Origin of the sequence: Pseudacidovorax intermedius, assembly GCF_003350475.1 — a bacterium.
GTDB lineage: Bacteria > Pseudomonadota > Gammaproteobacteria > Burkholderiales > Burkholderiaceae_C > Xenophilus > Xenophilus intermedius.
The window spans coordinates 1-50939 of record NZ_QQAV01000019.1 but is presented as its reverse complement, the minus strand read 5'-3'; the positions used below and the strand labels follow the sequence as shown (position 1 = coordinate 50939).

Genomic DNA, 50939 nt, shown 5'->3' with positions numbered 1-50939 from the left:
TGGCTCTTTGCCCACTCGCCCTGCTCGGCACTGCCTTCTATCCGGTTCTTGTTCATCGGCTCGCAGCTTCGCTCCACGCTTCCTCCCCACACTCGTCGCCCTCGTGCAGTTGCGCTTCACTTCGTTCGTCGTGATCAACTTACGGCAGGACTTGCAACCGCAAGAGGGCGCCCATGCTGGGCGCACAAAGAAAAGGGCGCCAGAGGCGCCCACCGAAGGTTCGAGGTACAGCCGGCGTCAGCCGCCCGATGCCGGAGGTGTCGCGGGCGCGTCGGCGCAGCCGCCCTGGCCCGCGCGCAGCCCGCGCGTGTCGTTGCAGATGGTGCCCGAGGTGGTCCAGACCATGTTTGCGGCGCCGTCGGTCTGGCTCGGCGTCAGCGTGACCGTGAGCGCGGTGCCCGTCTTGCTGGTGGCGCCGGTCGTGGCGGCGATGATGCCATTGGTGATACCGAAGCCGCCGGTGACATTCTTGGTGGCGGTGAAGGTGGACGGAATTCCGTTGGTTCCGGTATTGCACCCGGTGAATGTGCCCAGGTCGGTGGCGCAGGCGACCACCGAACTTTTCAGCGCTGCCAATTCCGACATCGCCGCGGCGGCGCGGGCGCGCGAGGAATAGTCGGTGTATTGCGGAATGGCGACCGACGCGAGAATGCCCAGGACGGCAATGACGATCATCAACTCGATCAGGGTGAAGCCCCGCGAGCCGTGGCGCGAATGACGATTTTCCATGACAGATCAACTCCCTTTGAAATTCCGCTTCTGATTCTTGGAGCGGCGCTCAATAGGATATCAGCGGGCTATTCGGCGTCCATCTGTGCGAATGGATGGGAGCTTATTTTTCTGCCAGAAATTTGGTTAAATTCCGCGAGCAGTTAATTTGTATTTATTTACGAATATTGATTGATCACGAATTGGCGGCAGGCGCGCGGCGGCGGGGCGCCGCGCGCCTGCGGGGATCACGCATTCATGTCGAGCACGATGCGGCCCTGGATCTGGCCCTTGTGCATGCGGGCGAACACGTCGTTGATGTTCTCCAGCTTTTCGGTGGCCACAGTGGCATGCACCTGGCCGCGGGCGGCGAAGTCCAGCGCCTCCTGCAGGTCCAGCCGGGTGCCGACGATGGAGCCGCGCACCGTCACGCCGCGCAGCACCATGTCGAAGATGGGCAGCGGAAAGTCGCCCGGCGGCAGGCCGTTGAGCGAGACGGTGCCGCCACGCCGCACCATGCCCAGGGCCTGCTCGAAGGCCTTGGGGGAGACGGCCGTTACCAGCGCACCATGCGCGCCGCCGATCTCCTTCTGCAGGTAGGCCGCGGGGTCGGTGTTCAGCGCGTTGACGGTGACGGTCGCGCCCAGGGTGCGGGCCAGCGCGAGCTTGTCGTCGTCCACGTCCACGGCGGCCACGTTCAGGCCCATGGCCTTGGCGTACTGAACCGCCATGTGGCCGAGGCCGCCGATGCCGGAGATCACCACCCAGTCCCCCGGCCGGGTGTCGGTCACCTTCAGGCCCTTGTAGACCGTGACACCAGCGCACAGCACGGGCGCGATCTCCACGAAGCCGACCTCCTTGGGCAGGTGGCCCACGTAGTTGGGGTCGGCCAGTGCGTAGTCGGCAAAGCCACCATTGACCGAGTAACCGGTGTTGCTCTGCGACTCGCACAGCGTCTCCCAGCCGCCCAGGCAGTGCGTGCAGCAGCCGCAGGCCGAATGCAGCCAGGGCACGCCCACGCGGTCGCCTTCCTTCACATGCTTGACGTTGCGGCCGATGGCGGCCACGAAGCCCACGCCTTCATGGCCGGGAATGAACGGCGGATTGGGCTTGACCGGCCAGTCGCCCTCGGCGGCATGCAGGTCGGTGTGGCAGACGCCGGAGGCCTCGATCTTGACCAGGATCTGGTCGTCGGCGGGCGTGGGGACGGGGACTTCCTCGATGGTCAGCGGCTGGCCGAAGGCGCGGACCACCGCAGCTTTCATGGTCTTCTGGGACATGCTCGATTCCTTCCACAACAAGAAGAGAAGAGGCCGCCCGCATCGGCCCGGTAGACGGGCGAGGGGCGGCCGGGAACGCGGACGGGGCGTCCGCGTGGACAGGCGTCACCTTAGGCCTGCCTCGGGCGGGGCAGGATGACCCATGTCAAAAGAAGCCCAGGGGCTGCTGGCTGTAGCTGACCAGCAGGTTCTTGGTCTGCTGGTAGTGGTCGAGCATCATCTTGTGGGTCTCGCGGCCGATGCCCGACTGCTTGTAGCCGCCGAAGGCGGCGTGCGCGGGATAGGCGTGGTAGCAGTTGGTCCACACGCGGCCGGCCTCGATGCCGCGGCCCATGCGGAAGGCGCGCGCGCCATCGCGCGTCCACACGCCGGCCCCCAGGCCGAAGAGCGTGTCGTTGGCGATCTCCAGCGCCTCTTCCTCGGTCTTGAAGGTGGTCACCGAGAGCACCGGGCCGAAGATCTCTTCCTGGAAGATGCGCATCTTGTTGTGGCCCTTGAAGACCGTGGGCTCCACGTAGTAGCCGCCGGCCAGGCCGCCGTCGAGCGCCTTGCGCGTGCCGCCGGTCAGGCATTGCGCGCCTTCCTGCAGGCCGATCTCGATGTACGACAGGATCTTGTCCAACTGCTCCTGCGAGGCCTGCGCGCCGATCATGGTGGCCTTGTCGAGCGGGTTGCCCTGCTTGATCGCCTTGACGCGCTTCAGCGCCCGCTCCATGAAGGCGTCGTAGATCGACTCCTGGATGAGCGCGCGGCTGGGGCAGGTGCAGACCTCTCCCTGGTTGAGGGCGAACATCGCGAATCCTTCGAGCGCCTTGTCGAAGTAGCCGTCGTCGGCCGACATCACGTCCTCGAAGAAGATGTTGGGGCTCTTGCCGCCCAGTTCCAGCGTGACCGGGATCAGGTTCTGGCTGGCGTACTGCATGATCAGCTTGCCCACCGGCGTCGAGCCGGTGAAGGCGATCTTGGCGATGCGCTTGCTGGTGGCCAGGGCCTTGCCGGCCTCGGTGCCGAAGCCGTTGACCACGTTCAGCACACCCGGCGGCAGCAGGTCGCCGATCAGCTCCATGAGCACCAGGATCGAGGCGGGCGTCTGCTCGGCCGGCTTGAGCACGATGCAGTTGCCGGCGGCCAGCGCGGGGGCCAGCTTCCAGGCGGCCATCAGCAGCGGGAAGTTCCAGGGAATGATCTGGCCCACCACGCCCAGCGGCTCGTGGAAGTGATAGGCCATGGTGTCGTGGTCCACCTCGGCGATGCTGCCTTCCTGGGCGCGCACGCAGCTGGCGAAATAGCGGAAGTGGTCCACGGCCAGCGGCACGTCGGCGGCCAGGGTCTCGCGCAGCGGCTTGCCGTTGTCGATGGTCTCGGCCACGGCCAGCGTCAGCAGGCTGGCCTCCATGCGGTCAGCGATCTTGAGCAGGACGTTGGCGCGGTCGGTGGCCGAGGTGCGGCCCCAGGCCTTCTTGGCGGCATGGGCGGAGTCCAGCGCGGCCTCGATGTCCCTCTCGTTGGAGCGCGGGATGGTGCAGAACACCTGGCCATCGATGGGCGAGACGTTCTCGAAGTACTGCCCGTCCACAGGCGCGACCCAGCGGCCGCCGATGTAGTTGCCGTACTGCTTCTTGAAGGGGTTGGCCACGCCGAGGTGGGCGATGTCTGCCATGTCCATGGTGCTTGTCTCCGGGGTTGGTTGCCGCGCCGGGGTGGGCGGTACGCTTGCTGGGGCAAGGCATGTGCCAGCGCATGGGCGCTGCACCGCGCGCGGAAAAATCCTTAAGCGACAGGCACTTGCCCGTCATGACTCCCAGTACGACCAGGTCCTGCGGGTGTTCGCCGGCTGTGTCGCAACGGCACAGTTGTGGCGTTGCGGCACAGCCCGTGGCAGCATCCTGGGCTCGCGGCGTGCGGCACCGATGCCCGCGCCACGCCTCATCCCACCGCCTTCTGGCGCATTCCCATGTCCCTTATCCAGATCCGCAAGCGCAGCCTCACCATCGAGACCACCTACCACGAGGGCGGCCCGGCACCGGCGCAGCCGTTGAAGCTGGCGGCCGCCTGCGCCGTGATCCAGAACCCCTATGCCGGCCGCTACGAACCAGACCTGATGCCCTTCATGGCCGAGCTGCGCGCGCTGGGTGCCGAACTGGCCACCGAGCTGGTGCAGACCCTCGGCGGCAAGGACAAGGTCGAGGTCTACAGCAAGGCCGCCATCGTCGGCATCGAGGGCGAGATGGAGCATGGCGCCGTCTGGCACGAGGCCGGCGGCTGGGCCATGCGCGAAGTGCTGGGCCAGCCCAAGGCCATGGTGCCGGCCAACAAGGCCGTGGCCGTGGCGGGCTACCGGCTGATGGTGCCGGTGCAGTACATCCATGCCTCCTACGTCCGCAGCCACTTCAACAGCATCGAGATCGGCATGCAGGACGCCCCGCGCCCGCGCGAGATCCTGTTCGCGCTGGTGATGGGCACCGGCGGGCGCGTGCATTCGCGCCTGGGCGGGCTGCTCAAGGAGAACGTGTCGGTGCACGACGGCCAGCGCTGAGGCGCTGGCGTCGGGCGCGCGGTGTCGGCCCGGCGCCGCGGCTCAGCTCCGCGCGGGCATAAAGGCCGTGGTCCCCGGGCGCCCTTCGACGAACAGCTGGGACGTCGCCGCGGGCGACTTCGCCAGCAGCCGGCCCTTGCGGTAGACCGCCAGCCGTGTGGCGCGCAGCCGGATCGCCTCCACCGGGTCGCGCGCCTGCAGCAGCACGAAGCTGGCGTCGCACCCGGCCGCGATGCCGTAGCCCGGCAGGTGCATCAGCCGCGCCGCATTGTTGGTGACCGCCTCGAAGCATTGCTGGATGCCGCCCTGGCTGGTCATCTGCGCCACATGCAGGCCCATGTGGGCCACCTCCAGCATGTCGCCCGAGCCCATGCCGTACCACGGGTCCATCACGCAGTCGTGGCCGAAGGCGACGTTGACGCCCGCCGCCATCAGCTCGGGCACGCGCGTCATGCCGCGGCGCTTGGGGTAGCTGTCGTGCCGGCCCTGAAGCGTGATGTTGATCAGCGGATTGGCGACCACGCTCACGCCCGCTTCGGCGATCAGCGGCAGCAGCTTGCTGACGTAGTAGTTGTCCATGCTGTGCATGGAGGTGCAATGCGAGCCGGTGACGCGGCCCTGCAGGCCCAGGCGCTGCGCGTGGAAGGCCAGCGTCTCGATGTGGCGCGACAGCGGGTCGTCCGACTCGTCGCAGTGCATGTCGACCAGCTTGCCCTCCTCGGCCGCGATCTCGCACAGCAGGCGCACGCTCTCGGCACCATCGGCCATGGTTCGCTCGAAGTGCGGAATGCCGCCCACGATGTCCACGCCCTTGCGCAGCGCGCGCCGCAGGCTGTCCACGCCCCCGGCCGTGCGCAGCACGCCGTCCTGCGGAAAGGCCACGAGCTGCAGGTCGAGGTAGGGCGCCACGCGGCGCTTGACCTCCAGCAGCGCGTCGACGGCCAGCAGGCTGGGGTCGCTGGTGTCCACATGGCTGCGGATCGCCAGCAGGCCCTTGGCCACCGCCCAGTCGCAGTAGGCGAGGGCGCGCTCGATCAGTGCCTCGGCCGTCAGCAGCGGCTTGAGCTCGCCCCACAGCGCGATGCCTTCGAGCAGCGTGCCGCTCTGGTTGACGCGCGGCAGGCCGTAGCTGAGCGTGGCGTCCATGTGGAAGTGCGGGTCGCAGAACGGCGGTGCCACCAGCAGGCCGCCGGCGTCCAGCGTCTCGTGAGCGGGCGCATCGAGGCCGGCCGACACCTCGACGATGCGCCCCCCCTGGACGGCGATGGACTGGTCGGTGCGGCCGTCGGGCAGGGTGGCGTGGGTGATGAGCAGGTCGAGCATGGCGGGCGTGGGATGTGGCTTGGCGGCTTGCAAAGGGCTTGCCAGCTGCGCGGCAGTGTAGGGGCCGGCCTCCAGAAGGCGGTCAGGCCACGCCGGCCGTCCTCACTGCCGTGTCCTGGTCCGCGTACGGCTCATGGCTGCGTCCGCGTCCAGTCCCTGCGGGGCAACCTGTACAACACATGCCGCTTCAATGGATGGCCGTCGGGAACCGCGGGATGGTCGAAGTCCTCCGCCTCGTCGCGCGCCATGCCCAGGCGCTCCATCAGCGCGCGGCTGCGCCGGTTGTCCACGGCGGTGAAGGCAACGATCTCGTCCAGGCCCAACTCGGCGAAGCCGACGTCCAGCGCCAAGGCCGCGGCCTCGGCGGCCAGACCTTGGCCCCACCAGGGCCGCGCCAGCCGCCAGCCGATCTCGACGCAAGGCGCAAAGGGCAGCGGCCATGCCGGCCGGTTCATGCCGCAGAGGCCGATGAAGGGTCCGTCGGCGCCGGCACCCGCCAGCTCCACGGCCCAGAAGCCCCAGCCCTGGGCATCGATCAGGGCCTGGCAGCGCTGCGCCATGAGCTCGCTCTCGGCGCGGTCCATGGTCGAGAGGAAGTAGGCCATCGTCTGGGCGTCGGCACTCATCGCTGCGAAGGGTGCCAGATCGTCGGGCTGCCAAGGCCGCAGGCGCACGCGCGGGCCCTGGAGCCGTGCGGGATCGATGGCGGTGAAACGCGTCTGGGCCGATGTCATGGCACGAGCTTAGCGCGCGCCGTGGTCGCACCAGCGTCGGCGTACTGCCTCAGCGCTCGCCCTTGCGATAGGGCTTCATCAGGGCTTGCGGATAGCTGGCCTTGCGCGCCACCAGCACCAGCGCCAGGATCGACAGCACATAGGGCAGCATCAGGTAGACCTGGTAGGGCAGGGCGGCGTCGCCGGCCTGCTGCAGCCGCAGTTGCAGCGCATCGAAGAAGGCGAAGAGCAGGGCGCCGAGCAGCGCCTTGCCCGGCCGCCATGAAGCGAACACCACCAGCGCCACGCAGATCCAGCCGCGGCCATTGACCATGTTGAAAAAGAAGGCGTTGAAGGCCGACAGCGTGAGGAAGCTGCCCGCCACGCCCATCAACGCCGAGCCGCCCACGATGGCGAGCGTGCGGGTCGCCGCCACGGAGACGCCCTGGCTCTCGGCCGCCTGCGGGTTCTCGCCCACCATGCGCAGCGCCAGGCCTGCCGGTGTACGGTAGAGCAGCCAGGCCACCAGCGGCACGAGCAGCAGTGCCAGCAGCGTCATCGGCGTCTGCGCATTCAGCACCGGAATCGGCAGCCAGTCCATGGGCGCAAAGGGCGTGACGGTCGGCGGCGTGCTCACCTTGGGAAAGCTCACGCGGTAGCCGTAGTAGGACAGCGAAGTCGCCAGCAGCGTGATGCCCAGCCCGCACACATGCTGCGAAAGCGCGAGGCCCACGGTCAGCCAGGCATGCAGCAGCCCGAAGGCGCCGCCGACCAGGGCGGCCACCACCACGCCCAGCCACAGCGGTGCGCCGGCATAGACCGCCAGCCAGCCGCCGAAGGCGCCGGCCACCATGATCCCTTCGATGCCCAGGTTGAGCACGCCGGCCCGCTCGCACAGCAACACGCCCAGCGTGCCCAGGATGAGCGGCGTCGCAATGCGCAGCAGGGCGACCCAGAAGGAGGCCTGCGCGACGATGTCGGCCACCTCGCTCATCGCGACCACCTCAGTCGGAACTGCGTGAACAGCGCCGCCACCAGCACCGACAGCAGCGAGGCGGCCACGATCACGTCGGCGATGTAGGTCGGCACGCCAACGGCGCGGCTCATCGAATCGGCGCCGACCAGCACCCCCGCCACGAACACGGCCGCCGCCACCACACCCAGCGGATGAAGGCCGGCCAGCATGGCGATCACGATACCGCTGTAGCCATAGCCGGGCGACATGTCGAGCGTGACATAGCTGGTGCGGCCCGCCACTTCCACGGCGCCGGCCAGCCCGGCCAGTGCGCCCGACAGCAGCGCGGTGAGCACCACGGTGCGCGTGACCGGCACGCCCGCAAAGGCGGCAGCGCGCGGGTTGGCGCCCAGGGCGCGGATGTCGAAGCCCAGCACCGTGTGTTTGAACAGCAGCCACACGCCCACGGCCAGCACCAGTGCGCCGAGCAGGCCGCTGTGCACCCGCGTCTGCGGGATGAGCTTGGACAGCTCCAGGTCCGACTGCAGCGCCACGCTCTGCGGCCAGCCCATGGCGGTCGGGTCCTTCATCGGACCGTCGAGCAGTGCGCCCACGGCGAGCAGCACGATGAAGTTGAGCAGCAGCGTGGTCACCACCTCGTCCACGCCCAGGCGGCTCTTCATGAGGGCCGGACCGAGCAGCAGCAGCGCGCCCGCGAGCGCGGCGGCCAGGAACATCAGCGGCAGCAGTACCGCCACCGGCCATTCCAGGCCCGTACCGTCGTGCATGCCGCCGATGGCGACGGCCGCCAGCGCGCCAGCGTAGAGCTGGCCTTCGGCGCCGATGTTGAACAGCCGGGCCCGGAAGGCCACCGCGGCCGACAGGCCGGTGAGGATCAGCGGAATGGCCCGCGTCAGCGTCTCGCTCAAGGCGAAGACCGAGCCGAAGCCGCCGGAGAGCAGCAGCCCGTAGGTGCGACCCACCGGCGCCCCGGCCCACAGCACCAGCAGGGCGCTGACCAGCAGCGTGAAGGCGACCGCGCCCACCGGCGCGAGCACCAGGGCCGTGCGCGACGGCTGCGTGCGTCGTTCGAGCCGCATCGTCATGCGGGCGTCCTTTCCGTTTCGCCGGCCATCGCCAGGCCGATGGCCTCGCGCGTCCAGGCCTCCGCCGGGCGCGTGGGCGTGAGGTGGCCACCGTGCATCACGGCGACCTGATCACCCAGGGCCAGCACCTCGTCGAGATCGTCCGAGATCAGCAGCACCGCCGCGCCCGCGTCGCGCGCCGCGATCAGCTGCCGCTGCACATAGGCCACGGCGCCGATGTCCAGGCCCCAGGTCGGCTGGTGCGCGACGATCAGCCGCGGCACCGCCGTGGAGCCCGCATCGGGCGCGGTCAGTGCGCGCCCGAGGATGAGCTTCTGCATGTTGCCGCCCGACAGCGAGCGGGCCGGTACATCGAGTCCGCCGCCGCGCACGTCGAAGGCCTGCTGGATGCGCGCCGCATGGGCGCGGGCCGCGGCGCGGCGCACCCAGCGAAGGCCGGGCAGCAGCGGGCGCGAGAAGGCGGGGGTGCGCAGGCGTTCGGCCACGGCGTTCTCCCACACCGGCAGGTCGCCGACCACGCCGACGGCGTGGCGGTCTTCGGGGATGCGCGCCACACCTTGCGCCACCAGCCGGGCAGGCTGTGCCAGGAGCGGCGCACCGAGCAGGTGGACCCGTCCGGACCGCGCCCTGCGCGTGCCGCAGAGCAACTCGGCCAGCGCGACCTGGCCGTTGCCGGAGACGCCAGCGATGGCCGTGATCTGCCCCGCGCGCAGCGTGAGCGACACCGCGTGCAGCGCGCCAGCGGCGCCCTCGGTACTCACGCCGTCGAGCACGCACACCTCGGCGCCGGCAGCGGATGCCGGCTGTCGCACGGGCGCCTCCACCGCATGCCCCACCATCCATTGCGCGAGCTGCGCCTGCGTGGTGTCGCTGGCACGGGCCTCGGCCACCAGCCGGCCCTGGCGCAGCACGGCCACGCGGTGCGACACCCGCAGCACCTCGCCCAGCTTGTGGCTGATGAAGATGATCGACAGCCCCTGCGCCACCATCTGGCCCAGCGTGTCGAACAGCGCCTCGCTCTCCTGCGGCGTGAGCACGGCGGTGGGTTCGTCCAGGATCAGGATGCGGGCGCCGCGGTACAGCGCCTTGAGGATCTCGACGCGCTGACGTTCGCCGACCGACAGCGTGGCCACGCGCGCATCGGGCGACACCGGCAGGCCGAATCGCCGTGCCACGGTCTGCAATCGCTCGCGCGCAGCGGCCCGCCGGCTGAAGGGCAGCCACAGCGGCTCACTGCCCATCACGATGTTGTCGAGCACGCTGAGGTTGTCGGCCAGCGTGAAGTGCTGGTGCACCATGCCGATGCCCGCCGCCAGCGCCGCCTGCGGATGGCCGGGCGGCAGGGGCTGACCGAAGGCCTCGATCCGCCCCTCGTCGGCCACGTAATGACCGAAGAGGATGGACATCAGCGTGGACTTGCCGGCACCGTTCTCGCCCAGCAGCGCCAGCACCTCGCCGGCCTGCAGGGTGAGCGAGATCGCGTCGTTGGCCACCAGCGGGCCGAAGCGCTTGGTGATGCCCGCCAGCCGCAGCACCGGCGCGCCGCCGGCCGCGTCGCCCGCCGGGCTCAGGGCTTCCATTGCGCCAGGAAGGCCAACAGCACCTGGGCCGAGTTGTCGGCGGCCAGGCGCATGAAGGTGCCCATTTCGTTGGCCCCCTCGCCCCCGCCGGCCAGGTCGCTGAGCGAGCGGAAGGCGAGGTAGGGCACACCATTGGCATGGGCCACCATGCCCACCGCGGCCGTCTCCATGTCCAGCACGTTGGCCTGGAAGGTGGCGAAGGTGTATTCGCGAAAGGCCTTGTTGTCCATGAAGGCCTGGCCCGAGACGCCGTTGCCGCCGACCACCAGGCGCGGCGCATGCTTGAGGCAGGTGCCGGCCGCGCAGGCGGCCAGGTCCACCTTCATGGTGCGCGCCGCGGCCAGCATGCCGGGGTCGACCTCGAACCAGAAGCGCCGCGCGACCTGCGGCTGCGCGGCCGAGCGGAATTCCACCGGGCGCGGGAACATCATGCCGAAGTTGGGCAGCGTGGCGTCCCGGATGAAGGGCGGCTTCTCGTAGCGGCCGGGCGCCACCTCCTTGGCCATCAGCACTTCGAGATACTGGCCCCACTGCGCCGGCACCGTGACGTCGCCGATGGACAGGTTGGGATTGACGCCCCCGGCGATGCCGCTGAACACCACGTGGCTGACCTTGAAGCGGTCCAGTGCCAGCTGCGTGTTCATGGTGGCGTTGGTCATGCTGATGCCCGAGAGGAACAGCACCACCGGCCGCCCCTGCAGCGTGCCGGTGTGGAACTCCACACCGTTGATGCGCGTGGTGCGCGCGTCCTGCAGCTTCTGGCGAATCAGCACCAGCTCAGGCTCGAAGGCCGACATGACGGCGATGCGCGGGGTGTCTGCCGCGGGCGGCGGCGCCACGCCGGCACAGCCGGCCAGGGCGGCGCTGGCCGCCAGGGCCAGCAGGAATCGGCGGAAGCTGTTCATGCGGCCGATGGCCTCACTTGGACGACTTGGGCTGGCGGTCGTCGATCTTGACGCTGTACTTGCCCGACAGGATCTCGGCCTCGCGTGCCTTGACCTTGGCGACCAGGTCGGCCGGCACCTTCTTCTCGAAGGTGCCCAGCGGGGAGAGTTCGGAGCCCTTGTATTGCATCTGCGAGTAGGGGCCGTAGTCCTCGGCCTTGAACTGGCCGTCCTTGACCAGCTTGATGGCGCGGTCGACGGAGGGCTCCATGTTCCACAGCGCCGACACGACGACGGTGTCGGGGTACTGCGGCTGCGTGTTGATCACGTTGCCGATGGCCAGCACCTTGCGCTCCTTGGCGGCATCGCTCACGCCGAAGCGCTCGGCGTACATGATGTCCGCCCCCTTGTCGATCATGGCGAAGGCGGCCTCCTTGGCCTTGGGCGGATCGAACCAGCTGTTGATGAAGCTCACGCTGAACTCCACCTTGGGATTCACTTCCTTCGCGCCGGCCATGAAGGCGTTCATCAGCCGGTTGACCTCGGGAATCGGAAAGCCGCCGACCATGCCGATCTTGTTCGACTTGGTCATGCCGCCGGCGATCATGCCGGTGAGGTAGGCGGGCTCCTGGATGTAGTTGTCGAAGACGCTGAAGTTGGGCGCCTGCGGCTTGCCCGACGAGCCCATGAGGAACATGGTCTTGGGGAAGTCTTTGGCCACTTTGCGGGCCGCGGCCTCCACGGCGAAGGCCTCGCCCAGGATCAGCTGGTTGCCGGCCGTGGCGTACTCGCGCATCACGCGTTCGTAGTCGGCATTGGCAACGTTCTCGGTGGCCTTGTACTCGATCTCACCGCGGGCCTCGGCCGCCTTGAGTGCCTTGTGGATGCGACCCACCCATTGCTGCTCGAAGGGCACGGTATAGACCGCGGCCACCTTGAGCTTGGACTGGGCGAACGCGAGCTGCGGCAACCCGACCGCGACAAGCCCCGCCAGGGCGGCGGCACTCAGGATCAGGGGACGGCGCTGGATCATCTTTCTCACTCCTCGTTGATGGGGGTTGGACAAGCAGGATTGGTGCCGGCTGAGCCGGGTACGCGTTTACATGAGGCCCGCGCTGGACAAGTGGGTCGGTGTTTCCCACCGTTCGGGCTGAGCCTGTCGAAGCCCTGAACCGCGCTTCGACAGGCTCAACGTGAACGGTTGGATGGGCATCCGTGAGCAGTTCGTCCGAGCTACGCAAACAGGCCACGCCATCGCCATCAGCCGTGAAGCAGCCCCCCGAGACAAAGGGCCGCGGAGCAGGCCACGCCAACAACACGCGCGGAACCGGCTTTGCCGGGCCGCAGCGTGTGCCCCCGGAGGGGGTTGGCGGAGCGGGCCCCAGCCCGCGCAGCCTGGGGGATATCTCTACTTCGTGCCGAAGATGCGGTCGCCCGCATCGCCCAGGCCGGGCAGGATGTACCCATGCTCATTGAGCTGCCGGTCGATGGCGGCCGTGTACACCGGCACATCCGGGTGCGCCTCGTACATGGTCTTCAGGCCTTCGGGGCAGGTCAGCAGGCAGACGAACTTGATGGACTTGGGCGACAGCTCCTTGAGTCGCTCGACGGCCGCCACGGCCGAGTTGCCGGTGGCCAGCATCGGGTCGACCACCACGATGTCGCGCTCCTGCATGTCGCTGGGCATCTTGAAGTAGTACTCGACGGCCGTGAGCGTCTTGGGGTCGCGGTACAGGCCGATGTGGCCGACGCGCGCGCCGGGCACCACGCTGAGCATGCCGTCCAGGATGCCCGTGCCGGCCCGCAGGATGGACACGAACACCAGCTTCTTGCCGTCGATCACCCGGCCGCGCGTCACTTCGAGCGGCGTCTCGATCTCGATCTCCGAGGTCGGGATGTCCCGCGTCACTTCATAGGCCATCAGCGAGGCCAGTTCGTTGAGCAGACGGCGAAAGCTGTTGGTCGAGGCGTCCTTGCGGCGCATGAGGGTGAGCTTGTGCTGGACGAGCGGATGGGTGATCAGGTGAGCGTTGGGCGTCGTCATGAATCGTTCTTGTCAAAAACAGAAGGCGTGCGATGGTAGAGGAGGCGGGCTCAGAACACCGTGCCGTCGCTCTCGATGCGCAGCGGCGGCAGGCCATCGCGCAGGCGCTGGGCCACGGCCCGGCCGGCCGCCCAGGTGCCGCCTTCGAGGATGCAGGCCAACGGCATCTCGTCGGCTCTGCGGCCGACGTGGCGACGCACGATGGGTGCCAGTTCGTCGAGCAGCGCCACGGTCAGGGCGCGCCATTCGACGATGAATTCGTCGCCGACCTGCCAGCTGCGTTCGAGCAGGGCCGCATCGCGCGGCACGATCACGCCGGTGTCCAGCAGCAGGCCGCCGTTGCGGTACTCGGGCAGGGCGGTGAGGGCATCCAGGCCCTCGACCTTCACGCCCGCCCATTCGAAGGGCTCGATCAGCGAGTAGGTGAGCCACTGCGACAGCTTGTGGAAGGGCACCCAGCCGTGGGTGCGGCCCTCGCCGCCGACCGCGCTGTGCGCCCAGCAGTCGCCCAGGGCCAGCGCCGGCTCGCCCGGACCGGGCAGGGCGGTGGGGTGGCGATGCAGGTAGTTGGCCGAGGGCCAGATGGCCGAGAGCGAATCCAGCAGCAGCGTGAGGATGTCGTGCACCTGCACCGTCGCGGTGGGCGGCACGGCCACGCCTTCGGGCGCGATGAGCATGTCGAACAGGCCGCCCGGCCGCTGCACCTCGGTGCCGAAGACGGCCGGCTGCTCGGCCAGCACCTCGCCGAGGCGGCGCAGCAGCGTCACCCGACCGTCCAGGCCGACCAGCGGGTTGTCGCTGCGCACCTGGAAGGCCTGTGCCAGGCGGTCGGCGACCAGGCCGCGCAGCCCGGCCGCGTCGGCCTGCAAAGGGCGATCCGGGTCGGAAGAAAACAGTCCCGCCTTGAAGGCATGGAAGCTGGCCACGCCCAGGCCTTCGGAGCGGGTGAAGCGCTGGTCGGACGCCGACTCGCGGTAGGCCCAGTCGGCCCCGGCGCCGGCGTCGAGCAGCACGCTCACCACGGCGAGGTCGATGCGGGCCTTGGCCTTCTCGCGAGGAGTCGCATGTTCGCTCAGCAGATGGTCGAGTTCGGCCGCCCGGTCGACGCCACCCGCCTCGAAATGCCGCCAGCGGCTGTGGTACGGGATCGGCCGCCAGGCGTAGCGCGCCTGGGTGACCTGGGCCACTTCACGCGCCGCATCGTCCAGGCGCGTCTCGTCGCCGATGGTGAAGAAGGCCGATTCGCCACGGCGCGCGCGGGCCAGCAGTTCGGCCGCGCGCTCGCGCACGGCGACCGTGGTGCGCAGCCAGGCGACGGCGGCCTCGGGCAGGTTGAGGTCGGTGGTGGGAAGCACGTGTTGGCTGTCCGTCATTCGCCCAGCCCCCGTCCGCGGGTGGCCTTGAGTTCATCGGCACCGGGCACCTTGCCGGGTGTGAAGTAGCCGGCCGCCATCTTGGCGTCGATCTCCACCCGGGCATCCGCCGGAATCAGGTCGTCGGGGATGTTCACGCGGTCGCCCACCTCGATGCCGGAGCCGGTGATGGCGTCGTATTTCATGTTGCTCATGGAGACCAGCCGGTGGATCTTGCGGATGCCCAGCCAGTGCAGCACGTCGGGCATCAGCTCCTGGAAGCGCATGTCCTGCACGCCGGCCACGCATTCGGTGCGGGCGAAGTACTGGTCGGCGGTGTCGCCGCCCAGTTGCCGCTTGCGGGCGTTGTAGACCAGGAACTTGGTGACCTCGCCCAGCGCGCGGCCTTCCTTGCGCGCGTAGGAGATCAGGCCCACGCCGCCGCGTTGAGCGCCCTGGATGCACTCTTCGATGGCGTGCGTGAGGTAGGGGCGGCAGGTGCAGATGTCGGAGCCGAACACGTCCGAGCCATTGCATTCGTCGTGGACGCGGGCGGTGAGTTCGACCTCGGGGTTGGCCAGGTCGCGCGGGTTGCCGAAGATGTAGACGGTCTGCCCACCGATGGGTGGCAGGAAGACCTCGAGGTCGGAGCGCGTGACCAGCTCAGGGTACATGCCGCCCGTCTCTTCGAAGAGCACGCGGCGCAGGTCGGTTTCGGAACAGCCGAAGCGCTTGGCCACGCCCGGCAGCCACCAGACCGGCTCGATGGCCGCCTTGGTGACCAGCGCGGCACCGCCGGCCGTAAGAAATTTGCCGTCGGCCTTCAGACGGCCTTTCTGCAGCGCGTCGATCACCTCGGGCAGGATCACGTGCGCCTTGGTCACTGCGATGGTCGGGCGGATGTCGTAGCCCGCGGCCAGCTCTTGCGCGAAGACGTCGGAGACGACCGCGCCCCAGGGGTCCATCGACACGATCTTGCCCGGCTCGCTCCATTGCGGATAGGGCCCGATCACGTCCGTCGGCGAAGTGTTGGTGAGGTCGGCGCGGTGCTCGCGCTTGAGCGCCCCCGCGGCCACGGCCAGCGCGCGGTAGACGCTGTAGCTGCCGCTGTGGGTGCCGATCACGTTGCGGTGGGCCCGGCGGGTGGTGGTGCCAACGACCGGCCCGCGTTCGGCCGGGGTGGCCGCGTCCCAGTGGATGGGCAGCGAGCCCAGGCCCCCCGCGTGGGAGGTCAGACGGATGTGCTGGCGGGGGGAGGGTGAGGTGGCGGGGGGAGACGTGGTGCTGTCTACAGACATTGCGGGCCCTCAAAAATGTCAATGTAGCGAGGGGTCGGACCGCTGGCAAGAAAACGTGACCGGGGCCCCTGCCTCCCCCAAATAGCCGAGGCATCTGAGGAGCGACAGTTTCGGCTTACTTTCTGCAATATAGTGAAAAAGCCATGTCGTGGATCTCCTCTGCCGACTTTGCTGCCGAGCCTCTGCTCTGGCGCCTCCACGATGCGCGGCTGGTCGGCCTGTCCGTGCTCATGGCCATCCTGTCCTCCATCCTGGCGGTTCACATGGCGTCGCTGGGCTGGCGCGCGCGGAATGCCGGCATCCGTCATCTGAGCGCGGCCGGTGGCGCGCTGGCCATGGCCTGCGGCATCTGGGCGATGCATTTCATCGGCATGCTGGCCTTTGCGCTGTGCGCTGCGGCCCCGATCGGGCTGGGCATGACGGCGCTGTCGCTGCTGCCAGCGCTGGGCGCCTGCTGGGTGGCCATGCTGCTGCTGACGCGCGCGCATCTGGGCCGGGCGGCCATTGCCTGGGGCGGGGTGGCGGTGGGCGCGGGCATCGGCGCCATGCACCATGCCGGCATGGCCGCCTCGGCGGCCATGGTGGGCATGCGCCAGGATCCCGGCTTGACCGCCTTCTCCCTGGTGCTGGCCGTGCTGCTGGCCACGCTGGCGCTGTGGGTCTATGCCCGCCTGCGCGTGCAGGCGCAGAACCGGCCCTGGCGGGTGGCGGCCGTGGCGGGGTCGGTGCTCGGCCTGGCCATCCTCGCCATGCATTACACGGCGATGGCGGCGCTGCGCTTCGACGGCGTCGCCATCGACGGTGTGCCTGAGGGGCGGCACACGCTGCTGGTGGTGGCCATCGCGGGGTTCGTGGCCCTGATCGGCCTGCTGGCGGTGGCGCTGCAGGTGGGGCTGCGCCAGCGGCATCTGCTGGAGCAGGTGCGCCGCAGCGAGTCGCGCCTGCGCGCCCTGGTGGACACGGCGGTGGACGGCATCGTGATGATCGACGCGCACGGCACCGTCCAGTCGTTCAATGGCGCCGCCGAGCGCCTGCTGGGTTGGCGGGCCGAGGAGGTGGTCGGCCGCAACATCGCGATGCTGATGCCCGAGCCCCATCGCAGTGGTCATGACGGCTATCTGGAGCGCTACATGGCAACCGGCCTGGCCCGCATCATCGGCGTCGGCCGCGAGGTGGAAGCACGTGACAAGGAAGGGCGGCTGGTACCGGTGCGCCTGGCGGTGGGTCGGGCAGAACTGCCGGACGAGGCGCTGTTCGTCGGCTTTCTGACCGACATCCGCGAGCGGCGGGACATGGAGCTGTCGCTGCGGCGCAGCGAAGAGCAGTTCCGCTCGCTCATCGCCAACATTCCCGGCGTGACCTTCCGCTGCCGCTTTGCCCGCGACTGGCGCATGCTGTTCATCAGCGACGCCGTAGAGGGCCTGTGCGGCTTCCCGGCGGAGGACTTCCTGGCCGGGCGCATCAGCTATGCGGACCTGATGCACCCGGACGATGTGGAGCGCATCTGGCGGCAGGTGGGCCAGGCGCTCGACCAGGACCGCTCCTACCACGTCGAATATCGCCTGCGGCACCGCAGCGGCCGGTTGCGCTGGGTGTCGGAAACCGGCCGGGGCGTGCGCGGCAACGATGGCGAGATCCAGTGGATCGACGGGGTGATGGTCGACAACACGGCGCTGCGCGCGCGCAACGCCGAGTACGAGGGCATCGTCAACGCCATCGGCCGCGCGCAAGGTATGGTCGAGCTGGACCTGGAAGGGCACATCCTGCGTGCCAACGACCTGTTCCTGCGCCTGGTCGGCTACACCATGGAAGAGCTGCGCGGCCAGCCCCATGCGGTGCTTTGCCGGCCCGAAGAGGTCCAGAGCGCCGACTATGCCGAGCGCTGGCGGCGGCTGCGCGCCGGCGAGCAGCAAAGCGGCGAATATGCCCGCATCACCCGGGACGGACGGGAGGTGTGGCTGCACAGCTTCTATAACCCGATCCTCGATGCCGAGGGGCGGCCCTTCAAGATACTCAAGCTGGCGGCGGACCTGAGCGAACGGCGCCTGATGGAGCAGGCCCTGCGCGACGCCAAGGAGCGTGCCGAATCCGCCGCCGCCGCGCGCAGCAGCTTCCTGGCCAACATGAGCCACGAGATCCGCACGCCGATGAACGCCATCATCGGCTTCTCGGAGGTGCTGCTCGATTCGCCGCTCGACGCCAGCCAGCGCCGCCACCTGAGCACCATCCACCAGGCCTCGCATTCGATGCTGCGACTGCTCAACGAGGTGCTCGACACGGCCAAGCTGGAGAAGGGCGCGATGACGCTGATGGAGGAAGACTTCTCCCTGCGCGCGCTGTGCGACCAGGTGGTCGCCTCGATGCGCATCAGCGCGATCCGCAAGGGCCTCGACCTGGTCCTCGACTACCACCCGAGCGTGCCGCTGCACTTCCGCGGCGATGCGCTGCGGGTGCAGCAGGTGCTGCTCAACCTGCTGGGCAATGCCGTGAAGTTCACCGAACAGGGCAGGGTGGTGCTGCGCGTGCGCCATCACGGTGGCCAGCTCAGCCTCGAGGTGGAGGACACCGGCATCGGCATCGAGCAGGACATGCTGGAGCGCATCTTCGAACCCTTTGCCCAGGCCGACGCCTCGACGTCGCGGCGCTTCGGTGGCACGGGGTTGGGCACCACCATCTCGCGACAGCTGGCGCACCTGATGGGCGGCACCATCCGGGTAGCCAGCACGCCGGGGCGCGGCAGTGTGTTCACCGTGCGGCTGCCATTGCCGCTGGGCAGTCCCGCCGGATCGCCGGATGCGGCTGGAGGCGCAGACACGCCGCTGCAACTGCCCGCGCTGCGCGTGCTGGCCGTGGACGACGCGCCGAGCAACCTGGAGCTGCTGGAGATCCTGCTGGGCCGCGAGGGCCACCAGGTGGCACTGGCCGGGGGCGGCGAACAGGCGGTGCAGATCGCCGCGCGCGAGCGTTTCGACCTCATCCTCATGGACCTGCAGATGCCCGGCATGGACGGCCTGGAGGCGGCGCGTGCCATCCGCCGTGCCGAGCAGGCTGCGGCCGGCCGGCACACGCCGATCATCGCCATGTCTGCGAGCGTGCTCGAGGCCGACCGCCTTGTGGCCGAGTCCGCCGGCATGGAGGGCTTTGCAGGCAAGCCCCTGGCGCCGACGCAGCTCATGCGCGAGATGGCCCGCGTGCTGGGACTCGTCATGGCCCCGGAACTGCCCGAGGCCGGCCATCCCGAGTCGCTGGCCATCGACTGGCATCGCGCGCTGTCGCTGTGGCACCGGCCGGGACTGCTGCACGATGCGCTCGAGCGCTTCCTGGCCGAGCAGCGCGCGACGCCGGGCAGACTGATGCAACTCGCGGACGACCAGGACTGGAAGGGCTTGGCCGCGCTGGCGCACCGGCTGGTTGGGGCGGCGGGGCATTTCGGGCTCAACACCCTGCAAGGATTGGCGGGTCGACTGGAGACTGCGGCTCTGGCCCAGGATCCCACCGGGTGCAGCCAGTGCATCGTGGCGCTGCCGGGCGAACTGCTGCATGCGGAACAGGCCCTGCGTGCCCAGCGCCTGCAATCGCCGGACGCGGTGTGGCTCAACGCCGCGAACGGCACCGATGTGCAACTGAATCTGGCGTGCGTGCTGGACCTGATCGCGCGCACCATCACGCTGCTGCGTGCAGGGGAATGGCCGGAGGTTCCATTTGGAGCGCTCTCTGCCTTGCTGCCTGCCGAAATGCTGGAGGATGCCAACGGCGCCATTGCCAATTTCGATTTCGAGCGCGGTCGCAGGGCCCTGGAGGTTCTGGCGGACCGGCTTCAGCGGGCAGCGCCAGTGGAAGGATGAGGCGCGCGGCCCAGCAGCTGTGTGCGAGAGCCAGCCGTTGCCGAGGCGGTCGCAGCGACGGCCTGGCTCCGGTCGAGGGCTGGGAACTCGGCGATCTATCCGTTCATTAGATATGCAATGTGCGTTATGTCAAATTATATGGATGCGAGGGCATGCAGTGAATGCGGCGACGCCGCTCGCCGTGCCTCCCGCTCTCCCCCCCGACCGCACCGCGGTCCGCCGCTGCTGACATCGATGGCCGGACAGGCACAAAAAAGCGCCCCTGAGGGCGCTGTCGGCTCAACGAACCAGGCGCCTCGGCGCCTGGCCCGCCGGTCCTTCACTCGCGTGACGATTCCAGCGTCTTGTTGATATAGAGCGCCACCAGCGTGCAGATCGCACCGGAGGCCAGATAGACGCCGAGGAAGGCCAGTCCGAAATGCGCCGACAGTCCGAGCGCGACCAGCGGCGCGAACGCGGCCCCCACCAGCCAAGCGAAATCGGAGGTCAGCGCGGCGCCGGTGTAGCGGTAGCGCGCACTGAAGTTCGAGGTCACCGTCCCGGAGGCCTGACCATACGACAGGCCCAGCAGTACGAAGCCGATCAGGATGAAGACGTTCTGTCCTTCGCTCGACTTGAGCAGCACCGGAGCAACGAGGCTGAACAAGCCGATCAAGGCTGCCAGGGTGCCCAGGGTGTTGCGACGACCAAAGCGGTCGGCAATCCAGCCAGAAGCCAGCACGGCAGCAGCACACAGCAGGCCGCCAATCACCTGCACGCCCAGGAAGTCGGCAATGGACTGGTCCGAGTAGAGCTGGATCCACGACAGCGGAAACACCGTCACCAGGTGGAACAGCGCATAGCTGGCCAGCGCGGCGAAGGCGCCGATGAAGATGTTGTAACCCTGCGTGCGAAGCAGTTCCCCGGCGGGCGTGGGTTCGAGCTCCCGCTGCTCGAGCGCCCTCTCGTACTCATGCGTGACCACCAGGCGCAGACGGGCGAACAGCGCCACCACGTTGATGGCAAAGGCCACATAGAACGGATAGCGCCAGCCCCAGTTCATGAAATCTTCCTGCGACAGGCTGCCGTACAGGTACATGAAGAGCGCGCTGGCAACCACGAAGCCGAGCGGCGCGCCCAGCTGTCCCAGCATGGCGTACCAGCCGCGGCGGTGCGGCGGCGCGTTCATCGACAGCAGGGACGGCAGACCGTCCCAGGAGCCGCCGGTGCCCAGCCCTTGCCCGATACGGAACAAGGCCAGTAGCAGGATCGCCCAGCCGCCGACGATGTCGTAGCCCGGCAGGAAGGCAATGCCCGCCGTGGACGTACCGAGCAGGAAGAGCGCGATGGTCAGCTTGGTGGCGCGGCCGTAGCGCTTCTGGATGCCCATCGAGACGATGGTGCCAATGGGCCGCGCAATGAAGGCCAGCGAGAAAATGGCGAACGCGTAGAGCGTGCCTTCGAGACGTTCGACGAAGGGAAAGAACAGCTGGGGAAACACCAGCGCGCACGCGATGCCGAAGACGAAGAAGTCGAAGTACTCGGAGGATCGCCCGATCACCACGCCGACCGCGATGTCGCCCGGGGCCACATCGTGATCGTCCGCATTGACCTGGCGAGCGTCTCGCTCGAGGTCTCCAGAGTGGATTCCGGGGTGTGCCGGGCTCAGGCTGCTCATCGAAGTCTCCCTTGTATTCGAGGAGCACCCAGATTACCACGCGAGATTCGCAGAGCCGTCGGACAGTGTCGATAGGACAAATTGTCCAATCGCCTACGCAGGCGTGCACCTCTAAAGTGCGGACTCCTGCCGCCGGCGCGCGAGGTGCCGGCCTGCTCGTTCCTTTCAGATTCCAGCGTATGCCTTCACTCAAGACCTTCCGCGCGCCAGCCCTCCTGGCCGCCACGGCGCTCCTGGCCGGTTGCAACACGGTGGTGCTCAGTCCCTCGGGGGACATCGCCTCGCAGCAGGGCCGCCTCGTGATGATCGCGACCGGGCTGATGCTGCTGATCATCATCCCGGTGATCGTGCTCACCCTGCTGTTCGCCTGGCGCTACCGTGCCGCGAACAAGGAGGCCGACTACCAGCCCGACTGGCACCACTCCACCCGCCTGGAACTGGTCATCTGGTCGGCTCCACTGTTGATCATCATCGCCCTGGGCGCGTTGACGTGGATCAGCACCCATACGCTGGATCCCTATCGCCCGCTCGACCGCATCGCGGCGGGCAAGCCGATGCCGGCCGACGTCAAGCCGCTGGAGATCCAGGTCGTCTCGCTGGACTGGAAGTGGCTCTTCATCTACCCCGAGCAGGGCATCGCCACCGTCAACGAGGTCGCGGCGCCGGTCGACCGGCCGATCCTCTTCAAGCTGACCTCCAGCACGACGATGAACGCCTTCTACGTGCCCGACCTGGCCGGCATGATCTACACCATGCCCGGCATGCAGACCGAGCTCAATGCCGTCATCAACAAGCCCGGCGTCTACCACGGCCTGTCCTCGCACTACAGCGGCGCCGGCTTCTCGGGCATGACCTTCAAGTTCCACGGCGTCTCCAACGAAGAGTTCGCCAAGTGGGTGGCCGATGCCAAGTCCGGCAGCCAGAGCCTGACGCGCGCCGTCTACAACGACCTGGCCAAGCCCAGCGAGCGCAACCCCGTGCAGCGCTTCGCTTCCGTCGATCCCGACCTGTACTCGCGCGTGCTCAACCTGTGCACCGTGGACGGTCAGCGCTGCATGCACCAGGTGATGGCCCAGGACGCGTTGCGCGGCCGCACCAAGGCCGGCGAGGCCGCCGTCGCTGCGCTGATGCCGCAGCAGATCTGCACGCCCAACCAACCGGTCGACCTGCTCAACTGAGGACGCCGCCCTCCCCGGCCCGCATCCCGGCACCCATTCGAAGAAACGAAGCCCTATGACTGAACCTTCTACCGCCGCGCCCCACTGGATGCTGGGGCGGCTGACCTGGGAATCCGTTCCCATGGCGCACGAGCCGATCGTGCTGTGGACCTTCATCGCCGTCGCGCTCGGCGGCCTCGGCGTGCTCGCGCTGCTCACCAAGTTCCGCCTCTGGGGTCCGCTGTGGCGCGACTGGTTCTGCAGCATCGACCACAAGAAGATCGGGATCATGTACATGATCCTGGGCATCGTGATGCTGCTGCGCGGCTTTGCCGATGCGCTGATGATGCGTCTGCAGCAGGCCGTGGCCTTCGGCGACAACATGGGCTACCTGCCGCCACACCACTACGACCAGATCTTCACGGCGCACGGCGTGATCATGATCTTCTTCGTGGCGATGCCGCTGGTCACGGGCCTGATGAACTACCTCGTGCCGCTGCAGATCGGCGCGCGCGACGTGGCCTTCCCCTTCCTGAACAACTTCAGCTTCTGGATGACCACCGGCGGCGCCGTGCTGGTGATGCTGTCGCTGTTCCTGGGCGAGTTCTCCACCGCCGGCTGGCTCGCGCTGTCGACGCTGGGCAACCAGAACCCCGGGGTGGGCCTGGACTACTACATCTGGGCGCTGCAGATCGCGGGGGTGGGCACCACGCTCTCGGGCATCAACCTGCTGGTGACCATCGTCAAGATGCGCGCGCCCGGCATGGGCCTGATGAAGATGCCCGTCTTCACCTGGACCTCGCTGTGCACCAACGCGCTGATCGTGGCCTCCTTCCCTGTGCTGACGGCCGCCCTGGTGCTGATGTCGCTCGACCGCTATGTCGGCACGAACTTCTTCACCAACGTGTCGGGCGGCAACCCGATGCTGTACGTCAACCTGATCTGGATCTGGGGCCACCCCGAGGTCTACATCCTGGTGCTGCCGGCCTTCGGCGTGTTCTCCGAGGTGGTGGCCACCTTCTCGGGCAAGCGCCTGTTCGGCTACACGTCCATGGTCTATGCCACGGTCTGTATCACCATCCTGTCGTACATCGTGTGGCTGCACCACTTCTTCACGATGGGCTCGGGCGCGAGCGTGAATGCCTTCTTCGGCATTACGACGATGATCATCTCGATCCCCACGGGCGCGAAGATCTTCAACTGGCTCTTCACCATGTACCGCGGCCGCATCCGCTTCGAGCCGCCGATGCTGTGGACGGTCGGCTTCATGTGCACCTTCGCCATCGGCGGCATGACCGGCGTGCTGCTGGCCGTGCCCCCGGCCGACTTCGTGCTGCACAACAGCCTGTTCCTGATTGCGCACTTCCACAACGTGATCATCGGCGGCGTGGTGTTCGCCATGTTCGCCGGCATCAACTACTGGTTCCCCAAGGCCTTCGGCTACAAGCTCGACGCTTTCTGGGGCAAGTGCTCGTTCTGGTTCTGGCTCGTGGGCTTCTATGTGGCCTTCATGCCGCTGTACGTGCTCGGCCTGATGGGCGTGACGCGCCGCGTCAACCATTTCGAGGACACCTCGCTGCAGATCTGGTTCCAGATCGCCGCGCTTGGCGCCGTGCTGATCGCCTGCGGCATCGGCTGCTTCCTGGTCCAGCTGGGCGTGAGCTACCTGCGTCGCGAGCAACTGCGCGACCACACGGGCGACCCGTGGAACGGCCGCACGCTCGAGTGGGCCACCTCCTCGCCCCCGCCCCAGTACAACTTCGCCTTCACGCCCGTGGTGCATGAGGTCGACGCCTGGTGGGACATGAAGCAGAACGGCTACAAGCGCCCGCTCGGCGGCTTCAAGCCGATCCACATGCCCGCCAACACCGGCGCTGGCGTGGTGATCTCGGTGTTCTCGGTGATCTGCGGCTTCGCGCTCATCTGGCACATGTGGCCGCTGGCTGCCGCCTCGTTCGCGGCCACCATCCTGGCGTCGATCATCCACACCTTCAACTACAAGCGCGACTACCACATCCCGGCCGAGGAAGTCTCGGCCGCCGAGAACGCGCGCACCCAACTGCTGGCCCGTCATGTCTGATCTCGCCTACGCCACCGGCACTGCCGGCGATAACACCGACCGCGCCTATCACCTGGCGGACGAGCCACATCCGGAGAACGGCACCTCGCTGGGCTTCTGGCTCTACCTGATGAGCGACTGCCTGATCTTCGCAGCGCTCTTCGCAACCTACGGCGTGCTCGGCCGCAGCTATGCGGGCGGCCCCAGCGGCGCCGAGCTGTTCGACCTGAAGCTGGTGGCGATCAATACTGCCTTCCTGCTGCTGTCGTCGATCACCTTCGGCTTCGCCATGCTGCAGAAGCAGCAGAACAAGGTGGGCGCCACGCTGGGCTGGCTCGCCATCACCGGCATCTTCGGCCTGTGCTTCCTGGGCGTGGAGCTCTACGAGTTCCACCACCTGATCCATGAAGGCGCCACGCCGCAGAGCAGCGCCTTCCTATCGGCCTTCTTCGCCTTGGTCGGCACGCACGGCCTGCACGTGACCTTCGGTTCGATCTGGCTGGTCGTGCTGATGATCCAGATCTCCAAGCACGGCCTGATCCATGAGAACAAGCGCCGTCTGATGTGCCTGTCGATGTTCTGGCACTTTCTGGACGTCGTCTGGATCGGCGTCTTCACCTTCGTCTACCTGATGGGAGTGCTGTGATGAGTACCCATGCCACCCACGCCGCTCACGCCGGCCACGCCCACGACGATCACCACCACGACGATCACGGCGACGTCGGGCCGCACAGCACCTTCTCCGGCTACATGATCGGCTTCGTGCTGTCCATCGTGCTCACCGCCATCCCCTTCTGGCTGGTGATGAACAACGTGATCAGCAGCCGCAACACGGCCGTCATCGTGCTGGGCGCCTTCGCCGTCGTGCAGATCCTCGTGCACATGGTCTTTTTCCTGCACATGAACGGCAAGGTCGAAGGTGGCTGGACGCTGCTCTCCACCATCTTCACCGTCGTCTTCGTGGCCATTGCCATCGCGGGCACGCTGTGGGTCATGTTCCACATGAACACGAACATGATGCCGGCGCACGAGATGCAGCAGCACATCCAGCGCGCGCAATGACGCAGCGGCGCCGCGGTCGGGTCCTCGTGCCTGCCGCGGCACTTTTTTTTGTGCTGCTGCTGGCCCTGGGCACCTGGCAGGTCCAGCGCCTGGCGTGGAAGCGCGAGCTGATCGCACGGGTCGATGCCCGGGTGACGGCAACGCCGATCGACGCACCGGGGCGTGCCGCGTGGCCGTCCGTCACGGCCGAGCGGGCGGAATACCAGCGCGTGACGCTGCAGGGCCGCTTCCTGACGGACAAGGCAGCGCTGGTGCAGGCCACCACCGATCTGGGCGCGGGCTTCTGGCTGCTGACGCCCCTCGCGCGGCCGGACGGCAGCGTCGTGTGGGTCAACCGCGGCTTCCTGCCCCCACAAGCGCGTGAGCCCTCGGCCCGCGGCTGGGCCGAGCCGACCGGCACCGTCGACGTGGTGGGCCTGCTGCGCATCACCGAGCCCAAGGGGGCCTTCCTGCGCCACAACGATCCCGCGGCCGACCGCTGGTATTCGCGCGACATCGCCGCGCTCACGGCGGCCCGCGGGCTGCCGGCCGCCGACACCGCCCCCTACTTCGTCGATGCTGCCCGCGACCCGCAGCAGGCCGAGGGCACCTGGCCCGTGGGCGGCCTGACGGTCATCCGCTTTCCCAACAACCACCTGATGTACGCCATCACCTGGTACGGCATGGCCCTGCTTCTGGTGGTGGGCCTGGTCTATGCCTGGCGCCGTGGTGCCCTGGGGCCGGACGACGACAATCCGGCGCGATGAGCGCCAGCCCCCCCGACTCCCCTGCCCTGCTCGCCGCGCGTGCCCAGGTGCGGGCCCAGGCCGCGCGCGGCCTCGACTCGGCCACCGGCCGCAAGAACCTGCACCAGCTGATCCAGTTGCGCTGGATTGCCGCCTTCGGCCAGATCGTGACCATCGAGGTCGCGCACTACGGCCTGCGGCTGCCCATTCCGCTGGAGCCCATGCTGGCCGTGCTGGCAGGCCTGCTGGCCTTCAACGTGCTGAGCCTGCTGCGCTGGCGCACCGGGCGGCGCGTCACCAACGGCGAGCTGTTCCTGGGCCTGATGGTGGACGTGGGCACGCTCACGGCCCAACTGCACCTGAGCGGCGGCATCAGCAACCCTTTCGTCTACCTCTACCTGTTGCAGGTCACCCTGGGCGCCGTGCTGCTGCGGGCCTGGGCCGTGTGGACGATGGTGGCCGTGGCCATCGGCTGCGTCGCCGGTCTGGCGATCTTCAGCCGGCCGCTGCCGGTGGCGCTGGAGGCGCACCGTGGCCTGGCCAGTCCTTATCTGGCGGGCTTGCTGATCTGCTTTGCCCTCAACGCCGTACTGTTGGTGGTGTTCATCACCCGCATCGGCCAGAACCTGCGCGAGCGCGACGCCCGCCTGGCCGCCCTGCGCCAGCGCGCGGCCGAAGAGGAACACATCGTTCGCATGGGCCTGCTGGCCTCGGGCGCGGCGCATGAACTGGGTACGCCCCTGGCCACGCTGGCCGTGATCCTGGGCGACTGGCAGCACCTGCCCCACTTCAATTCCGACCCCGAACTGCTGCAGGACGTGACGGAGATGCAGACGCAGGTGCTGCGCTGCAAGTCCATCGTCAGCGGCATCCTGTTGTCGGCCGGCGAGACGCGGGGCGAGTCCTCGGCCATGACCACCGTCTGCCGCTTCCTCGACGACCTGGTGGCCGACTGGCGCTCCACGCGCTCGGGCACGGTGCTGCTCTACAGCAACCGCTTTGGGCACGATCTCCCCATGGTCTCGGACTCTGCCATCGCGCAGATGATCTGCAACGTGCTGGACAATGCCCGCGAGGCCTCGCCCCAGCGCATCCATCTCCATGTGGGCCGCGATGACGACACGCTGGTGCTCGAAGTCTTCGACGAAGGCCCGGGCTTTCGCGCCGACATGCTCACGCGCCTGGGCACGCCCTACCAGTCGACCAAGGGGCGTCCGGGTAGTGGCCTCGGACTGTTCCTCGTCGTGAATGTCGCGCGTACGCTGGGCGGTCAGGTGGAGGCCGCCAACCGTTCCGAGGGCGGTGCGCTGGTGCGCATCACGCTGCCGCTGGCCGCCGTCACGCTTGCCACCAAAGATCCGACCGAATGACCGACCTGCTGCTGTCCGATGCCGACGCCGACGCCCGGCAACTGCTGATCGTGGAAGACGACGATGCCTTTGCACGCACGCTGGCCCGGTCCTTCGAGCGGCGTGGCTACGAGGTGCTGCGCGCCGGCGGCCTCGAGGAGGTGAATGCGCTGCTGGAGGCCGAGTCGCCGAGCCATGCGGTGGTGGACCTCAAGCTGCAGGGCGAGGCCTCGGGCCTGGCCTGCGTGCAGGCCCTGCATGCGCACGACCCGGAGATGCTGATCGTGGTGCTCACCGGCTTCGCCAGCATTGCGACGGCGGTAGAGGCGATCAAGCTCGGCGCGTGTCACTACCTGGCCAAGCCCTCCAACACCGACGACATCGAGGAAGCCTTCGGCCGCGCCGAAGGCAGCACCGAGGTCGAGCTCACGCAGCGCGCCAGCTCGATCAAGACGCTGGAGTGGGAGCGCATCCACGAGACGCTGGCCGAGACCGGCTTCAACATCTCCGAGACCGCGCGCCGCCTGGGCATGCACCGCCGCACCCTGGCGCGCAAGCTGGGCAAGCAGCAGGTCAAGTAGGCGCGTCGACCCGCCTCAGAGACCGTCGGGCGCCCGGGCCAGTTCGGCCTGCAACTGCGCCCTCCGCGCAGGATCTTCGACCGACCGGCACAGCGTGTCGAAGAAGGCCTGGCGAGAGCCCGCCGATACCGCTGCCTTGCGCACCACCACCTTGGCAATCGGCCCCAGTTGTCGGGCCAGCGCGCGGACGGCGTAGTCGCTCAGTCCGGCCGAGACACCGGCGGTAGTACCTGCGGTGGACGCGCCCGCCGATGACGCCGCACCTGTGGCGAATGCGGACGACCCGGCGCACGTCCCTGCCGAGGTGCCCCCCGCCATGCCTGTGCTCAGCAACGCCTCGAAGCGCTGACGCTCCCGCGGATCGCGGATGTGCTGGCTGACGCTTTCCTGCAGTTGCCGCAGGTCGGTGCTGGTGCGGGCCGCCTCGCGCACCAGCACGCGGGCGACAGGGCCCATGAAGCGGGTCAGCGCCGCCTCCACGGCCGCGAGGCTGCTCGCGTCCCACTGCGAAGGCATGGCGGAGCCAGTGGGACCTCGCGAGGTACCCGGGCTGGCCGGCCGCACGCGCAGCGGCATCGCCGCGATGACGGTTGCGTCGTCGGCCGTGGTGCCGCCCGCGACGGCGCTGCGCTCGGCCAGCGCGTCACGGAACTCGGCCGCGCTGGAGAAGCGCGCCTGCGGCGTCTTGGCCAGCGCGCGGGCGATCACCGCGTCCAGCGAGGGTGCGATGCTCAGGCCTTCCAGGGTCGACAGCGGCGCGGGGTCCTGGTGCAGCACCTTGTACATGACCGCCTCGGGCGTCTCGGCGGCGAAGGGCGAGCGGCCGCTGAGCATGCGGTACAGCAGCACGCCGGCGGCGAACAGGTCCACGCGGTGGTCGATGGTCTCGCCGATGTACTGCTCGGGCGCCATGTAGCCGGGCGTGCCGATGGTCGAGGCCGCCTGGGTGAGCGCGGCGCTGGCGATGCGGGCCACGCCGAAGTCCATCACCTTCAGCAGGCCGTCGGTGGTCACGATCAGGTTGGCGGGCTTGATGTCGCGGTGCCAAACGCCGGCGCGGTGCGCGCTGCCGAGTGCATCGAGCAACTGCTGCATGAAGCGGATCGCCATGCCCTCGGGCAGCGTCGGCGTGGCGCCGAGGACCTGCGCCAGGTCGCGGCCCTCGACGAACTCCATGGCGATGAAGGCGGTGGTGTCGTCCTCGCCGTATTCGTAGATGGGCACGATGCCCGGGTGCGACAGCCGACCTGCGGCGCGTGCCTCGTTGCGGAAGCGCGCGGCCATGTCCTCGGCGATGCTGGAGTCGAGCAGCGCCTTGCGCACCGTCTTGATGGCGACCTGCCGGTCGATGAGCGGGTCGTGGGCCTTGTAGACCACGCCCATGGCGCCCTCCCCCAGGACGCCCACGATGTCGTACTTGCCGAGGCGGCGCGGATGCTGCATGACTCAGCCTCGACGCAGCCGCTGTGACGCGTGCGCGCTGTCCGCGCGCGGGAACGATGTCCGGCCCACTTGCACTCAGACGTCCAGCATCTTCATGGCCTGCACCAGGCTCGCCCGCATGCGGGCGAAGGATTCGGCCAGCGTGCCGATCTCGTCGCGGCTGCGCACGGCGAACTCGGGCGCTTCCAGCTCGCCCATGCTCACGCGGTCGGCCAGGGCCGACAGACGGGTCACGGGCTGGATCACCAGCTTCCACAGCATCAGGTTGAGGGCGCCACCGATCAGCAGGAACACCGCGGCCAGCGAGCCCATCACGACCGCAAAGGCCTGCGATGCGCGCTCGAAGGGCACCGACATCGGCACCGAGACCACCTGCGCGCCCAGCGTCTCGCCCAGTGTCCAGCCAAAGCCGTTGGCCGGCCCGTACTTCTCGATCATGGTGGCCGGCGCCGCCGCCGGCGTGCTATGGCAGCTCAGGCAGGCCGGGTTGCTGATGCGGATGGGCCGCGCCACGAAAAGCGCCCGGCCAGAGGCCGTCTCACGTTGGCCGATGAACTCGGTCAGGGCCTTGTCCTTGGCAAAGCGGGCGATGACGTCCTCTTCCCAGTCCTGCGCCCGGTCGCGCGGATTGGTGGGGTTGAGCATGGCCGGCTTGTAGGCGTACTCGGGGTGCATCTCGCGCAGCGCATTGACCATCTCGGTGGCCGAATAGGCGGGCACCGATTGCGGCAGGAAGGTGTACTTCATCTGGTTCTGCAGCAGCGGCTGCACCTGCGTGGCCGTGTAGGTGCTGACGGCCGCCGCGCTCTCCATGATGAGGCGCGCCTGTTCCACCACCTCGTCGTGCGCGCCGCGCTGGAGCAGGTCGCGCGCCAGGTAGGCCGACGCCCCCAGCCCGACCGCGAACACGAGCAGGAAGACCAGGTTGAACTTGAGCAGCAGTTTCATGGGAATGGCATCGTTGGCGACCGGCCGGAGGGGCCGGGTCAGTAGGCGGAACGGGCAGGCGCGGCCGGCTGCGGGGAAGGCCCAGGCGGCGGACGCGGCTTGACGTACTTCTCTGGAAACACGATCCGGTCCCACTCGGGATGGCGCTTGATGTTGGCTGCCAGCGCGGCGCGGAAATCCGGCTTCTTCGCCAGGCCACGCCAGCGCTCGGCCAGGCGTGCGCGCAGCGCCGGCTCGGCCTGCAGCCAGCCGGCCACGTCCTCGTAGCGCAGGTCGCCCACACGCTCGGCGTCGACCGGTCGGTCCTTGAATCGTGTGGCGCGCAGCGGCAGCGGGTCCAGGAAGCTGGGCGGTACCGCGCGGACGAAGGCGGCGTCCGGCCGCGGGCGCTCGGTCCAATCCGCGCTGTCAAGCAGCCGGCCGGACCCCAGCTCGATGGGCTCCTGATCGCGCTTGCCCCGGGCCTCGATCCTGGCCTTGCCCGACTCGGCAAAGACCTGGGTGCGGGAGTCCGCGGCCTGAACGACCTGACTGCCGCTCTCCCCCGTCAGGATCGCATCGGGCGTCAGCAGGCTGACCACGCCGCGGGCGGAGGGCGCCTTGCTCAGCTTGGCCCAGCCTTTCCGGAGATAGAGCCGCGCCGCCGGTCCGCGGTTGCCGGGGCCGAGCCGTGCTTCAACCATCGCCTGGCTGGCCGGCCCCAGGTCGACCACCGGGCCGTCCGCGTATTCGAGCCGCAGCAGGCGGGCATTGGCGGCCGTTTCCACCAGATCGCCGGGTTGCAGCGCCACGCCGGGCGTCAGCACGAAACGACCGCTCTCCCGCAGCAGATGGGCCTCGCCCTCGACCAGCGTCGCGATGGCCACCGGCCCCGCCGCCAGCGCAGGGATCGCAGAAAAAACCAGAAGAACGGCCGCGGCCCACGCCCGGATCCGCTTCGGTACGGTGATCGACGTTCGGCGCAGCCCCATAAAGGGCGGGATGATGCCGGCCGCTGCGTGGGCCGGCCATATGCAGGATGGCCTAAGCCGGGCCGGCCCCGCGGCCCGCGTGGCTGCGCAGGCCCTCCTAGAATCGGCGGCTGTTTCGCCCGAGGCGCCTTATCCGGCCATGGCGGTTTTCCCCGCCTCAGGCCGCGCCAGACCAGCCGCATAAGCTTATGCGCATAAGGCGCGAACCAAAAAATCGTTTGTCTTCATAAGGGTGGCGCCTAAAGTGCCGCCTTCGCGCGCGGTGTCCGTGCCGCGTGGCCGACTGCTTCCCACACACGATGTACCAATACACAGACTTCGACCGCCAGTTCGTGCGCCAGCGCGCCGCACAGTACCGCGACCAGCTCGAGCGCTGGCAGGCGGGCAGCCTCAGCGAGGAAGAGTTCCGTCCGCTGCGCCTGCAGAACGGCTGGTACGTGCAGCGCTATGCGCCGATGCTGCGCGTCGCCGTGCCCTATGGCGAACTCTCCAGCCGCCAGGTGCGCGTGCTGGCCCGCATCGCCCGCGAATACGACGAGCCCGAGGCCGAGGTCTATCGCCAAGCCCTCGAAACCCAGGGCGCCCTGGGCACCACGTCGCTGCCCACGCACTACGCCCACTTCACCACGCGCCAGAACGTCCAGTACAACTGGATCCCGCTTGCCAAGAGCGCCGAGGTGATGGAGTTGCTGGCCACCGTGGACATGCACGGCATCCAGACCAGCGGCAACTGCATCCGCAACATCACGACCGACGAGCGCGCCGGCGTGGCCGTGGACGAGGTGGCCGACCCCCGCCCCTACGCCGAGATCATGCGGCAGTGGAGCACGCTGCACCCCGAGTTCGCCTTCCTGCCGCGCAAGTTCAAGATCGCCATCACCGGCGCCACCGAGGACCGCGCCGCCACCGGCTGGCACGACGTGGGCCTCAAGCTGGTGAAGAACGAGGCCGGCGAAATCGGCTTCCAGGTGCGCGTGGGCGGCGGCATGGGCCGCACGCCCATCGTGGGCACGGTGCTGCGCGAGTTCCTGCCCTGGAATCAGATCATGAATTACCTCGAAGCGGTGATCCGGGTCTACAACCGCTACGGTCGTCGCGACAACCTGTACAAGGCGCGCATCAAGATCCTGGTCAAGTCCGAGGGCCAGGCCTACATCGACGACGTCGAGGCCGAGTACCGCGACGTGATCGAGCGCGATGGCGCCCCGCACACCATCAGCCAGGCCGAGTTCGACCGGGTGGCCGCCTCCTTCGTGCCGCCGGCACTGGCCGCCCGCGCCGGTGTGCCGGCCGAGCAGGCCGACGCCGCCCTGCGCCAGGCTGCCGACCGCGAGCCGATGTTCGCCCGCTGGCTGCAGCGCAACGTGGCCGCGCACCAGAACCCGCAGCTGCGCGCCGTCACCCTCTCCTTCAAGCGCCGCGGGCAGGCGCCGGGCGATGCCTCGGCCGACCAGCTCGACACCGTGGCCGAACTGGCCGACCGCTTCTCCGCCGGCGAACTGCGCGTCACCCACGACCAGAACGTGCTGCTGCCCTGGGTGCATGCCGAGGACCTGTTCGAGCTGTGGCAGGCCGCCCGCGCCGCCGGCTTCGCCAGCGCCAACGTGCACCTGCTGACCGACATGATCGCCTGCCCCGGCGGCGACTTCTGCGCCCTGGCCAATGCGCGCTCCATCCCCATCGCCGAGGCCATCACCGAGCGCTACCAGGACCTGGACGAGCTGGACGACCTGGGCGAGATCGACCTGCACATCAGCGGCTGCATCAACAGCTGCGGCCACCACCACAGCGGCCACATCGGCATCCTCGGCGTCGACAAGGACGGCAAGGAGTGGTACCAGGTGACGCTGGCCGGCTCGGACGGCTCCGACCTCAGCGGCCCGGCCCAGGCCGGCAAGGTGGTCGGCCCCTCCTTCTCGGCGGCCGAAGTGCCGGGCGTGATCGAGGCCGTGCTCGGCACCTACCGCGACACCCGAAACGCCGGCGAGACCTTCATCGACACGCTGCGCCGCGTCGGCCACGAGCCATTCAAGGCGGCGGCCAATGGCGCCCGCTTCAAGGTCGAGGAAGTCGCCTGAGTCCGAGGGAGAACAGACGCATGAACAAGACCCTGAACATCCTCTCGGCCGGCCAGCACGAGGCCGACGCCGCCACCGGCCGTGTGCTGCAGTTGCCCAATGACGCCGATCCGCGGGAAGCCGATCTGACCGGTGTGACCCGCATCGAGCTGCACTTTCCCAAGTTCACCGACGGCCGGGCCTACAGCCAGGCCTTCCTGCTGCGCCGCCGCCTGGGTTTCACCGGTGACATCCGCGCCACCGGCGACGTGCTGATCGACCAGCTGGTGCAGATGCAGCGCACCGGCTTCACCAGCGCCGTTCTCAAGGAAGGCAAGGACGTGGCCGAGGCCCAGCGCCAGTTCGAGCGCTTTGCCGACTTCTACCAGGGCGACGCGGTACAGCCCGCGCCGCATTTCGTGCGCGCCGAGGCCTGATCCTCCGAGCTGCTGCGCGCTCGACAGCCGACCACCGCCTGCGGGTGCTGGTCGGCTTTTTCTTGGCTACCTCGGCCGATGCAGGCGTCCAACGACCCGAAGGCGCCTTATCCAGGTCTCGCCGCCCATTGCGCGAGAACCCGCATCCACAGCGGTGAATATGCTTATCCGCATAAAGCGCGAACAAAAAGATCGTTTGGTTTCATAAGGGCTCTCCCTAAAGTTCGGTTCCAGGGCATTGCTGTCGTCGTCGCCATGCCATTCGAAAGAGCCGAGCCATGAACGCCATTCCTTCCCAAGTCCAGAACTCCACCGCCTTCGACCTGGCCGAGGTCAATGCCCGCCTGGGCCGCAACGCACAGGGCCTGGTGGACTGGGCCATCGGCCTGCACCGCCCGGCCATCGTCACCACCAACTTCCGTCCCTTCGAGGCCGTGATCCTGCACATGGTGACGCGCGCCCAGCCCGACGTGCCGGTGGTGTGGATGGACAACGGCTACAACACCGAGGCCACCTACCGTTTCGCCGACGAGGTGACCCGCCAGCTCAAGCTGAACCTGAAGATCTACCTGCCGCTGCGCTCGCGCGCCCACCGCGAGGCCGTCGAAGGCCCCACGCCGGCGCTGGACGACCCGCGCCATGCGGCCTTCACCGAAGAGGTCAAGCTGGAGCCCTTCACCCGCGCCCTGCGCGAGACGGCGCCCCAGGTCTGGTTCACTGCGCTGCGCGCCACCGACACCGCCGTGCGCGCGCAGATGGAGCCCGTCAGCGTGAATCCCGACGGCCTGATCAAGGTGGCGCCGCTGCTGCACTGGAGCTCGAAGGACCTGCACGAGTACTGCCAGGCCCATGGCCTGCCCAACAACTTCGACTACGTGGACCCGACCAAGGGCGAGGACAACCGCGAGTGCGGCCTGCACATCGCGCACTGATCCGACCCGTCCACCTTCCGAATCCATCTTGCCCCACAGACCCATGAACGCCCGCACCGACGCCGACCTGCTGCTGCCCGACGCCCTGGCTGCCTCCGCCACCGCGCGCCTGTCCAACGCCCACCTCGACGCCCTGGAGGAAGAAGCCATCTTCATCCTGCGCGAAGTGGCTGCGGCCTTCGAGCGGCCGGCGCTGCTGTTCTCCGGCGGCAAGGATTCGCTGGTGCTGCTCAAGTGCGCCGAGAAGGCCTTTGGTGCCGGCCACCTGCCCTATCCGCTGCTGATGATCGACACAGGGCACAACTTTCCCGAGGTGACCGACTTCCGCGACAAGCGTGCGAAGGAACTGGGCGCCGAGCTGATCGTGCGCAGCGTCGAGGATTCGATGGCCCGCGGCACCGTGCGCCTGGCCCATCCCGGCGAGTCGCGCAACGTGCACCAGTCGGTCACGTTGCTGGAGGCCATCGAGGAGTTCCGCTTCGACGCGCTGATCGGTGGCGCCCGCCGCGACGAAGAGAAGGCCCGCGCCAAGGAGCGCATCTTTTCGCACCGCGACGCCTTCGGCCAGTGGCAGCCCAAGGACCAGCGCCCCGAGCTGTGGACGCTGTTCAACACCCGCATCGCCCCGGGCGAGCACTTCCGCGTCTTCCCGATCAGCAACTGGACCGAGCTGGACGTGTGGCAGTACATCGAGCGCGAGAACATCGAGCTGCCCTCGCTCTACTACACCCACAAGCGCGAGATCGTCGAGCGCCGTGGCCTGCTGGTGCCCGTGACCGAACTGACGCCGGCCCGCGACGGCGAGACGGTCGAGCTGCGCGACGTGCGTTTTCGCACCGTGGGCGACATCACCTGCACCTGCCCCGTGGCCAGCCTGGCCGCCGGCCCGGCCGACGTGGTGATCGAGACGCTGTCGGCCGAGGTCAGCGAGCGCGGCGCCACCCGCATGGACGACAAGACCTCCGACGCTTCCATGGAGAAGCGCAAAAAAGACGGGTATTTCTGAGCCGCGCCCACCCGGAACGACCAAGGATTCGACAGCCATGACGACCACGACCGACATCTCCGCTTCCGCCGACACCGGCACCGCCCTGCGCTTCATCACCTGTGGCTCGGTGGACGACGGCAAGAGCACCCTCATCGGCCGGCTGCTGGTGGACAGCCGGGCCGTGCTGGCCGACCAGCTGGCCGGCGTGCAGCGCGGCGGCGAGACCGACCTGGCGCTGCTGACCGACGGCCTGTCTGCCGAGCGCGAGCAGGGCATCACCATCGACGTCGCCTACCGCTATTTCTCGACCGCCAAGCGCAAGTTCATCATCGGCGACGCACCCGGCCATGAGCAGTACACCCGCAACATGGTGACGGCGGCCTCCAGCGCCGATGCGGCTGTCGTGCTGGTCGACGCCACCAAGCTGCCCTGGGCGGCCGAGGTGGGCGACGGCGAGGTGGTGGTGCGCGAGCTCCTGCCGCAGACCCGCCGCCACATGCTGCTGGCCCACCTGCTGCGCGTGCAATCCATCGTCGTCGCCATCAACAAGCTGGACGCCATCGACGATGCGGCGCTCGCCTTCAAGCGCATCTCGGGCGCGCTGAACGACTTCGCGGCCGCCGCTGGCGTGCGCGTGGAAGCCATCGTGCCGATCTCCGCCCTCAAAGGCTGGAACGTGACCGAGCCGCACCGCGAAAGCGCCGCCGGCTGGGCCGGCTACGAAGGCCCGAGCCTGCTCGAACTGCTGGAGGCGCTGCCCGTGACGGCTGCCGAGACGCAGCAGCCCTTCACCTTCCCGGTGCAGTGGGTGGAGAAGTTCTCGTCCTCGGCCGACACCAGCCAGGGCCGTCGCATCTTCTGGGGCCGCGTCGGCGGCGGCCAGGTGGTGCCCGGCCAGCGCGTGACCGTGTTGCCCAGCGGCCAGACCGCCACCGTGGCCCGCGTGCTCGACCACGTACGCCGCGAGCACGGCGTGGCCGCCGGCCACAGTGCGGGCATCGTGCTGGACCGCGAGGTCGACGTCTCCCGTGGCGACTGGCTGCTGGAACCCGGCGCCTTCGAGCCGACGCGCGAGATCACCGCCACCGTCGCCTGGCTGGACGACGAGCCGCTGGTGCCCGGCCGCGTCTACTGGGCGCTGCAGGGCCACCGCTGGGTCAAGACCAAGGTGCAGCGCATCGTGGACCGGCTCAACATCGCCACGCTGGATGCCGAGGCCGCCACCCAACTCGACGCCAATGCGATCGGCCAGGTCGTGCTGGCCCTGCAGCAACCGCTGGCCGTGCAGCCCTTCACCGCCTCGCGCACGCTGGGCTCGCTGGTGCTGGTCGACACGGCCTCGCACCGCACCTGCGCCGCCGTCCTGGTGCGCTGAGAAGGTGCGAACGGCCACGCCCGGCCGTCGTGCCGGGCGCGCCGACCACCTTCAAATCCTTTCTGGCGCCGTTGCCAGTGTTGCCTGTGCCCGCCGAGGCATGGGCCGCCCTTTACAATCTCGGGTTTTTCCCGACTCCTTCACCAGCCATCCAGCCATGACCCACGTCGTTTCCGAGAACTGCATCCGCTGTAAGTACACCGATTGCGTCGACGTGTGTCCCGTGGACTGCTTCCGCGAAGGGCCGAACATGCTGGTGATCGACCCCGACGAGTGCATCGACTGCGCCGTGTGCATTCCCGAGTGCCCGGCCAACGCGATCTATGCCGAGGAAGACCTGCCGGCCGACCAGCTCGCCTTCATCAAGCTCAATGCCGAGCTGGCCCGAGCCGACGGCTGGAAGAGCATCACCAAGCGCAAGGCCGCGCTGCCCGATGCCGACGAGTGGAAAGACAAGCCCAACAAGCTGGCCGAACTGGTCAAGTAAGTTCGGCCGATTGAGCGCGTGACCGGCCAGGCCCCGCCTTCGCACCTGGACACCGGCGCCCTCATCATCGGCGCCGGCCCGGCCGGCCTGTTCCAGGCCTTCCAGCTGGGCCTTCTCGAAATCCCCTGCCGCATCGTCGATGCCCTGCCCCATGCGGGCGGCCAGTGTGTCGAGCTGTACGGCCACAAACCCATCTATGACATTCCCGGCACGCCCGTCACCACGGGGGCCGGGCTTGCCGAGTCGCTGCTGGCGCAGATCGCGCCGTTCCAGGTGCCGATGCACCTGGGCGAACAGGTGGCGACGCTCCAGCGTGAGCAGCCGGGCGAAGCCGATTCCTATTGGCTGGCGACGACCTCGGCCGGTACCCGCTTCCGTGCGAAGGCCGTCGTCATTGCCGCTGGCGTGGGGGCCTTCGTGCCCAAGCGGCTGAGCGTCGAGGGCGCCGAGGCCCGCGAGGGCCGCAGCCTCTTCTATCACCCGTCGGATCTTTCGCGCTTTGCGGGCCAGTCCGTGGTCGTCCATGGCGGCGAGGACGCGGCCGTGGAAGCCGCGCTGGGCCTGGTCGGCATGGCGCGCGAAGTGACGCTGCTGCACCGCCGCGACGTCTTCCGCGCCGACGACATGCTGCTCGCCGCCCTGCGCCAGCGCATCGATGCGGGCGACATCCACATCGCGGTCGGCCAGCCCAGCGCCTTCGACGGCCGCTCGCTCACCATCGACACGCCCGATGGCGAAACGCGCGCATTGCCGCTCGATGCGCTGGTCGTCTGCCAGGGCATCTCGCCCCGCCTCGGCCCCATCGCCGACTGGGGCCTGGAACTGGAGCGCAAGCAGATCCCCGTCGACACGCAGCGCTTCCAGACGCGCGAAGCGGGCCTGTACGCCGTTGGCGACATCAACACCTACCCGGGCAAGCGCAAGCTGATCGTGAGCGCCTTCCACGAGGCCACCCTGGCCGCCTGGGCGGTGGCCGAGCGGGTGTTCGACGGCAAGGTGCCGCCGCTGCAATACACGACCACCAGCACCCGCCTGCGCGAGCTGCTGGGTGCGGCGCCGCAGCTTTGACGGGCTGCAAGCCGGGCCGCCCTCCCACTCTTACAATCCGCGACTCGCTAGGGGTGCCGGGCTTCGCTGGAAGCCAGGCTGAGAAGACACCCTTTGAACCTGTTCGGCCGGCCCGACGCATCGTCCAAGGTGCGAAGGCCAGCCGGAGCCGCGAAGCGCCACAGGCGCTTCAGGCCTGAGGTAATCCTCGCGCAGGGAAGCAGCTCCGGTGGCCTGCATGGCCTCGCGCCGGGCCGAAACGGGCCGGCGCAGTCGGCGGTGCTTCCTGTGACCGACCGCTCTGGAGCAACGACGCATGGCCTTGAACGACGCATCCACCCCGCCCGCCAATGAGGCGCTGACCCCGCTGCCCGACGCCCGTCGCGCCTTCCGCTGGCACGACCACCTGTCGCTGTGGTTCAGCCTGGGCGTCGGCCTGCTGGTGATGCAGGTGGGCGCCTTCCTGGTGCCGGCGGTGGGCACGCGCGACGCGGTCGTGGCCATCGTCGTCGGCTCGCTGATCGGCGCCGGCCTGCTGGCCTGGACGGCCCGCCTGGGCTGCCAGACGGGCTTGGCCAGCGCGGGCCTGATGCACTCGGCCTATGGGAGCGTGTTCGCGCGGCTGCCGGTGGTGCTCAACATCGTCCAGCTGGTCGGCTGGACCACCTTCGAGCTGGTCATCATGCGCGAGGGCACCCAGGCCATCGCGAAGCAGGCCTTCGGCCTGTCGCTCGATTCCGTGGGCGGTGCGCTGGCGGCGACGCTGCTGTGGGGCGCCGTGCTGCTGGCGCTGCTGTCGGGCTCGATGGTGTCGCTGGTGCGGCGCTTCGTCAGCCGCTTCGGCCTGCCGCTGGTGGTGCTGTCGCTGATCTGGCTGACCTGGCAGTTCGCCGGCAAGCTGCAGGCGCAGGGCTTCGACACCTTCTGGCAGCGCCAGGGCGACGGCAGCATGGGCCTGTTCAGCGCCATGGACCTGGTGATCGCCATGCCCGTCTCCTGGCTTCCCCTGGTGGCCGACTATGCGCGCCATGGCCTGCGCGCCCAGCCGGGCAAGCCGGGCGGCGCCTTCACCGGCACCTGGATCGGCTACGCCGTGGCCAATCTCTGGTGCTACGCCCTGGGCGTGATGGTGGCCAGCACGGCGGCGCCTGACACCACCCTGGTGATGGCGCTGCTGCTGGCCCAGGGCGGCCTGGTGGCACTGGGTCTGATCCTCATCGACGAGCTGGACAACGCCTACGGCGACGTCTATTCGGGCTCGGTCTCCATGCACAGCCTGCGTCCGCGCTGGAGCGTGCGCCGCTGGGGCCTGCTGATCGCGCTGGTCTGCGTGGCCCTGGCCCTGGTGCTGCCCATGCATGCGCTGGAGCCCTTCCTGCTCATGCTCAGCTCGGTGTTCGTGCCGTTGTACGGCGTGATCCTGGGTCGGCTCGGCGGCGGCGGCGTGCCTTTGCCGGTCGGCCGCAAGGTGGACCTGAGCGCCGCCGCACTGTGGATCGCCGGCATCGCCGTCTACCACGGCTGCGCGACCTGGGCGCCGCAGTGGGGCTCGGCCCTGCCAGCGCTGGTGCTGACCTTCGTACTGGCCCGGCTGACGCGGCCTACAGCGGCAGGCGCACCGTCGCCTGCGGTGCGAAGCCATGGTTGAGCGGGCCGTGGCCTTCGCCCACCTTGACGGTCACGCCGGCCTGCATGGCGCCGCGCACGTACTCGCGGGCATCGGCCACCGCCTGGGGCAGCGGCTTGCCCAGCGCAAGCCCGCAGGCGATGGCGGAGGACAGCGTGCAGCCCGTGCCATGCAGGTTGCGGCTCTGGATGCGGGGCGCGGCAAAGCGGTGGCGCTCGCCATCGGCCAGGGCCAGCAGGTCCACGACCTCATCGCCCGGCAGGTGCCCGCCCTTGAGCAGAACGCCTCGTGCCCCCTGCGCCAGCAGTTCGGCCGCGGCGCCTTCCAGCGCATCGGCATCGGCCATGGCATGGCCCACCAGCAGCGCCGCCTCGTCCAGGTTGGGCGTGATCAGCACCGCACGCGGGAAGAGCTCGGCCACCAGCCGCTCCACCGTCTCGGCGGCGATCAGCCGGTCGCCGCTGGTGGCGACCATGACCGGGTCGAGCACCACGTTGGGCAGGCGGTAATGGTCGATGGCCCAGGCCACCACCTCCACCACCTCGGGCGCATGCAGCATGCCCAGCTTGACGGCGTCGACGCCGATGTCCTCGATCACGGCCTGCAGCTGAGCCTTGAGGAAGGCAGGCGGCACGGGATGGATGCCGCTCACGCCGCGGGTGTTCTGGGCGGTGAGGGCCGTGATGGCGCTCATGCCGTAGCAGCCCAGCGCGGCGAAGGTCTTGAGGTCGGCCTGGATGCCGGCGCCGCCGCCGCTGTCGGAGCCGGCGATGGTGAGCACGCGCGCGTAGCGCTGGGTGGGAATGGTCATGGGCCCGAAATTATCCGTGCTGCAAGGAGCGTGTCTTTTCGATGACGGGAACTTCGCTGGACTTTGACAAGGCCTGGGTGCTGGGCGGCGGGCTGATGGGTCGGCTGATGGCACTCAGCCTGGCCCGCGCCGGCTGCGCGGTAGAACTGCACGAGGCCCAGGGCCCCGATGCCCAGGGCGCCGCCGCCCGCGTGGCCGCCGCCATGCTGGCGCCGCTGGCCGAATCGGCCGTGGCGCCGCTGTCGGTGGTGCGCATGGGCGAATATGCGCTCGGCCGCTGGCCACAGCTGCTGGCGGAACTGCCGGCGCCGGTGTTCTTCCAGCAGGCCGGCACGCTGGTGGTCTGGCACCGTCAGGACGCCGCCGACGCCGGCCGCCTGGGCCGCATCCTGGCTCACAACCAGGCGCAGCAGCCCTCGCTGACGGCGCCGCAGTCGCTGGACGCGACGGCCCTGGCCGAGGCCGAGCCCGCCCTGGCCGGCCGCTTCATGCAGGGCCTGCTGCTGCCGGGCGAAGGCCAGCTCGACAACCGCCAGTTGCTGGCCGCGCTGCAGCAGGCGCTGGAGGCGCATCCCCAGGTGCGCCTGCACTGGCACAGCACCCGCAGCCCGCAGGACCTGTCCCCCGGCCTGCGCGAGCGCGTCATCGACTGCCGCGGCCTGGGCGCGCATGCCCAGTGGCCGGCCGTGCGCGGTGTGCGCGGCGAAGTGGCCCGCATCCATGCGCCCGAGGTCACGCTGCAGCGGCCCACGCGCCTGGTGCATCCGCGCTACCCCATCTACATCGCGCCCAAGCAGGACCACCTGTTCGTGATCGGCGCGACCGAGATCGAATCGGACGACATGTCTCCGCCGAGCGTGCGCTCGGTGCTGGAGCTGCTGTCGGCCGCCTACACCGTGCACAGCGGCTTTGCCGAGGCGCGCATCGTCGAGATCGCCGCCCAGTGCCGGCCCACCCTGCCCGACAACCTGCCGGCACTGCGCTGGCTGGGCGAGCGGGTGCTGCAGATCAACGGGCTCTACCGGCACGGCTTCATGATCGCGCCCGCCATGCTCGACGCTGCCATGCAGAGCCTGCAGCATCGCGAATCGCCCCTGGCCGAGCGCCTGCAGATCGGCATCGAACACCTTCCCGCCCGATGATGAACATCCTGCTCAACGGCGAGCCGCGCGAGCTGCCTTCCGGCGCCACGCTGGCCGACGCCATCGCCCTGCTCGCTCCCGCCCCGCCCTTCGCGGCCGCCGTCAACCGCGACTTCGTGCCCCGCTCGGCCTATGCGGCGCGCGCCCTGCAGGCCGGCGACGAGGTCGAGGTGATCCGGCCCGTCACCGGGGGCTGAGATGCTGACCACGCTTGCGCCTTGCCCCCTCTCCCCGGCCCTCTCCCGCGAGGGGAGAGGGAGGAATGCCGCTTCGCTGAACGACTGGCTCGACGGCGCTGCGGCCATCGACGAAAGGACACGCCCATGACCACCCCTGAAACCGCCGACGCGCTGGTGCTCTACGGCCAGCGATTCCAGAGCCGGCTGCTGCTGGGCACCGCCCGCTATCCCTCACCCGACGTGCTCGAAGCCGCCGTGCAGCGCGCCCGCCCGGCCATGCTCACCGCCTCGCTGCGCCGCCAGAGCGCGGCGCCCGGCGGCGCCAAGGCCGACAATGGCTTCTGGGAACTGCTGCGCCGCCTGGACGTGCCGGTGCTGCCCAACACCGCCGGCTGCCACAGCGTGCAGGAGGCCATCGCCACTGCCCACATGGCACGCGAGCTGTTCGAGACGCCCTGGATCAAGCTGGAGCTGATCGGCGACGACTACACCCTGCAGCCCGACACACTGCAACTGGTGGGCGCGGCCGAGCGGCTGATCAAGGACGGCTTCCAGGTGCTGCCCTACTGCACCGAGGATCTGGTGCTGTGCCAGCGGCTGGTCGATGTCGGCTGCCAGGCCGTGATGCCCTGGGCCGCGCCCATCGGCACCGGCCGCGGGCCGGTCAACCCCTATGCCATGCAGGTGCTGCGCGAGCGGCTCACGGTGCCGATGCTGGTCGACGCCGGCCTGGGCCTGCCCTCGCATGCCTGCCAGGTGCTGGAATGGGGCTACGACGGCGTGCTGCTGAACACCGCCGTGGCCCTGGCGCAGGACCCGGTGGCCATGGCCGGCGCCTTCGCCGACGCGGTCGCCGCGGGGCGCGCGGCCTTCCGGGCTGGCGCCATGAGCGCGCAGGACGCGGCCCAACCCAGCACGCCCGTCCTGGGCACGCCCTTCTGGCACCACGCCCAGAACGGTGGCTGAGCCTGCTGCGGCACGCGCGCCGCAGCCGCGCCCCCGCCAATAAGAACACGGAGCCATCCATGAACGCCCAAGAGATCCAGACCGCCATCCTCGCCGCCCACCGTGGTCGCTTCGACGGACACCCGCCGGTGGCGGTCGGCCCTTTCCACGACGAAGACCCGGTCTACCGCGGCGCCAAGGCCGCCTGCGCCGCACTGGGCTTCATCGAGGTGGACGCCGAATGCCTGGGCCGTGCTTGGCAGGCGGTGACCCAGCGCCGCCTGGGCCGCTTCGACGCCAGCGCCTGGCCCGACTCTCCCGCCGACTTCGGACTGCGCGACTTTCCGCCCCAGTCCCGCGAGGATGCCTTCGCACCTTGCCCCGTGGCGCTGGGCCTGTACGCCGTGCTGCCCGACGCCGAATGGGTCGGTCGTGCGGCGCGGGCGGGCATCCCGACGGTGCAGTTGCGCTTCAAGTCCGACGACGCCGCCGCCGTCGCCCGCGAGATCGACGCCGCCATCGCCGCCGTCCGGGGCACCGACGCCCTGCTCTTCATCAACGATCACTGGCGGCAGGCCATCGCGGCCGGCGCCTATGGCGTTCACCTGGGCCAGGAAGACCTGGACGCGCTGACGGCGGACGAGGTCCAGGAACTGCGCGCCTCCGGCTTGCGACTGGGCGTCAGCACCCACGGCTATGCCGAGATGGTGCGGGCCGATGCCGTCAGCCCCAGCTACCTGGCTCTCGGCGCGGTGTTCCCGACGACGCTCAAGAAGATGGCGACCGCGCCGCAGGGCCTGGCGCGCCTGCATGACTACGCGCGGCTGATGCGCGGCTATCCGCTGGTCGCCATCGGCGGCATCGACGCCGATCGGCTGCCGCAGGCGCTGGCCAGCGGCGTGGGCAGCATCGCGGTGGTGCGGGCCTTCGTCGGGGCGGACGATCCGGAGGCTGCGGCGCGCCTGCTGATGGCCAGGATGCGCGAAGCGCCCCGGGCCTGAGCCTGGAGCGCTTCCGTCGGCCGCTCTGGGTCGGCCTTACACATCTCTGCACGTAGCAAGCGCTGCCGCCACCACGCGGTGCCGGCCTCAGACGATCTGGTCGTCGTCGAAGGAACCGCCGTCGAAGCCCGACCAGTCGCCGCCGGCGTCATCGGCCAGTTGCCGCGTATCTCCACCGCCGCCGCTGCCATCCTCGTAGAAGTTCTGGGTGACGTTCTCGATCACCTCGGGCGTACCGACATTGCCGCCGCCCAGGCCCAGGAAGCCACCGCCGCCTGCGCCGCTGCGGCCACCGAGCAGGTGCTCGATGCCATTGAACAGGAACATGCCGCCCGCCACCCCGGCCGCGGCGCTGGCGGCCTGGCCCAGGAAGCTCGGGCCGCTGCTTGGGGCCGGCGCTGCCGCTGGCGCGGCGCCGAAGAGGCGTTCGCGCCATCCGGGTGCCGCAGCGGGTGCAACGGCCGGCGCACCGGGGGCATAGCCCGAGGGCGCGCCGCGGTAGGCAGGCCGGCCGGGGTTGTAGGCATCCGGATCGGCCGTCTCGCGCCCGAAGCCGGGCTCCAGACCGCGCTGCAGGAAGGCGGTGCCGCCCGGGTCGGCCGGTGCGGCGGCGCGTTGCGCCAGTTGGCGCTGGGCGTCCTGCAGCGCATGTTCCAGCAGCAGCGTGCGCTGGGTCAGCAGGTACAGCGCATCGGGCTGGCCGGCCAGGCGTTCACGGATCAGCGCATCGGCCTGGGGGTCCTTCTGCACGCCGTGCACTGCGGCCAGCCGCTGCAGCAGGTCTTCGAGCATGGACAGTTCTTGGGGTGTCATGGTTCGGTCGTCCTTCCTCGGCCCAGCATGGGCCTTGCGTGGATGGGACTCCAACGCACCACGGGGCGTTCCCGGCCGACGGGCCGGCTTAAGGCTGGCCTAAGCGAGCCCTTCCCGCCGCGCCGGCGTGTCGTTCAACCCTGCCGCCGCAGCCGCCGGTAGACGGCGTTGCGCGACAGGCCCAGCGCCCGGGCCACGGCCGACACGTTGCCGCCATGGGCGGCCATGGCCTGCTCCAGCGCCGCCCGTTCGAGCGCCTCCAGCGTGGCCGTGGACGGCGCGGGCCGGTTGGGCGACGCAACGGGACCCGCGCCCGCATCGACCGCATGGGCCTGCAGGTCGTCCATGAAGTCCTCGGGCAGATGCTCCGGCAGGATCTGCGCCTCTCCGCGCGCCATCAGTGCCGCGGTGCGCAGCACGCTGGCCAGCTGGCGCAGGTTGCCCGGCCAGGCATGGCGGCGCAGCAGCGCCAGGGTCTGCGGCGCCAGCGGCGGTGCGTCGGCCAGGCCGGCCTCTGACTGCTGGGTCTGCAGAAGCCGCTGCACCACCACGGCGAGATCGCTGCGCTCGCGCAGCGGCGGCAGGCGGGCGACCAGGCCATTGAGCCGCCAGTACAGGTCGTCGCGAAAGCGCCCTTCGGCCATCATGGTGCGCAGGTTGCGATGGGTGGCACAGACCACGGCCACATCCACCGGCACCTGCCGGCCGCTGCCCAGGGGCGCCACGCTGCGCTCCTGCAGCACGCGCAGCAGCCGGGCCTGCATCGCCAGCGGCATGTCGCCGATCTCGTCGAGGAAGAGCGTGCCGCCGTTCGCCTGCAGGATGCGGCCCGGGCTGCCCTTGCGCCGCGCGCCGGTGAAGGCGCCTTCCTCGTAGCCGAACAGCTCGGACTCGATCAGCGTCTCGGGGATGGCGGCGCAGTTGACGGCGACGAAGGGCCCGCTGCGCCGCGGCGAATCGTGGTGGATGGCACGGGCTAGCCATTCCTTGCCGGTGCCGGTCTCGCCCAGGATGAGCACCGGCACATCCTGCCCGAGCACCTTGCCCACGCGGGCCAGCACCTGCGCCAGTTGGCCGTCGCCCGTGTCCAGGTAGCGCAGGCCCGAGAAGCGCGGGCCGCCGGATTCGCGGGCCCGCTCGGCCACCGGCGGGGCTGAGGCCGTTTCGCGCGGCATGGCCAGGCAGGCGGACCGGGGCTGCCACTCCACCCGCGCCGACACCGCCACGCCCCCGGGCAGGTGCAGGCGCATGAGCGCGGCCGGGCCCTGGCGGGCCTGCGCCATGGCCTGGGACACGGGCAGGCCGAAGAGCGAGCCGAAGGTGTGGGCCTCCAGCGCCGCCGTCGACAGACCCAGCTGGAACTGCGCGCTGCGGTTGGCGGCCAGGAAGCGACCATCGGGCGTGAACGCGGCCAGGCCTTCCATGAGCGTGCCCAGGAATTCCGGCCGGGCATGGAAGCGCAGGCGCAGCGCGTCTTCGTAGACCTGGTCGAACAGGTGGTTCTCGACCATCTGCGAGGACATGCGCACCAGCGCCAGGGTGTGGGCGCTGCGGGTGCGCTCGTCGCCGCTGACGTCCAGCGCGCCCAGCACCTGCCCGCGTGGATCGAGGATGGGCGCGCAGGAGCAGGTGAGGAAGTGATTCGCCTGCAGGTAGTGCTGGCTGCCGTTGACCTGCACCGCCTGCTGCAACGCCAGCGCCGTGCCGATAGCGTTGGTGCCGCGGCAGCGTTCGGACCAGGCCGCGCCGGGCTTCAGCGCCACGCGGTCGGCCCGGCCCAGGAAATCGTCGTCGCCCATCGCATGCAGGATCACGCCATCGGCGTCGGTGAGCAGCACCAGGCTCTGGGTGCCGGCGATCTGGGCGTAGAGCGTCTCCATCACCGGCCGGGCGTGGTCGAAGAGCAGCGCGTTGCGGTCCATGGCCTCGGCCAGGTCGGCGGCGGCCAGCGGCGGCAGGTCGGCGCGTTCGTGGCTGCGCAGGCCGAAGTCGGCGCTGCGGGCGTGCGAGGCCAGGATGGCGTCGGGTGCCGCCAGGGGCAGTCCGGCACCGGCCGCCGGCGTGGGGCGAAACATGGCGTTGGGCATGGCGTGTTGTCTCCTGCCCGGGCGGCTGCGTGGCCGCGCGGTTGGGCGTCTTTTAGCACCCTTGGCTGTTGCGAAGCTTGCGCCGGCGCATGGAAGCACGCCGGTGGTGACCGAGCGCGCGTCGCTGCAGGTCTGGAGGGACGTCGTCCGGGCGCAAGTCCTGTACGGAGCGCCCGCGAATCCGCCCCTCAGGCCGCGCGAACGTCCGGCGGCACCAGCAGGCCGGCCAGGCGCTCCAGCGCCGGCCCGATCGGCGCCTCGACCTTCAGCGACAGCAGGCCGTCCGCCCGCGTCCGGCCGAGGTTGAGCGCCGCCACCGGCAGGGCGCGTTCCGCCGCCCGCTGCACGAAGCGGAAGCCCGAATACACCATCAGCGAGGAGCCGACGACCAGCACGCCGTCGGCCGCGTCCAGCGCCGAATACGCCGCATCGACGCGGTGGCGTGGCACGCTTTCGCCGAAGAACACGACGTCGGGCTTGAGCAGCCCGCCGCAGGCGGGACAGGCCGGAATGTCGAAGCCCGAGAAGTCGCGCACCTCCAGGTCGGCGTCGCCGTCGGGCGCGGCCCGGGCGTCCAGCGCGGCCCAGTCGGGGTTGAGGCGCAGCAGCTCGGCCTGGAAGTCGACGCGCGGCAGGCGGTGCTCGCAGGCCATGCAGCGCACGGTGTCGATGCGGCCATGCAGGTCGATGACGTTGCGGCTGCCCGCCGCCTGGTGCAGGCCGTCGACGTTCTGGGTCAGCAGCATGGCGACACGGCCCTGCGACTCCAGCGCGGCCAGGGCGCGGTGCGCGGGCCCGGGCTGCGCCTGGCCCATGGTGCGCCAGCCGATCATGCTCCGCGCCCAATAACGCTTGCGGGTGGCTTCCTCGCCCATGAAGGCCTGGAAGGTGACGGGCGGCGGGCGCTTCCAGTTGCCCTGGGCATCCCGGTAGTCCGGGATGCCGGATTCGGTGCTGACGCCGGCGCCGGTCAGCACGAAGAGGCGCGGATGGCGCTCGGCAAAGGCCAGGAGGTCGGTGTCGGTGGTCATCGGCGCCGGAGCATAGCGGCCACACCAGGGCGGCGCCGGTCCGCCTCTCCCTCTCCCCTTGTGGGAGAGGGTTGGGGAGAGGGGCTTTTGATCACTGCGTGCCGGGGGCGTCGCCGAAGCGGTAGCTCGAGACGGTCAGGCCCCCCATGAAGCCGTTCTCGTAGTACACGCGGTGCGCTGCCTCATGCTCGGCGGCGCCGACGGCCACCATCAGCGGGATCAGGTGCTCCTCGCGCGGATGCGCGATGCGGGCGGCGGGGGCCGATTCCCAGCCGATCAGGCCCTGGGCGCGGGCGGCCTGGTCGCCCTGCGCCAGCGTCTGGCCCAGCCAGTCGTCGAAGGCCCGCGACGGTGCCGCGGCCTGGGAGCCGAAGGCACGCAGGTTGTGGTAGCTCAGGCCGCTGGCCACGATCAGCACATCCTCGTCGCGCAGCGGTGCCAGCGCACGGCCCAGTGCCAGGTGCTCGGCCGGGTCCAGGCCCTGGCGCAGCGAGAGCTGGATCACTGGCACGTCCGCATCCGGGTAGATCGCCTTCATCGGCGAGAACATGCCGTGGTCGTAGCCGCGTTCGGCGTCGATGCCCGCCGGCAGGCCGGCCGCCTCGATCAGCGCCTGCACGCGCTGGGCCAGCGCCGGGTCGCCCGGGGCGTCGTAGCGCACCTGGTAGGTGTGGGCCGGAAAGCCGCCGTAGTCGTAGACCATGGACGGATGCGGATTGGCCTGCACCGTGAAGCGCGGGCGCTCCCAGTGGGCCGAAACCATCAGGATGGCGCGCGGCTTACGGCCGATCTGCCGCGGCATGTCGGCCAGCGCGGCCTCCAGGCGGGCATAGGTGTCGCCCATCTCCGCCTTCATCCAGGGCCAGGGGCCGCCCCCGTGGGAGATGAAGTAGGTCGGCAGACGCGGGCTTTTGATCGTGCTCATGGCAAGAGGCTCCTGAATCGTGTTGGGATGGACTTTAGACCTTTCGCCGGCCGCAATCGATGGCCGCACAATCAAGGTTCAGTTTCATTTCGCGCAATCAAGACATGGACCGCCTCACCAGCCTGCGGCTCTTCCGGGAGGTCGTCGAGTCGGGCAGCTTCGCCCGCGCGGCCGAGGCCATGGGCCTCTCTGCGCCCATGGCCAGCCGGCACATCGCCCAGCTGGAACGCAGCCTGGGCGCGCGGCTGCTGCACCGCTCCAGCCGGCACCTGAGCCTGACCGACGCCGGCCGCAGCTGGTACGAACAGAGCAGCCGCGCCCTCGACCTGCTCGACAGCGCCGAGGCCGCGCTGGTGGCCGACGCCGACGCCACGCCCCGTGGACGCCTGAAGGTGAGCGCGCCGGTGTGGTTCGCCACCCCGCGCATGGCCCGGCTGCTGGCGGACTACCACGCGCAGTGCCCTGAGGTGCTGGTGGACCTGCACCTGGCCAACCGGCGGGTGGACTTGGTCGCGGACGGCTTCGATCTGGCGCTGCGGGCCACGCAGGAGCCGGCCGCCGCCCTGATCGCGCGGCCCTTGTGCACGGTGGACTTCCACATCGTGGCCGCACCCGCCTACCTGGCGGCCCGCGGCACGCCTGCGAAACCCGAAGACCTGGCAGGACTGGGCGCCATCGTGCCCAGCTACGTGCAGTTGGAAGGCCGGGTTCTGCGCGCCGCGGACGGGCGGCAGGCTATGCTTCGGCTGACGCCCGTGATGCGCTCGGACGACACCCACCTCACCCGCCACGCCGTGCATGCCGGCCTGGGCATCGCCTACCTGCCGGCCTGGCTGGTGGACGAGGACCTGGCCGAGGGGCGACTGGTGGAGTTGCTGCCCGAATGGCGCACACTGGCCACGACGCTCTTCGCCGTGTATGCGAGCCGGCAGTACATGGCACCGGCGCTGCGCAGCTTCATCGACTTTCTCGCCGCCGCGCTCGGGCCGGGCGCCTGAGCGATCTCGGGCGATGCGACTTCAGCGCCGTCGCCATGGCCGACACGCCAACCGCCGACAGCGCCGCCACTGAAGCGTGCACGTCCTACAGGCCTGCGCCGGCGCCCGGCGCAACTTGCAGTCGTGCCAGGTCGAGCACCCCGCGGGAAACGGGATCGGCGACACAGGCGCAGTCTTCCGTGCATTGCGAAGGGGATGCCCGCCGCGAAGCCAGCAGGCCTGCCGATCCTGACGCCATTCCCCGCGGACGATTGCCGGCACACAAGGGGCGCCCTGCAGGGGCGCCCCTTCTTTGTGCGCCCAGCATGGGCGCCCTCTTGCGGGTGCAAGTCCCGCCGTAAGTTGATCACGACGAACGAAGTGAAGCGCAACTGCACGAGGGCGACCGAGTGTGGGGAGGAAGCGTGGAGCGAAGCTGCGAGCCGATGAACAAGAACCGGATAGAAGGCAGTGCCGAGCAGGGCGAGTGGGCAAAGAGCCA

General features: G+C 69.4%; 44 protein-coding genes. 22 read left to right on the top strand and 22 right to left on the bottom strand.

All coding sequences use genetic code 11. The features are described from left to right. Nucleotides 1-237 precede the first annotated feature (237 nt). The 3 genes from DFR41_RS26830 to adh all read right to left on the bottom strand — a co-directional run bounded on the left by DFR41_RS26830 (nucleotide 238) and on the right by adh (nucleotide 3654). The gene (locus tag DFR41_RS26830; protein WP_017757805.1) at nucleotides 238-729 is read right to left on the bottom strand and encodes a pilin; all 492 of its coding nucleotides are present in this window, start codon (nucleotides 727-729) and stop codon (nucleotides 238-240) included. Between the two features lie 227 nt (nucleotides 730-956). Beyond that, nucleotides 957-1988 (bottom strand): alcohol dehydrogenase AdhP, encoded by a 1032-nt coding sequence (gene adhP, locus DFR41_RS26825; RefSeq protein WP_017757804.1) that lies wholly within the window; start codon nucleotides 1986-1988, stop codon nucleotides 957-959. Nucleotides 1989-2133: 145 nt separating this feature from the next. Then, complete coding sequence (gene adh / locus DFR41_RS26820; RefSeq protein WP_114804983.1) at nucleotides 2134-3654, bottom strand: aldehyde dehydrogenase; 1521 nt, start codon at nucleotides 3652-3654, stop codon at nucleotides 2134-2136. Nucleotides 3655-3942: 288 nt separating this feature from the next. Between adh and DFR41_RS26815 the strand changes: the two genes are divergently transcribed. Continuing rightward, nucleotides 3943-4524: an amino acid synthesis family protein gene (locus tag DFR41_RS26815; protein WP_017761988.1), complete on the top strand. Its 582-nt coding sequence runs from the start codon at nucleotides 3943-3945 to the stop codon at nucleotides 4522-4524. Nucleotides 4525-4566: 42 nt separating this feature from the next. Here DFR41_RS26815 and DFR41_RS26810 read toward each other — a convergent pair whose 3' ends face one another. The 10 genes from DFR41_RS26810 to DFR41_RS26765 form a co-directional block, all read right to left on the bottom strand. Beyond that, nucleotides 4567-5847 (bottom strand): amidohydrolase family protein, encoded by a 1281-nt coding sequence (locus DFR41_RS26810; protein WP_043118143.1) that lies wholly within the window; start codon nucleotides 5845-5847, stop codon nucleotides 4567-4569. Between the two features lie 131 nt (nucleotides 5848-5978). Then, nucleotides 5979-6581 (bottom strand): GNAT family N-acetyltransferase, encoded by a 603-nt coding sequence (locus DFR41_RS26805; protein ID WP_114804982.1) that lies wholly within the window; start codon nucleotides 6579-6581, stop codon nucleotides 5979-5981. A 49-nt stretch (nucleotides 6582-6630) separates the two neighbouring features. Then, nucleotides 6631-7554, bottom strand: coding sequence for an ABC transporter permease (locus DFR41_RS26800; protein ID WP_114804981.1), 924 nt, complete (start codon nucleotides 7552-7554; stop codon nucleotides 6631-6633). Then, nucleotides 7551-8615: an ABC transporter permease gene (locus DFR41_RS26795; protein WP_043118144.1), complete on the bottom strand. Its 1065-nt coding sequence runs from the start codon at nucleotides 8613-8615 to the stop codon at nucleotides 7551-7553. The genes DFR41_RS26800 and DFR41_RS26795 overlap by 4 nt, the downstream gene beginning before the upstream one ends. Nucleotides 8616-8617: 2 nt before the next feature. Continuing rightward, a complete protein-coding gene (locus DFR41_RS26790) occupies nucleotides 8618-10201 on the bottom strand; it encodes an ABC transporter ATP-binding protein (protein WP_114804980.1) in 1584 nt (527 codons plus the stop codon). Then, nucleotides 10189-11106 (bottom strand): 5'-methylthioadenosine/S-adenosylhomocysteine nucleosidase, encoded by a 918-nt coding sequence (locus DFR41_RS26785; protein WP_114804979.1) that lies wholly within the window; start codon nucleotides 11104-11106, stop codon nucleotides 10189-10191. Before DFR41_RS26785 ends, DFR41_RS26790 begins: the two co-directional genes overlap by 13 nt. Nucleotides 11107-11119: 13 nt before the next feature. Next, a complete protein-coding gene (locus DFR41_RS26780) occupies nucleotides 11120-12118 on the bottom strand; it encodes a BMP family protein (protein ID WP_114804978.1) in 999 nt (332 codons plus the stop codon). Nucleotides 12119-12493: 375 nt separating this feature from the next. Then, nucleotides 12494-13129 carry a uracil phosphoribosyltransferase gene (gene upp, locus DFR41_RS26775; RefSeq protein ID WP_114804977.1) on the bottom strand — a complete coding sequence of 212 codons (636 nt, stop codon included), beginning with the start codon at nucleotides 13127-13129 and terminating at the stop codon, nucleotides 12494-12496. A gap of 50 nt (nucleotides 13130-13179) precedes the next feature. Further along, entirely contained in the window at nucleotides 13180-14502 is a 1323-nt protein-coding gene (locus tag DFR41_RS26770) for a URC4/urg3 family protein (RefSeq protein WP_114804976.1), read from the bottom strand. Beyond that, the gene (locus DFR41_RS26765; protein WP_114804975.1) at nucleotides 14499-15779 is read right to left on the bottom strand and encodes a GTP cyclohydrolase II; all 1281 of its coding nucleotides are present in this window, start codon (nucleotides 15777-15779) and stop codon (nucleotides 14499-14501) included. Before DFR41_RS26765 ends, DFR41_RS26770 begins: the two co-directional genes overlap by 4 nt. Before the next feature lie 143 nt (nucleotides 15780-15922). Between DFR41_RS26765 and DFR41_RS26760 the strand changes: the two genes are divergently transcribed. Beyond that, nucleotides 15923-19624, top strand: a complete 3702-nt coding sequence (locus DFR41_RS26760; RefSeq protein WP_114804974.1) for a PAS domain S-box protein — start codon at nucleotides 15923-15925, stop codon at nucleotides 19622-19624. A gap of 319 nt (nucleotides 19625-19943) precedes the next feature. Here the strand turns inward: DFR41_RS26760 and DFR41_RS26755 are convergent, their stop codons facing one another. Further along, nucleotides 19944-21281, bottom strand: coding sequence for an MFS transporter (locus DFR41_RS26755; RefSeq protein ID WP_043118097.1), 1338 nt, complete (start codon nucleotides 21279-21281; stop codon nucleotides 19944-19946). 179 nt (nucleotides 21282-21460) lie between these two features. Here DFR41_RS26755 and cyoA point away from each other — a divergent pair, with 179 nt between their 5' ends. The 7 genes from cyoA to DFR41_RS26720 are packed head-to-tail and all read left to right on the top strand — an operon-like array spanning nucleotide 21461 to nucleotide 28214. Further along, on the top strand, nucleotides 21461-22459 hold the full coding sequence (cyoA, locus tag DFR41_RS26750) for a ubiquinol oxidase subunit II (protein ID WP_017757635.1): 999 nt from the start codon (nucleotides 21461-21463) through the stop codon (nucleotides 22457-22459). 55 nt (nucleotides 22460-22514) lie between these two features. Next, nucleotides 22515-24518, top strand: coding sequence for a cytochrome o ubiquinol oxidase subunit I (cyoB, locus tag DFR41_RS26745; protein ID WP_114804973.1), 2004 nt, complete (start codon nucleotides 22515-22517; stop codon nucleotides 24516-24518). Further along, nucleotides 24511-25143 carry a cytochrome o ubiquinol oxidase subunit III gene (gene cyoC, locus DFR41_RS26740; protein ID WP_114804972.1) on the top strand — a complete coding sequence of 211 codons (633 nt, stop codon included), beginning with the start codon at nucleotides 24511-24513 and terminating at the stop codon, nucleotides 25141-25143. The genes cyoB and cyoC overlap by 8 nt, the downstream gene beginning before the upstream one ends. After that, nucleotides 25143-25559 carry a cytochrome o ubiquinol oxidase subunit IV gene (cyoD, locus tag DFR41_RS26735; RefSeq protein WP_114804971.1) on the top strand — a complete coding sequence of 139 codons (417 nt, stop codon included), beginning with the start codon at nucleotides 25143-25145 and terminating at the stop codon, nucleotides 25557-25559. Before cyoC ends, cyoD begins: the two co-directional genes overlap by 1 nt. Next, nucleotides 25556-26305 (top strand): SURF1 family protein, encoded by a 750-nt coding sequence (locus DFR41_RS26730; protein WP_114804970.1) that lies wholly within the window; start codon nucleotides 25556-25558, stop codon nucleotides 26303-26305. The genes cyoD and DFR41_RS26730 overlap by 4 nt, the downstream gene beginning before the upstream one ends. After that, complete coding sequence (locus DFR41_RS26725; RefSeq protein WP_017757640.1) at nucleotides 26302-27654, top strand: ATP-binding protein; 1353 nt, start codon at nucleotides 26302-26304, stop codon at nucleotides 27652-27654. Before DFR41_RS26730 ends, DFR41_RS26725 begins: the two co-directional genes overlap by 4 nt. Beyond that, nucleotides 27651-28214 carry a response regulator transcription factor gene (locus DFR41_RS26720; protein WP_017757641.1) on the top strand — a complete coding sequence of 188 codons (564 nt, stop codon included), beginning with the start codon at nucleotides 27651-27653 and terminating at the stop codon, nucleotides 28212-28214. The genes DFR41_RS26725 and DFR41_RS26720 overlap by 4 nt, the downstream gene beginning before the upstream one ends. Before the next feature lie 15 nt (nucleotides 28215-28229). Here DFR41_RS26720 and DFR41_RS26715 read toward each other — a convergent pair whose 3' ends face one another. From DFR41_RS26715 to DFR41_RS26705, 3 genes are all read right to left on the bottom strand, one after another. Then, nucleotides 28230-29657 carry a serine/threonine-protein kinase gene (locus DFR41_RS26715; RefSeq protein WP_114804969.1) on the bottom strand — a complete coding sequence of 476 codons (1428 nt, stop codon included), beginning with the start codon at nucleotides 29655-29657 and terminating at the stop codon, nucleotides 28230-28232. A 75-nt stretch (nucleotides 29658-29732) separates the two neighbouring features. Beyond that, nucleotides 29733-30605 carry a c-type heme family protein gene (locus DFR41_RS26710; RefSeq protein ID WP_114804968.1) on the bottom strand — a complete coding sequence of 291 codons (873 nt, stop codon included), beginning with the start codon at nucleotides 30603-30605 and terminating at the stop codon, nucleotides 29733-29735. 38 nt (nucleotides 30606-30643) lie between these two features. Beyond that, the gene (locus tag DFR41_RS26705) at nucleotides 30644-31576 is read right to left on the bottom strand and encodes a FecR family protein (protein WP_147284449.1); all 933 of its coding nucleotides are present in this window, start codon (nucleotides 31574-31576) and stop codon (nucleotides 30644-30646) included. A 299-nt stretch (nucleotides 31577-31875) separates the two neighbouring features. On the opposite strand from DFR41_RS26705, the gene DFR41_RS26700 reads away from it, so the two are divergent. From DFR41_RS26700 to DFR41_RS26665, 8 genes are all read left to right on the top strand, one after another. Next, entirely contained in the window at nucleotides 31876-33654 is a 1779-nt protein-coding gene (locus tag DFR41_RS26700; protein WP_114804966.1) for a nitrite/sulfite reductase, read from the top strand. A 20-nt stretch (nucleotides 33655-33674) separates the two neighbouring features. Next, on the top strand, nucleotides 33675-34070 hold the full coding sequence (locus DFR41_RS26695) for a DUF934 domain-containing protein (protein WP_211322670.1): 396 nt from the start codon (nucleotides 33675-33677) through the stop codon (nucleotides 34068-34070). Nucleotides 34071-34348: 278 nt separating this feature from the next. Beyond that, nucleotides 34349-35002: a phosphoadenosine phosphosulfate reductase domain-containing protein gene (locus tag DFR41_RS26690; protein WP_114804965.1), complete on the top strand. Its 654-nt coding sequence runs from the start codon at nucleotides 34349-34351 to the stop codon at nucleotides 35000-35002. 43 nt (nucleotides 35003-35045) lie between these two features. After that, on the top strand, nucleotides 35046-36008 hold the full coding sequence (cysD, locus tag DFR41_RS26685) for a sulfate adenylyltransferase subunit CysD (protein ID WP_017760255.1): 963 nt from the start codon (nucleotides 35046-35048) through the stop codon (nucleotides 36006-36008). Nucleotides 36009-36045: 37 nt separating this feature from the next. Further along, the gene (locus DFR41_RS26680; RefSeq protein WP_114804964.1) at nucleotides 36046-37365 is read left to right on the top strand and encodes a sulfate adenylyltransferase subunit 1; all 1320 of its coding nucleotides are present in this window, start codon (nucleotides 36046-36048) and stop codon (nucleotides 37363-37365) included. 157 nt (nucleotides 37366-37522) lie between these two features. Then, the gene (fdxA, locus tag DFR41_RS26675) at nucleotides 37523-37852 is read left to right on the top strand and encodes a ferredoxin FdxA (RefSeq protein ID WP_043118085.1); all 330 of its coding nucleotides are present in this window, start codon (nucleotides 37523-37525) and stop codon (nucleotides 37850-37852) included. An 18-nt stretch (nucleotides 37853-37870) separates the two neighbouring features. After that, nucleotides 37871-38920 carry an NAD(P)/FAD-dependent oxidoreductase gene (locus DFR41_RS26670; RefSeq protein ID WP_114804963.1) on the top strand — a complete coding sequence of 350 codons (1050 nt, stop codon included), beginning with the start codon at nucleotides 37871-37873 and terminating at the stop codon, nucleotides 38918-38920. 295 nt (nucleotides 38921-39215) lie between these two features. Continuing rightward, nucleotides 39216-40547 carry a purine-cytosine permease family protein gene (locus tag DFR41_RS26665; RefSeq protein WP_017761364.1) on the top strand — a complete coding sequence of 444 codons (1332 nt, stop codon included), beginning with the start codon at nucleotides 39216-39218 and terminating at the stop codon, nucleotides 40545-40547. On the opposite strand, the gene thiD is transcribed toward DFR41_RS26665, so the two are convergent. Continuing rightward, a complete protein-coding gene (gene thiD / locus DFR41_RS26660) occupies nucleotides 40501-41337 on the bottom strand; it encodes a bifunctional hydroxymethylpyrimidine kinase/phosphomethylpyrimidine kinase (protein WP_017761365.1) in 837 nt (278 codons plus the stop codon). The two genes, DFR41_RS26665 and thiD, sit on opposite strands and share 47 nt — an antisense overlap. Before the next feature lie 41 nt (nucleotides 41338-41378). Here thiD and DFR41_RS26655 point away from each other — a divergent pair, with 41 nt between their 5' ends. The 4 genes from DFR41_RS26655 to DFR41_RS26640 all read left to right on the top strand — a co-directional run bounded on the left by DFR41_RS26655 (nucleotide 41379) and on the right by DFR41_RS26640 (nucleotide 44604). Continuing rightward, complete coding sequence (locus DFR41_RS26655) at nucleotides 41379-42479, top strand: FAD-dependent oxidoreductase (protein ID WP_114804962.1); 1101 nt, start codon at nucleotides 41379-41381, stop codon at nucleotides 42477-42479. Further along, entirely contained in the window at nucleotides 42479-42676 is a 198-nt protein-coding gene (gene thiS / locus DFR41_RS26650) for a sulfur carrier protein ThiS (RefSeq protein WP_017759398.1), read from the top strand. Before DFR41_RS26655 ends, thiS begins: the two co-directional genes overlap by 1 nt. 126 nt (nucleotides 42677-42802) lie before the next feature. Beyond that, nucleotides 42803-43624, top strand: a complete 822-nt coding sequence (locus DFR41_RS26645) for a thiazole synthase (RefSeq protein WP_114804961.1) — start codon at nucleotides 42803-42805, stop codon at nucleotides 43622-43624. A 59-nt stretch (nucleotides 43625-43683) separates the two neighbouring features. Next, nucleotides 43684-44604: a thiamine phosphate synthase gene (locus DFR41_RS26640; protein WP_114804960.1), complete on the top strand. Its 921-nt coding sequence runs from the start codon at nucleotides 43684-43686 to the stop codon at nucleotides 44602-44604. Between the two features lie 87 nt (nucleotides 44605-44691). Here DFR41_RS26640 and DFR41_RS26635 read toward each other — a convergent pair whose 3' ends face one another. From DFR41_RS26635 to DFR41_RS26620, 4 genes are all read right to left on the bottom strand, one after another. Continuing rightward, the gene (locus DFR41_RS26635) at nucleotides 44692-45417 is read right to left on the bottom strand and encodes a DUF2076 family protein (RefSeq protein WP_114804959.1); all 726 of its coding nucleotides are present in this window, start codon (nucleotides 45415-45417) and stop codon (nucleotides 44692-44694) included. 134 nt (nucleotides 45418-45551) lie between these two features. Beyond that, entirely contained in the window at nucleotides 45552-47504 is a 1953-nt protein-coding gene (locus DFR41_RS26630) for a sigma-54-dependent Fis family transcriptional regulator (RefSeq protein WP_114804958.1), read from the bottom strand. Between the two features lie 188 nt (nucleotides 47505-47692). Further along, entirely contained in the window at nucleotides 47693-48535 is an 843-nt protein-coding gene (locus DFR41_RS26625) for an NAD-dependent protein deacetylase (RefSeq protein ID WP_114804957.1), read from the bottom strand. Between the two features lie 91 nt (nucleotides 48536-48626). Next, nucleotides 48627-49460 carry a DODA-type extradiol aromatic ring-opening family dioxygenase gene (locus DFR41_RS26620; protein WP_114804956.1) on the bottom strand — a complete coding sequence of 278 codons (834 nt, stop codon included), beginning with the start codon at nucleotides 49458-49460 and terminating at the stop codon, nucleotides 48627-48629. A 104-nt stretch (nucleotides 49461-49564) separates the two neighbouring features. Here DFR41_RS26620 and DFR41_RS26615 point away from each other — a divergent pair, with 104 nt between their 5' ends. Next, nucleotides 49565-50458, top strand: a complete 894-nt coding sequence (locus DFR41_RS26615; protein WP_114804955.1) for a LysR family transcriptional regulator — start codon at nucleotides 49565-49567, stop codon at nucleotides 50456-50458. Nucleotides 50459-50939: the final 481 nt, after the last annotated feature.

What these genes read in the sequence shown, in the direction of transcription:
- DFR41_RS26830 (WP_017757805.1), bottom strand. Translation starts at nt 729, where the DNA reads ATGGAAAATCGTCATTCGCGCCACGGCTCGCGGGGCTTCACCCTGATC.
- adhP (WP_017757804.1), bottom strand. Translation starts at nt 1,988, where the DNA reads ATGTCCCAGAAGACCATGAAAGCTGCGGTGGTCCGCGCCTTCGGCCAG.
- adh (WP_114804983.1), bottom strand. Translation starts at nt 3,654, where the DNA reads ATGGACATGGCAGACATCGCCCACCTCGGCGTGGCCAACCCCTTCAAG.
- DFR41_RS26815 (WP_017761988.1), top strand. Translation starts at nt 3,943, where the DNA reads ATGTCCCTTATCCAGATCCGCAAGCGCAGCCTCACCATCGAGACCACC.
- DFR41_RS26810 (WP_043118143.1), bottom strand. Translation starts at nt 5,847, where the DNA reads ATGCTCGACCTGCTCATCACCCACGCCACCCTGCCCGACGGCCGCACC.
- DFR41_RS26805 (WP_114804982.1), bottom strand. Translation starts at nt 6,581, where the DNA reads ATGACATCGGCCCAGACGCGTTTCACCGCCATCGATCCCGCACGGCTC.
- DFR41_RS26800 (WP_114804981.1), bottom strand. Translation starts at nt 7,554, where the DNA reads ATGAGCGAGGTGGCCGACATCGTCGCGCAGGCCTCCTTCTGGGTCGCC.
- DFR41_RS26795 (WP_043118144.1), bottom strand. Translation starts at nt 8,615, where the DNA reads ATGCGGCTCGAACGACGCACGCAGCCGTCGCGCACGGCCCTGGTGCTC.
- DFR41_RS26790 (WP_114804980.1), bottom strand. Translation starts at nt 10,201, where the DNA reads ATGGAAGCCCTGAGCCCGGCGGGCGACGCGGCCGGCGGCGCGCCGGTG.
- DFR41_RS26785 (WP_114804979.1), bottom strand. Translation starts at nt 11,106, where the DNA reads ATGAACAGCTTCCGCCGATTCCTGCTGGCCCTGGCGGCCAGCGCCGCC.
- DFR41_RS26780 (WP_114804978.1), bottom strand. Translation starts at nt 12,118, where the DNA reads ATGATCCAGCGCCGTCCCCTGATCCTGAGTGCCGCCGCCCTGGCGGGG.
- upp (WP_114804977.1), bottom strand. Translation starts at nt 13,129, where the DNA reads ATGACGACGCCCAACGCTCACCTGATCACCCATCCGCTCGTCCAGCAC.
- DFR41_RS26770 (WP_114804976.1), bottom strand. Translation starts at nt 14,502, where the DNA reads ATGACGGACAGCCAACACGTGCTTCCCACCACCGACCTCAACCTGCCC.
- DFR41_RS26765 (WP_114804975.1), bottom strand. Translation starts at nt 15,779, where the DNA reads ATGTCTGTAGACAGCACCACGTCTCCCCCCGCCACCTCACCCTCCCCC.
- DFR41_RS26760 (WP_114804974.1), top strand. Translation starts at nt 15,923, where the DNA reads ATGTCGTGGATCTCCTCTGCCGACTTTGCTGCCGAGCCTCTGCTCTGG.
- DFR41_RS26755 (WP_043118097.1), bottom strand. Translation starts at nt 21,281, where the DNA reads ATGAGCAGCCTGAGCCCGGCACACCCCGGAATCCACTCTGGAGACCTC.
- cyoA (WP_017757635.1), top strand. Translation starts at nt 21,461, where the DNA reads ATGCCTTCACTCAAGACCTTCCGCGCGCCAGCCCTCCTGGCCGCCACG.
- cyoB (WP_114804973.1), top strand. Translation starts at nt 22,515, where the DNA reads ATGACTGAACCTTCTACCGCCGCGCCCCACTGGATGCTGGGGCGGCTG.
- cyoC (WP_114804972.1), top strand. Translation starts at nt 24,511, where the DNA reads ATGTCTGATCTCGCCTACGCCACCGGCACTGCCGGCGATAACACCGAC.
- cyoD (WP_114804971.1), top strand. Translation starts at nt 25,143, where the DNA reads ATGAGTACCCATGCCACCCACGCCGCTCACGCCGGCCACGCCCACGAC.
- DFR41_RS26730 (WP_114804970.1), top strand. Translation starts at nt 25,556, where the DNA reads ATGACGCAGCGGCGCCGCGGTCGGGTCCTCGTGCCTGCCGCGGCACTT.
- DFR41_RS26725 (WP_017757640.1), top strand. Translation starts at nt 26,302, where the DNA reads ATGAGCGCCAGCCCCCCCGACTCCCCTGCCCTGCTCGCCGCGCGTGCC.
- DFR41_RS26720 (WP_017757641.1), top strand. Translation starts at nt 27,651, where the DNA reads ATGACCGACCTGCTGCTGTCCGATGCCGACGCCGACGCCCGGCAACTG.
- DFR41_RS26715 (WP_114804969.1), bottom strand. Translation starts at nt 29,657, where the DNA reads ATGCAGCATCCGCGCCGCCTCGGCAAGTACGACATCGTGGGCGTCCTG.
- DFR41_RS26710 (WP_114804968.1), bottom strand. Translation starts at nt 30,605, where the DNA reads ATGAAACTGCTGCTCAAGTTCAACCTGGTCTTCCTGCTCGTGTTCGCG.
- DFR41_RS26705 (WP_147284449.1), bottom strand. Translation starts at nt 31,576, where the DNA reads ATGGGGCTGCGCCGAACGTCGATCACCGTACCGAAGCGGATCCGGGCG.
- DFR41_RS26700 (WP_114804966.1), top strand. Translation starts at nt 31,876, where the DNA reads ATGTACCAATACACAGACTTCGACCGCCAGTTCGTGCGCCAGCGCGCC.
- DFR41_RS26695 (WP_211322670.1), top strand. Translation starts at nt 33,675, where the DNA reads ATGAACAAGACCCTGAACATCCTCTCGGCCGGCCAGCACGAGGCCGAC.
- DFR41_RS26690 (WP_114804965.1), top strand. Translation starts at nt 34,349, where the DNA reads ATGAACGCCATTCCTTCCCAAGTCCAGAACTCCACCGCCTTCGACCTG.
- cysD (WP_017760255.1), top strand. Translation starts at nt 35,046, where the DNA reads ATGAACGCCCGCACCGACGCCGACCTGCTGCTGCCCGACGCCCTGGCT.
- DFR41_RS26680 (WP_114804964.1), top strand. Translation starts at nt 36,046, where the DNA reads ATGACGACCACGACCGACATCTCCGCTTCCGCCGACACCGGCACCGCC.
- fdxA (WP_043118085.1), top strand. Translation starts at nt 37,523, where the DNA reads ATGACCCACGTCGTTTCCGAGAACTGCATCCGCTGTAAGTACACCGAT.
- DFR41_RS26665 (WP_017761364.1), top strand. Translation starts at nt 39,216, where the DNA reads ATGGCCTTGAACGACGCATCCACCCCGCCCGCCAATGAGGCGCTGACC.
- thiD (WP_017761365.1), bottom strand. Translation starts at nt 41,337, where the DNA reads ATGACCATTCCCACCCAGCGCTACGCGCGCGTGCTCACCATCGCCGGC.
- DFR41_RS26655 (WP_114804962.1), top strand. Translation starts at nt 41,379, where the DNA reads ATGACGGGAACTTCGCTGGACTTTGACAAGGCCTGGGTGCTGGGCGGC.
- thiS (WP_017759398.1), top strand. Translation starts at nt 42,479, where the DNA reads ATGAACATCCTGCTCAACGGCGAGCCGCGCGAGCTGCCTTCCGGCGCC.
- DFR41_RS26645 (WP_114804961.1), top strand. Translation starts at nt 42,803, where the DNA reads ATGACCACCCCTGAAACCGCCGACGCGCTGGTGCTCTACGGCCAGCGA.
- DFR41_RS26640 (WP_114804960.1), top strand. Translation starts at nt 43,684, where the DNA reads ATGAACGCCCAAGAGATCCAGACCGCCATCCTCGCCGCCCACCGTGGT.
- DFR41_RS26635 (WP_114804959.1), bottom strand. Translation starts at nt 45,417, where the DNA reads ATGACACCCCAAGAACTGTCCATGCTCGAAGACCTGCTGCAGCGGCTG.
- DFR41_RS26630 (WP_114804958.1), bottom strand. Translation starts at nt 47,504, where the DNA reads ATGCCCAACGCCATGTTTCGCCCCACGCCGGCGGCCGGTGCCGGACTG.
- DFR41_RS26625 (WP_114804957.1), bottom strand. Translation starts at nt 48,535, where the DNA reads ATGACCACCGACACCGACCTCCTGGCCTTTGCCGAGCGCCATCCGCGC.
- DFR41_RS26620 (WP_114804956.1), bottom strand. Translation starts at nt 49,460, where the DNA reads ATGAGCACGATCAAAAGCCCGCGTCTGCCGACCTACTTCATCTCCCAC.
- DFR41_RS26615 (WP_114804955.1), top strand. Translation starts at nt 49,565, where the DNA reads ATGGACCGCCTCACCAGCCTGCGGCTCTTCCGGGAGGTCGTCGAGTCG.